Origin of the sequence: Kitasatospora sp. NPDC057965, from assembly GCF_042887135.1 — a bacterium.
Taxonomy (GTDB): domain Bacteria; phylum Actinomycetota; class Actinomycetes; order Streptomycetales; family Streptomycetaceae; genus Kitasatospora.
Genome location: NZ_JBHVPZ010000017.1, coordinates 141,141 through 198,811 on the forward strand (window position 1 = coordinate 141,141; position 57,671 = coordinate 198,811).

At 74.9% G+C, this 57,671-nt stretch carries 45 protein-coding genes (1 of these 45 only partly in view); 25 read left to right on the forward strand and 20 right to left on the reverse strand.

All coding sequences use genetic code 11. The annotated features are described in order from the left end of the window. Positions 1 to 381: 381 nt before the first annotated feature. From tgmC to ACFVVU_RS22925, 5 genes are all read right to left on the reverse strand, one after another. Positions 382 to 1,524: an ATP-grasp peptide maturase system methyltransferase gene (tgmC, locus tag ACFVVU_RS22905; protein ID WP_387791876.1), complete on the reverse strand. Its 1,143-nt coding sequence runs from the start codon at positions 1,522 to 1,524 to the stop codon at positions 382 to 384. A gap of 176 nt (positions 1,525 to 1,700) precedes the next feature. After that, entirely contained in the window at positions 1,701 to 1,844 is a 144-nt protein-coding gene (locus tag ACFVVU_RS22910) for an HNH endonuclease (protein ID WP_380688212.1), read from the reverse strand. A gap of 163 nt (positions 1,845 to 2,007) precedes the next feature. Then, positions 2,008 to 2,193 (reverse strand): DUF397 domain-containing protein, encoded by a 186-nt coding sequence (locus ACFVVU_RS22915; RefSeq protein ID WP_387791878.1) that lies wholly within the window; start codon positions 2,191 to 2,193, stop codon positions 2,008 to 2,010. Between the two features lie 63 nt (positions 2,194 to 2,256). Beyond that, entirely contained in the window at positions 2,257 to 2,442 is a 186-nt protein-coding gene (locus ACFVVU_RS22920) for a DUF397 domain-containing protein (RefSeq protein WP_387791880.1), read from the reverse strand. Between the two features lie 2 nt (positions 2,443 to 2,444). Then, positions 2,445 to 3,320, reverse strand: a complete 876-nt coding sequence (locus ACFVVU_RS22925; RefSeq protein ID WP_387791882.1) for a helix-turn-helix domain-containing protein — start codon at positions 3,318 to 3,320, stop codon at positions 2,445 to 2,447. A 141-nt stretch (positions 3,321 to 3,461) separates the two neighbouring features. Here ACFVVU_RS22925 and ACFVVU_RS22930 point away from each other — a divergent pair, with 141 nt between their 5' ends. Together ACFVVU_RS22930 and ACFVVU_RS22935 are read left to right on the forward strand one after the other, a co-directional pair. Continuing rightward, entirely contained in the window at positions 3,462 to 3,926 is a 465-nt protein-coding gene (locus ACFVVU_RS22930) for an ATP-binding protein (RefSeq protein WP_355367840.1), read from the forward strand. Next, complete coding sequence (locus ACFVVU_RS22935; RefSeq protein WP_387791884.1) at positions 3,916 to 4,104, forward strand: hypothetical protein; 189 nt, start codon at positions 3,916 to 3,918, stop codon at positions 4,102 to 4,104. Before ACFVVU_RS22930 ends, ACFVVU_RS22935 begins: the two co-directional genes overlap by 11 nt. Before the next feature lie 73 nt (positions 4,105 to 4,177). On the opposite strand, the gene ACFVVU_RS22940 is transcribed toward ACFVVU_RS22935, so the two are convergent. The 4 genes from ACFVVU_RS22940 to ACFVVU_RS22955 form a co-directional block, all read right to left on the reverse strand. Beyond that, entirely contained in the window at positions 4,178 to 5,617 is a 1,440-nt protein-coding gene (locus ACFVVU_RS22940; protein ID WP_387791885.1) for a transglycosylase family protein, read from the reverse strand. A 124-nt stretch (positions 5,618 to 5,741) separates the two neighbouring features. Further along, positions 5,742 to 7,703 (reverse strand): hypothetical protein, encoded by a 1,962-nt coding sequence (locus ACFVVU_RS22945; protein ID WP_387791887.1) that lies wholly within the window; start codon positions 7,701 to 7,703, stop codon positions 5,742 to 5,744. Positions 7,704 to 7,905: 202 nt separating this feature from the next. After that, complete coding sequence (locus tag ACFVVU_RS22950; RefSeq protein WP_380687772.1) at positions 7,906 to 8,088, reverse strand: hypothetical protein; 183 nt, start codon at positions 8,086 to 8,088, stop codon at positions 7,906 to 7,908. Between the two features lie 128 nt (positions 8,089 to 8,216). Next, on the reverse strand, positions 8,217 to 8,618 hold the full coding sequence (locus tag ACFVVU_RS22955; protein WP_387791888.1) for a hypothetical protein: 402 nt from the start codon (positions 8,616 to 8,618) through the stop codon (positions 8,217 to 8,219). A gap of 163 nt (positions 8,619 to 8,781) precedes the next feature. On the opposite strand from ACFVVU_RS22955, the gene ACFVVU_RS22960 reads away from it, so the two are divergent. After that, on the forward strand, positions 8,782 to 9,786 hold the full coding sequence (locus ACFVVU_RS22960; RefSeq protein WP_387791890.1) for a LuxR C-terminal-related transcriptional regulator: 1,005 nt from the start codon (positions 8,782 to 8,784) through the stop codon (positions 9,784 to 9,786). Between the two features lie 449 nt (positions 9,787 to 10,235). After that, on the forward strand, positions 10,236 to 11,183 hold the full coding sequence (locus ACFVVU_RS22965; RefSeq protein ID WP_387791891.1) for a hypothetical protein: 948 nt from the start codon (positions 10,236 to 10,238) through the stop codon (positions 11,181 to 11,183). Positions 11,184 to 11,250: 67 nt separating this feature from the next. Here the strand turns inward: ACFVVU_RS22965 and ACFVVU_RS22970 are convergent, their stop codons facing one another. Continuing rightward, positions 11,251 to 12,360 (reverse strand): response regulator transcription factor, encoded by a 1,110-nt coding sequence (locus ACFVVU_RS22970; protein ID WP_387791893.1) that lies wholly within the window; start codon positions 12,358 to 12,360, stop codon positions 11,251 to 11,253. A 122-nt stretch (positions 12,361 to 12,482) separates the two neighbouring features. On the opposite strand from ACFVVU_RS22970, the gene ACFVVU_RS22975 reads away from it, so the two are divergent. Beyond that, positions 12,483 to 13,994, forward strand: coding sequence for an alpha/beta hydrolase (locus ACFVVU_RS22975; RefSeq protein WP_387791895.1), 1,512 nt, complete (start codon positions 12,483 to 12,485; stop codon positions 13,992 to 13,994). Positions 13,995 to 14,015: 21 nt separating this feature from the next. On the opposite strand, the gene ACFVVU_RS22980 is transcribed toward ACFVVU_RS22975, so the two are convergent. Continuing rightward, on the reverse strand, positions 14,016 to 15,251 hold the full coding sequence (locus ACFVVU_RS22980) for an alpha/beta hydrolase family protein (protein ID WP_380684275.1): 1,236 nt from the start codon (positions 15,249 to 15,251) through the stop codon (positions 14,016 to 14,018). Between the two features lie 135 nt (positions 15,252 to 15,386). On the opposite strand from ACFVVU_RS22980, the gene ACFVVU_RS22985 reads away from it, so the two are divergent. The 6 genes from ACFVVU_RS22985 (at position 15,387) to ACFVVU_RS23010 (ending at position 19,921) form a co-directional block, all read left to right on the forward strand. Continuing rightward, positions 15,387 to 16,670: a sensor histidine kinase gene (locus ACFVVU_RS22985; RefSeq protein ID WP_387791897.1), complete on the forward strand. Its 1,284-nt coding sequence runs from the start codon at positions 15,387 to 15,389 to the stop codon at positions 16,668 to 16,670. Then, on the forward strand, positions 16,667 to 17,338 hold the full coding sequence (locus ACFVVU_RS22990; protein WP_387791899.1) for a response regulator: 672 nt from the start codon (positions 16,667 to 16,669) through the stop codon (positions 17,336 to 17,338). Before ACFVVU_RS22985 ends, ACFVVU_RS22990 begins: the two co-directional genes overlap by 4 nt. Before the next feature lie 77 nt (positions 17,339 to 17,415). Then, positions 17,416 to 17,727, forward strand: a complete 312-nt coding sequence (locus ACFVVU_RS22995) for a helix-turn-helix transcriptional regulator (protein WP_355367812.1) — start codon at positions 17,416 to 17,418, stop codon at positions 17,725 to 17,727. 108 nt (positions 17,728 to 17,835) lie between these two features. Further along, on the forward strand, positions 17,836 to 19,044 hold the full coding sequence (locus tag ACFVVU_RS23000) for an MFS transporter (RefSeq protein ID WP_387791901.1): 1,209 nt from the start codon (positions 17,836 to 17,838) through the stop codon (positions 19,042 to 19,044). 79 nt (positions 19,045 to 19,123) lie between these two features. Further along, positions 19,124 to 19,450 (forward strand): cupin domain-containing protein, encoded by a 327-nt coding sequence (locus ACFVVU_RS23005; RefSeq protein ID WP_380684271.1) that lies wholly within the window; start codon positions 19,124 to 19,126, stop codon positions 19,448 to 19,450. Between the two features lie 9 nt (positions 19,451 to 19,459). Further along, on the forward strand, positions 19,460 to 19,921 hold the full coding sequence (locus ACFVVU_RS23010) for an SUKH-4 family immunity protein (RefSeq protein WP_380684270.1): 462 nt from the start codon (positions 19,460 to 19,462) through the stop codon (positions 19,919 to 19,921). Between the two features lie 16 nt (positions 19,922 to 19,937). Here ACFVVU_RS23010 and ACFVVU_RS23015 read toward each other — a convergent pair whose 3' ends face one another. Both ACFVVU_RS23015 and ACFVVU_RS23020 read right to left on the reverse strand, forming a co-directional pair. Continuing rightward, complete coding sequence (locus tag ACFVVU_RS23015) at positions 19,938 to 21,179, reverse strand: hypothetical protein (protein WP_387791903.1); 1,242 nt, start codon at positions 21,177 to 21,179, stop codon at positions 19,938 to 19,940. 348 nt (positions 21,180 to 21,527) lie between these two features. Further along, positions 21,528 to 22,142, reverse strand: coding sequence for a hypothetical protein (locus tag ACFVVU_RS23020; RefSeq protein WP_380684267.1), 615 nt, complete (start codon positions 22,140 to 22,142; stop codon positions 21,528 to 21,530). Between the two features lie 387 nt (positions 22,143 to 22,529). On the opposite strand from ACFVVU_RS23020, the gene ACFVVU_RS23025 reads away from it, so the two are divergent. From ACFVVU_RS23025 to ACFVVU_RS23035, 3 genes are all read left to right on the forward strand, one after another. Continuing rightward, positions 22,530 to 25,274 carry an ATP-binding protein gene (locus ACFVVU_RS23025; RefSeq protein WP_387791905.1) on the forward strand — a complete coding sequence of 915 codons (2,745 nt, stop codon included), beginning with the start codon at positions 22,530 to 22,532 and terminating at the stop codon, positions 25,272 to 25,274. A gap of 133 nt (positions 25,275 to 25,407) precedes the next feature. Further along, positions 25,408 to 26,376: a helix-turn-helix domain-containing protein gene (locus ACFVVU_RS23030; RefSeq protein WP_387791907.1), complete on the forward strand. Its 969-nt coding sequence runs from the start codon at positions 25,408 to 25,410 to the stop codon at positions 26,374 to 26,376. 85 nt (positions 26,377 to 26,461) lie between these two features. Beyond that, entirely contained in the window at positions 26,462 to 27,472 is a 1,011-nt protein-coding gene (locus ACFVVU_RS23035) for an alpha/beta hydrolase (protein WP_380687812.1), read from the forward strand. A gap of 52 nt (positions 27,473 to 27,524) precedes the next feature. On the opposite strand, the gene ACFVVU_RS23040 is transcribed toward ACFVVU_RS23035, so the two are convergent. From ACFVVU_RS23040 to ACFVVU_RS23070, 7 genes are all read right to left on the reverse strand, one after another. Then, positions 27,525 to 28,253, reverse strand: coding sequence for a YoaK family protein (locus ACFVVU_RS23040; RefSeq protein WP_387791909.1), 729 nt, complete (start codon positions 28,251 to 28,253; stop codon positions 27,525 to 27,527). Further along, positions 28,234 to 28,782: a DoxX family protein gene (locus tag ACFVVU_RS23045; protein ID WP_387791911.1), complete on the reverse strand. Its 549-nt coding sequence runs from the start codon at positions 28,780 to 28,782 to the stop codon at positions 28,234 to 28,236. The genes ACFVVU_RS23040 and ACFVVU_RS23045 overlap by 20 nt, the downstream gene beginning before the upstream one ends. Positions 28,783 to 28,897: 115 nt before the next feature. Then, positions 28,898 to 30,766, reverse strand: coding sequence for an amidohydrolase (locus tag ACFVVU_RS23050; RefSeq protein ID WP_387791939.1), 1,869 nt, complete (start codon positions 30,764 to 30,766; stop codon positions 28,898 to 28,900). Between the two features lie 274 nt (positions 30,767 to 31,040). Further along, on the reverse strand, positions 31,041 to 33,053 hold the full coding sequence (locus ACFVVU_RS23055) for an FAD/NAD(P)-binding protein (protein ID WP_387791912.1): 2,013 nt from the start codon (positions 33,051 to 33,053) through the stop codon (positions 31,041 to 31,043). A 133-nt stretch (positions 33,054 to 33,186) separates the two neighbouring features. Then, entirely contained in the window at positions 33,187 to 34,158 is a 972-nt protein-coding gene (locus ACFVVU_RS23060; RefSeq protein ID WP_380690404.1) for a quinone oxidoreductase family protein, read from the reverse strand. Further along, complete coding sequence (locus tag ACFVVU_RS23065) at positions 34,155 to 35,210, reverse strand: DMT family transporter (protein ID WP_380715197.1); 1,056 nt, start codon at positions 35,208 to 35,210, stop codon at positions 34,155 to 34,157. Before ACFVVU_RS23065 ends, ACFVVU_RS23060 begins: the two co-directional genes overlap by 4 nt. Positions 35,211 to 35,217: 7 nt before the next feature. Continuing rightward, a complete protein-coding gene (locus tag ACFVVU_RS23070; RefSeq protein ID WP_380681116.1) occupies positions 35,218 to 36,081 on the reverse strand; it encodes an S-adenosyl-l-methionine hydroxide adenosyltransferase family protein in 864 nt (287 codons plus the stop codon). Between the two features lie 928 nt (positions 36,082 to 37,009). On the opposite strand from ACFVVU_RS23070, the gene ACFVVU_RS23075 reads away from it, so the two are divergent. The 11 genes from ACFVVU_RS23075 to ACFVVU_RS23125 all read left to right on the forward strand — a co-directional run. Then, positions 37,010 to 38,653 carry an alkaline phosphatase D family protein gene (locus ACFVVU_RS23075; RefSeq protein WP_380681119.1) on the forward strand — a complete coding sequence of 548 codons (1,644 nt, stop codon included), beginning with the start codon at positions 37,010 to 37,012 and terminating at the stop codon, positions 38,651 to 38,653. Positions 38,654 to 38,977: 324 nt separating this feature from the next. Continuing rightward, positions 38,978 to 40,237, forward strand: coding sequence for a helix-turn-helix domain-containing protein (locus tag ACFVVU_RS23080; protein WP_387791913.1), 1,260 nt, complete (start codon positions 38,978 to 38,980; stop codon positions 40,235 to 40,237). A gap of 146 nt (positions 40,238 to 40,383) precedes the next feature. Then, positions 40,384 to 40,941, forward strand: coding sequence for a cobalamin B12-binding domain-containing protein (locus ACFVVU_RS23085; protein ID WP_387791914.1), 558 nt, complete (start codon positions 40,384 to 40,386; stop codon positions 40,939 to 40,941). Beyond that, complete coding sequence (locus ACFVVU_RS23090; protein WP_387791916.1) at positions 40,938 to 42,287, forward strand: methylaspartate mutase; 1,350 nt, start codon at positions 40,938 to 40,940, stop codon at positions 42,285 to 42,287. Before ACFVVU_RS23085 ends, ACFVVU_RS23090 begins: the two co-directional genes overlap by 4 nt. Further along, a complete protein-coding gene (locus ACFVVU_RS23095) occupies positions 42,284 to 43,294 on the forward strand; it encodes an asparagine synthetase A (protein ID WP_387791918.1) in 1,011 nt (336 codons plus the stop codon). The genes ACFVVU_RS23090 and ACFVVU_RS23095 overlap by 4 nt, the downstream gene beginning before the upstream one ends. Further along, positions 43,291 to 44,556, forward strand: a complete 1,266-nt coding sequence (locus ACFVVU_RS23100) for a glutamate synthase-related protein (RefSeq protein ID WP_387791920.1) — start codon at positions 43,291 to 43,293, stop codon at positions 44,554 to 44,556. The genes ACFVVU_RS23095 and ACFVVU_RS23100 overlap by 4 nt, the downstream gene beginning before the upstream one ends. 217 nt (positions 44,557 to 44,773) lie before the next feature. Beyond that, positions 44,774 to 49,507: an amino acid adenylation domain-containing protein gene (locus ACFVVU_RS23105; RefSeq protein WP_387791922.1), complete on the forward strand. Its 4,734-nt coding sequence runs from the start codon at positions 44,774 to 44,776 to the stop codon at positions 49,505 to 49,507. Between the two features lie 80 nt (positions 49,508 to 49,587). Then, the gene (locus tag ACFVVU_RS23110; protein WP_387791924.1) at positions 49,588 to 54,069 is read left to right on the forward strand and encodes an amino acid adenylation domain-containing protein; all 4,482 of its coding nucleotides are present in this window, start codon (positions 49,588 to 49,590) and stop codon (positions 54,067 to 54,069) included. Between the two features lie 117 nt (positions 54,070 to 54,186). Then, positions 54,187 to 55,989 carry a non-ribosomal peptide synthetase gene (locus ACFVVU_RS23115; protein WP_387791926.1) on the forward strand — a complete coding sequence of 601 codons (1,803 nt, stop codon included), beginning with the start codon at positions 54,187 to 54,189 and terminating at the stop codon, positions 55,987 to 55,989. 428 nt (positions 55,990 to 56,417) lie between these two features. Continuing rightward, a complete protein-coding gene (locus ACFVVU_RS23120; RefSeq protein WP_387791928.1) occupies positions 56,418 to 57,179 on the forward strand; it encodes a thioesterase II family protein in 762 nt (253 codons plus the stop codon). 121 nt (positions 57,180 to 57,300) lie between these two features. Further along, positions 57,301 to 57,671 carry the start of a cytochrome P450 gene (locus ACFVVU_RS23125; protein ID WP_380681149.1) on the forward strand. The gene runs 814 nt beyond the window's last position, so the window shows 371 of its 1,185 coding nt (coding positions 1-371); its start codon is at positions 57,301 to 57,303; its stop codon lies beyond the right edge, outside the window.

Consider the following 57,671-nt stretch of genomic DNA (forward strand, 5'->3'; position numbering starts at 1 on the left):
GCCACCGCGATTTCTTGTCTTATTAATGCGGTCCACGCGCCCCCCCGCCCGCGCCTTCGGCCGATGGTTGGGGGTCGGCCTGGGGGGGGGGGGGGGGGGGCGCGCGCCCCCCCCCCCCCCCCCACGCCCGTGGTTCGGGGAGGTTCAGGACTTCCCGACGGTCGCCGTGAGGGCAGCGGTCGTGATCACCCAGAGGAGGACGGGGAGGGCCACGGCGAGGGCGGGTGACAGCGGCAACCGCACGAGGCCCGTGCAACCGAAGATGCCCAGGGCGGGCATGGGATCAGGATTCGCCGACGGCCCGCCGCAGGGAAGCGGCGGGCCCCCGGGACGGTGCTGTTTCAGACGTCGCAGTTCGCGGCGGAGTCCGGACGGACGGCGTCAGATGGGCAGGTTCCAGCCCGGCCCGGCCTCGGTGCCGAGCCAGACCCGCTGGCCGGCGGCCGAGACCGTGATCCCGAACCGTTCCTGGTGCGGCTCGTTGGCGGCCTGCCAGCGCTGCACGGCCCGTTCCACCCGGTCCCACAGGCGGACGGGACCGCGTTGGACGACTGTCCACCCACCGTCAGGGTTGGGCGTGGTCCGCGCCTGCGAACCGGTGGCCACGTCCCAGAGGATCTGTTCGGCTCCCGCTCCCATGCGCTCGGCCGAGGGAGCCGCGAGCTGCGCGATCCAACCTCCGGTCCAGTTGTCGAGCTTCGCGGGGTCGATCTGACTCGGACGCTCCTCCCCGGGCAGCAGGGCCAGTGTCGGGCGGGGCGGCCGGTCGTGCGGCCGGGCGATCATGAAGCTGGTGTAGCCGGGGAGGAACCGGCCCGTGGCCTCTCCGGGGCCGGTCACGTCGAGCAGTGCGAGGGCGTTGGCGTAGCTCCACCCGGAGAGGGTGGCCAGGATCTTCCCGCCGGGCTTCACCTGGTGCAGCCAGGGCAGCGGGATGTACCGGACCGAGCACGTGGCGATCAGCCGGTCGTACGGCCCGCCCTGCGGGTCGCCGCGCAGCCCGTCGCCGATGATCAGCCGGGGCGCGAGGCCGGCCGCCTTGAGCGCCGTGGCGGCAGCTCCGCCGACCACCGGGTCGTACTCGATGCTGGTCAGGTTGGCGTCCCCGAGGCGGTGCGCGCCGAGGGCGGTCGAGTACCCGGTTCCGGTGCCGATCTCCAGCACCCGGTGACCGGCCTCCGTGCCGAGCTGCTGCCACATCCGCAGCACCAGGGACGGCAGGGTGGACGACGACGACGGGGAGCCGGTCACGGCGTCCTCGGTCACGTCGTCGGGCCTGACCCGCCCGTCCAGTTGGGTGATCAGCGTCTGGTCGGAGTAGACACCCTCCAGCCACCCGGGCTCGCCTTCGCGGACGGGTCGGTAGCTGGTGGGCAGGGTGCCCGCCACCGGAAGGAAGTAGGACCCCGTGAACAGCTCGCGGGGAACCGCGGCGGCAGCGCTGCGCCACTCGGGTCCGGTGAGGGTGCCGTCCTCGGCGAGGCTTTCCGTCAGGGCGCTGCGCAGCTGAGCCGATGTGCTCACGTGTCGGGGCCTTTCTCCAGTTGGTCGGCAAGAGCATGGGCGATGGCGGCGGTGGTCTGCGCCGGCTGCCACGCCCATTGGCCGTTCGGATGTCGGGTAGGACCCTGGCCTCTCGACCAGAGTCCCCCCTCAGAACCGGACGTGCGACTCTCACCGCATCCGGCTCAAGCAGACCACTAGGGCCGAACATTGGCTCTCCTTGGGCCGTGGGAATGGTCGGCCGCATGATGCTGCCGGTGGCATTCCGCGTGGATCAGCACGAGGTTGGACGGGTCATCAGAGCCGCCTTGGGACCGGTAAGTGAGATGGTGGGCGTTCACTGTCCGGCGCTTCGCTTCGAACCAGGACGCCCATTCACGGACGTGCTCCGGTTCGTCCGTCGGCTAAGCCGTCCAGCTGTCTCTTGTCGGCCGGGGTGGCGTTTGAGTGCCGGGAACGCAGATGGCCCGCCGCGGGGGAGCGGCGGGCCGGAGTGGTGGTGGCTCAGATGTCGTAGCCTGCGGCGAAGTTCACGAACGCCTGCCAGGCGGCGGGCTCGAAGGCCAGTTGGGGGCCGGTCTTGTCCTTGGAGTCACGGACGTGGACGGTGTCGGGCCTCTTGGCGACCTCGACGCACTGGGCGCCCTCGTTGCTGCTGTGGCTGCTCTTGAACCAGGTCGGCTCGGTCATGGGTTCAGGATGCGCCGACGGCCCGCCGCTGGGGAAGCGGCGGGCCGTCGGTGGGGTGGTGTTTCAGACGTCGGCGTTCGCGGCGAAGGACACGAACGCCTTCCAGGCGGCCGGCTCGAAGGCCAGCTGGGGGCCGCTCTTGTCCTTGGAGTCACGGACGTGGACGGTGCCGGGGGTCTCGGCGACCTCGACGCACGCGGCGTCCTCGTTGCTGCTGTAGCTGCTCTTGAACCACGCGAGTTCGGCCATGACTACCGCTCTCCCAGAATCTGCTCGATCAGGGTCAGGGACTCCCTCATGGTGAGTGCCTGTCCCCTGAGGGTGCCGTACCGTGCGGCCATCTTACGGACCTCGGCCGGATCCGTGATGAGCCTGTTGATGTGCTGGACTGCCACGTACGCGATCTGCGCACGCCCGTTCGGTGTAAGGAGGATGAACGAGCCACCCATGCCCGCGTTCTCCGTGCGGTCGAGCGGCATGACCTGCAACTCCAGGCCGCGGATCTCGGCGACCTTGAGCAGATGGCGGAGCTGGGCCTGGTGGACGTCCCAGCCGCCCAACGGCCGGCGCAGGGCGCTTTCGTCGATCACCCAGGTCATGACCGGCAACGGCCAGCGGCTCAAGATCTCCTGGCGGGCCATGCGCGCGGAGACCCACTCGTCGACCTGCTCGACGGAGAGCCAGGGTCGACGCATGTCGTACAGCGCCCGAGCGTGCGCCTCCGTCTGGAGCAGCCCAGGAATCTGCAGGCTGTTGTACTCGTGGATCTCGATGGCCTTCGACTCCTCGGACGTGAAGGCGCGCGAGAACGCCGGGTGTCGCTCACTCACCCGGATCTTCGCCTTCATCACGTCGTCCGCGATGAGCTTCAGCGCCCCGCCCGCGCCCACCGCGTCGTCCACCTTCGTCAGGATCTCGACTCTCGGCGTCCGCTTCCCCCGCTCGACCGCACCCAACATGTCCTCGCTGTAGCCGATGATGTCGGCCAGTTCCCGCTGCGTCAGCCCCGCCCGCTCGCGGAACATCTTCATCAACTTCCCCACCGCGCTGTAGAACTCGGCCACCCCGTCCGAGTTCTCCGCCGTCTCCCCGTCGTCGAAGACCGTGCGCTCGACGCCACTCACCATGGGAATCACCCCTGCTCACACGTGTATGCGACCGAATGATCCGGGCCGCCCCGACCGGCCGACCCTCCGCGTCCGCACAAGCACGCTCCGTGCCCGCCGGACTCGTGGTCAGCGTACGTCCGGGCCGCCACGATTTTCTCCATGACGACCGAAATCCCGCTCGACAACCCCCGCCGCCACACCATCACACTCGACGCCACACCCAAAGGAGCCTGCCTCTGCCGCGCCGTGACGAGACGCCAACTCGCCCTCTGGGGAGTCGATTCCGCGTTCGGTGAGCCGTTCCACTCCGCTCTGATCATCGTTGCGGAGCTGGCGTCGAACGCGATCAGGCACGGTCGCGTTGCGGGGCGCGGATTCGAGCTGCACCTCCGTCTCACCACCCTTGTGCGCCGGGGCGCCACCCTCCGGATCGAGGTCTCGGACTGCCGGGGCGACCGCCTGCCCGTCCTCCCGGTCCTGCCGACCGCCCGCAGCGCCTCGGACGCGCAGTCCGGCCGGGGCCTGGTGCTGATCGATGCCCTCGCCGACCGCTGGGGCACCGTTCCCCGCCACCCCAACGCCAAGACCGTCTGGGCCGAACTCGACCTCACCGATGCCCGCTGAACCCCGCGATAGCGCGCCGCCGCCCGCCGTCGCCGGCGGCGCCGCGCTCTGCACCGTGCTCCCGTTCGTGCTGCTCCTCGCCCTCCTGGCGTGGGCCTACCCCCTCACCACCCGCCACCACGGCGACCATCGCCCCGCCCCCCGTCCCGCCACCTCCACCGCCATACCGCCTCGTTGACCCCGACGGAGGACGACGAACGGGCCGCCCGGCCGTGGTTGGCTGGGCGGCCCGGGCGCTGTGGGACGAGGGGTCAGGACGTGACGGTGGGGAGCTTGGCCGTCAGGGCGGTGGGCACCCGGACCACGTCGGAGAAGCTGAGCTTGCCCGGGCCGAAGTCGGCCTCGGTGAGGGCCTTCTTGCCGCCGCCGGCCACGACCTGCCAGACGGTGGTGCTGTCCGGCGACACGAGCAGGGTGCCGTCGGCCGGAGCGGTCCTGGCGGCCGCGCCGGCCATCCAGGCGCCGGGCACGCCCATCAGGGGGCGCTGGTCGTAGCCGAACGCGGTGTAGTCGGCGGGGGTGAGCGGGACGGCCTGACCGCCGGCCATCACGTAGACGCTGGGGTCGGCGTTGTTGACGTTCTTGACGACGGTGCCGTTCGGGAGGGGCTTGGCGGCGGCGCCGGCCAGCCAGGTCTCGGGCACGCCCAGCAGGGGCTGGGTGCTGTAGCCGTTGGCGGTCCACTCGTCGGCGGAGATGGGCAGCGCACTGCCGTTGATCATCACGTAGCGGCTCGGGTCGCCGAGGGACTGGCCGGCGAGGACGGTGCCGGTGGGCACGGTGGTGGCGACCGCGGAGGCGAGGAAGGCGCCGGGAACGCCCATGTCGGCGCGGGTGTTGTAGCCGTCGGCGGTCCACTCGCCGCCGGAGATGGGCAGGGCGGCGCCGCGGACGACGACGTACCGGGCGGTGCCGCCCGCCTGGTCGTGGATCACCAGGCCGGTGGGCAGGGTGGCGGCGACCGCGGAGGCGAGGAAGCTGCTCGGCACGCCCATGTCGGGGCGCTTGTCGTAGCCGGCGGCCGTCCAGTCGGCGCCGGAGATGGGCAGGGCGGCGCCGGCGACGACGACGTAGCGGGAGTTGCCGCTGCCCTGGTCGTGGACGACGGTGCCCTCCGGCGGGTTGGTGGGCAGGGCGTTGAAGCGGGCGTCGTCGACCAGGACGACCTTGTTCAGGTCGTAGCCGTCCGTGGCGACGTCGGAGCCGGTCACCGGCAGGCCGGCGCCGCTGACCAGGACCTTGACGGTCGGCCCATTGGGCGACTTGACCAGGGTGCCGGCGGGCAGGGTGGCCGGGTCGGGGTAGCCCGTGCCGGCCGGGTAGGGATCGGCGTGGTCGGTGGCCAGGCCGGTACCCGGGCTGCAGTGCGGCCAGGCGCCGGGACCCTGGACGGCGAGGACCTTCTCGGCGATGAGGATCTGCTGCTGCTTGGTGGCCTGGTGGGCGTAGGGGGCGTAGCGGGCGCCGCCGAAGTAGAGCCAGGTGCTCTGGGAGAACTGGAGTCCGCCGTAGTACGGGCCGACGGGGTTGATGGCGCTCCAGTTGCCGGTGCTCTCGCACTGGGCGACCTTGTCCCAGGTGGCGACCGAGGCGGCGGAGGCCTGGCCGGTGCCGAGGGCGACGGGGGCGGCGAGGGCGGCGAGCAGGACGGCGGCGGCGGTGAGCGCGGGCTTCTTGCGGATGGCGGCCATGGTGGCGGGCTCCCCTTCGGGGTGTGCGGCGGGCGGCGTGGCGGCGTGGCGGCGTGGCGAACGGCGGTGCGAGCGGCAGAAACGGCAGGAGCGGCCGGCGGGCGGCGGGGCGGAGCGGGGTGGGTCAGACGGTGACGGTGGGGAGTCCGGCGGTGAGCGCGGTCGGGACCTTCACCACGTCGGCGGGGTTGTAGGAACCGGGGGCGGCGGCCTTCTTGCTGCCGCCGCCCACGACCTGCCAGACGGTGCTGCTGTCGGACGACTGCAGCAGGGTGCCGTCGCTCGGGGCGCTCTTGGTGGCGGCCTGCTGCTCCCAGGTGCCGGGAACGGCACGCAGCGGAGCCTTGTCGTAGCCGTAGCCGGTGAAGTCGGCGGGGGTGAGCGGGACGGCCTTGCCGCCGGCCATCACGTAGACGCTGGAGTCGGTGTTGTCGGCGTTCTTGATCACGGTGCCGTTGGCCAGCGGGCGGGCGGCCTGGGCGGCCTGCCACGCCTCCGGGACGCCCAGGACGGACCGGTTGCCGTAGGTGGTGGCGTACTCGGTGCCGGTCAGGGGCAGCGCCGAGCCGTTGACCATGACGTAGACGCTGGAGTCGGCGCCGGCCTGGCCCTTGATCAGGGTGCCGTCCGGGACGGGCCTGTGGGCGGCGGTGTTGAGCCAGGCGCCGGGCACGCCCAGTAGGGGCCGGGTGTTGTAGCCGTCGGCGGTCCACTCGGTGGCGTTGATCGGGACGGCGGTGCCGTTGATCATGACGTAGCGGCTGTTGTCGGTGCCGGTCTGGTCCATCACGACGGTGCCGGAGGAGGGGCTCTTGGTGGCGGCGGTGTTGAGCCAGGTGCCGGGCACGCCCATGAGCGGCCGGAGGCTGTAGTCGGTGTTCTGCCATTCGGCGGCGGAGATCGGCAGGGCGGCGCCGTCGACCATGACGTAGCGGCTGTTGTCGGTGCCGGACTGGTTCATGACGACGGTGCCGGGCGCCAGCTGGCGGGCCGCGGCGTTCTTCAGCCAGTCGGTCGGCACGCCCATGAGGGTCTGCTTGTCGTAGCCGTCGGCGGTCCACTCGGGGGCGCCGATGGGGACGGCCACGCCGTTGATCATGACGTAGCGGCTGTTGTCGGCGCCGGACTGGTCCATCACCACCAGGCCGGTGGAGGGGGTGCTGGCGACGGCGCCCTGCAGCCAGGAGGTGGGAACGCCCAGGTCGGGGCGCTTGTCGTAGCCGTCGGCGGTCCAGTCGCTGCCGGAGATGGTCAGCGCGGCGTTGCCGATGACGACGTAGCGGGAGTTGCCGCCGCCCTGGTCGTGGACGACGGTGCCCGGCGGCGGGACGGTGGGCAGGGCGTTGAACGCGCCGTCGTCGACCGTGACCACCTTGGAGAGGTCGTAGCCGTCGGCGGCGACGTCGGCGCCGGTCACCGGGACGCCGGCGCCGTTGATGATGACCTTGACCGTGGACCCGTTGGGCGACTTGACGAGGGTCCCGGCGGGCAGTGCGGACGGGGCGGTGGTGACGTCCTCGACGATGTGCTTGTAACGCAGGGCCTTGTAGTCCGAGTTGGGATGGCTGTCGAACTGCGCATCGTTGATCGACTTGTTCGTGACGTGCTTCACCGGGGTCGAGCCGAAGGCGTAGTAGGAGAACCTGGTGTGCGCGGCGTCGTCCCACTTCTCGAAGAGCAGGACGTGGTCCCGGTAGCTGTTGAGGACGTCACCCGCCCGCAGCTCGCTGCGCGGGATCTCGTAGGTCTCGGAATCCTCGATGGCGCGGGTGTCGGCGCTGTAGCCCAGGTGCCAGGCCATGGAGACGTAGCCCGAGCAGTCCTTGCGGTAGTAGCGGCCGCTGGAGTCCGGGAAGCTCGCGTACCAGCTGTAGGACAGCGCGGGGTTCTGGGCCTGGTTGAACCAGTACTGGGCGCGGGAGATGACCTCGGATCGGCTGATCTGGCCACCGACGGTGGAGGTGGTGGCGGCGTGGGCCGTGGTGGTGGTGAAGGCCGTGACGGCGACCGCGCCGGACGCGGCGATGGAGGCGGCGAGGGCGATGCGGGTGAGCTTGGACAGGGTGGAGGGTGCGGAGGAAGGCATGGTCGTGGCACTCCTGACGGGGTGAAGGAGACGGGCTCTCGCGCTGCGGCGGTGGCCGTGGACGGCGCGGAGGGAGAGGAGGGTGCTGCGTGGTGCGTGGGCCGGGCGCCGGACGGCTGCCCTGCAGGAGCAGCGGTCGTGCGCGGCCGGCGGCCGGGCGGGTGTCCGCCGGTGGCCGTGGGACGGCGTCGCGGGCCGGGCGTCAGTCCCAGATGGTGTTCGCCGGCACGACGGCGACGGGCGCGTCCCAGATGGTGTTGGCCGTGACCGCGGTGGCGGGGGAGTCCCAGATGGTGTTGGCGGCGGCCTGGCCGGCCGGCGGCAGGACGGCGGTGAGGGCGAGGGCGGCGACCGCGGCGGCCTTGGTGAGCGGGATGCGGAGCATGATGGCGGAACCTCTCGGCAGTGGTGGCGACGTGAGTGGAGGCACCGGCTTCGCGTCCCGCGGTCGACGCTCGTCCGGTGGCCTCCCGGGCGGTGGGCCCGGCTGCTGATCAATAGCTTCGCCGCAGCTCAGAACGGGTGGAAGGGGTTCTCGCTGGACGAAAACGGCAGTGGACGGATTCGTCCAGCAGGGCCGCTTCCGTCCAGCAGCCGCTCGTAGAACGGGGCGACGAGCGGGGCGTTGACGGAGGACAGCGTCCAGCCGCGCAATGCGGGCAGCACCTCGGCCGTACGGCGGCAGAACGCGGCGACGGTGCACTCGGCGTCCTCCAGGCGTTCGGCGAGCAGGAAGACACCCAGGACGACGCAGTCGCAGCCGTCGTCGCCGTCGGCCGGGTGCACCACGACGTGTTCGATGCGCTCCTGCGGCAGGGCCGCGGCCAGCAGCGCCCGGGCGGCACCGGGCCCGAGCGGGGCGTCCGGCCCCGGGGCGGGGCCGGGTGGCTGGATCCGGGCGTGAATGAGGTACATGGTGGGACTTTGTCGAACCGTCCCCGTTCGGCATAGGCACCCGGGGTGGCCGGATGCGGCCTCTGCCGAAAGTGTCCAGGCAGATTGCCCTGGCCGGTTCGAACGCCTGCATGAGATGATCGCATGCGAATCATCAATCGATGTGACACCGGGGGAACGGGCGTTGCTCACTGCACTGGGGCTTGATGCCGTCTCGGAAGCCGTCTACCGCAGCATGCTCGCGCATCCCTGCGACGGGGTGCGGGCGCTGGCCGAGCGCCTCGGCCAGGACGAGGGGGAGATCCGGCGGTGCCTGGACCTGCTGAGCACGCTGGCGCTGATCCGCCCGTCCTACGAGCGGGCCGGCGAGTTGTGCGCGGTGTCGCCTGAGGTCGGCATGGAACTGCTGATGGCCCGCCAGCAGGCCGAACTGGCCGCCCAGCAGCAGCGGGTCGAGGCGTCCAGGGCCGCGGCGGCGCAGCTGATCGCGGAGTTCGCGGACCTACGGCCGGACAGCGCGAACGCGGGGGTCGAGCAGTTGGTCGGGCTCGACCGGATCCGGGACCGGATCGCCGCGCTGGCGCACGGCCTGACGACCGAGATCATGACCTTCGCGCCCGGTGGCGGGCACAGTCCGGAGAGCATCGACGCCTCGCGTCCGCACGACGAGGCCCTGCTGGGCCGGGGCGTGCGGATGCGCACGGTCTACCAGGACAGTGTGCGCAACAGCCAGCCGACGGTGTCGTACGTGGGGTGGCTGGCGCAGCTGGGCGGGGAGGTGCGCACGGTGCCGGAGCTGCCGACCAGGATGATCATCTTCGACCGGACGACCGCGCTGATCCCGGTGCGGGGTGACGACACCCGGGCGGGTGCGGTGGTGCTGAGCGGGGACGGCACGTTGATGGCGCTGTGCGCGCTGTTCGAGCACGTGTGGACGCAGGCCCAGCCGCTGGGCGCGGCCTCGCCGGCGGCGCCGGAGGAGGGCGGGCTCAGCACCCAGGAGTCGACGGTGGTGCGGCTGCTGGCGCACGGGCTGACGGACGAGGCGATCGCGAAGCGGCTGGGCGTCTCGCCGCGCACCGCGCGGCGGGTGGCGACGGAGCTGATGGAGCGGCTGGGCGCGCGCAGTCGCTTCGAGTTCGGGGTGCGGGCGGTGCAGAACGGCTGGCTTCCCTCACAAGCCCGGTGACGTGGCCGGCCTCCGGTCGGCCGAGGCGCGGGACGGTACCCCTTCGGGAGGACGACGGCGTGCGGCTCCGCCCCACCTCGACCGCCACATCGCCTCGTCGCCCCCGGAGTGGGAAGTCGGAAGGGCCGACTTCCCACTCCGCGTCGTGGAACGCCCGGAGCGCAGGCCCTGAGCGCGCCCGCTCCGGAGGGCGCTCCGGTCAGGCGGTCGTCGGCACGCCCGCGTCGCGCCCGGGATCCCGCCCATGCCGAGGTAGCCGCTGCTGCGGACAGTCAGCTGCTCGTCGTCGGGGTCGCCGAGCACCAGGACGACGTGCACGGTGTCGGCGTGGGGGCGGAGCCTCCTAGAAAACTCGGATACCGGGTGTCGACCGGACACGGACAAACTGGGGGCCGATCGGGCCGGCCCGCTCCTCTTCCCGCACCAGTCGATCAACCATGGAGTGCTTCGTGCGTTTCTCCTCAGTCAGACGTGTCCTGTTGGCGCTCGCGCTGGCACTGGCGGGTCTGGGGCTGCTGCCGACCGCCGCTTCGGCGGACGGCCCGGCGACCGTGCTGCTCAACCAGGCCTCCCAGCGCTGTCCGGACGGCGCGGTCAATGGCCAGGACATGCACCCCTGCGCCCCGTCGGACAACCCCGGCATGTGGGTGATCAACCGGCTCGGGCCCGACCAGTTCATGCTCGCGGAGTCCCGCGGCCACGGCTGCCTGTCCTTCACCGAGGTGAAGCCGACCGTCAAGTCCTGCGCGCCGTGGGACGCCAAGCAGCTGTTCTCGATCACCCGCTACGAACCCTCGCCGGCGCTCTACGGCCTGGTCGGGATGAAGATCAGGAACCCGGACACCGGCTGGTGCCTGGACAACGTCGGCAAGCGCTACGGCGGCTGGACGCTCATCGCGAACGTCTGCGCCCAGGGCGGCTCCGCCCTCCAGCAGTGGGACATCGACCGCACCACCTACGAGACGGTCTGGGGTGCCCCGGGCGGGCACGCCGGCATGACCTGGACCACCCTGGAGCAGCGCGCGGACAACCTGGTGCACGTCGGGTTCGACGACCTGAGCCACAGCAACCCGTACCAGGGCGACCACCCCGCCAACGCGGTGCTGCCGGTGCTGTGCATCCGCCAGGACGGACGCTCGGCCCCCAACGGGATACCCACCAGCGGGTTCCACGCCTGGGCGGGCGGTGAGGTGAAGGCGACCACCGGGCTGGCCGGCTGGCAGCTCCCGAGCCTCGCGGTCGCCGACGCGAAGTGTGCCGGCAGCTTCGGCGGCGGCTGGCGGATGGCGGAGTTCCACGACGGCCACGGCTGGGGCCTGTGGGCCAACGGCACACTGCCCACGGGCACCCGGTTCTGGACCGCCATCAGCGGCCAGCCCGCGAACCCCTGGGACTGAACGACCCGTCTCCGGCGGCCGGTCGGTCCGGGAACCGACCGGCCGCCCCCCCTGCGGGCATCCCCCGCTACGTGCTCGGAGGCAGGCCGAGCGTCGGCAGATGATCGGCCGTCAGGAGGGCGACGAGTTCGCGCCGGTTGCGCACGCCCGTCTTGTCGAGGATGGCCGTGACGTGCTGCTGGACCGTGGGCACCGTCAGGTGGAGCAGCGTGGCGATGTCCTTGGTGCTGCTGCCACGCACCGCGTGCAGGGCGACCTGGCGTTCGCGCGGGGACAGGCCGTGGGCGAGGATCGCCACCGGCAGGCGGTGCAGGGGCGAGGCGGGGGAGATGAGGACGGCGACCTCGCCGCCGCCCCCGCCACCCTCGCCGCCCCCGCCGTCCAGCGGCGACGCGTACAGCGCGAACCACTGGCCGTCCGGGGTGCACACCCGCACCTCCGAGGTGCCGGCGTTGCGTGCGGCCTGGCAGGCGACGGTGAGGAAGCCGGTGGGCGCGGCGCAGGCGTGGGAGATGGGTTCGGCCATTCGCCGGATCAGCTCGCGGGCTCCCGCGTCGGCCGAGCGCAGGCGCCCCTGCGCGTCCAGGATCGCGACGGCCGGCGGGTGGCCGGCCCGCACCGACCCGTCGGTGCGGGCCCTGCGCAGCGTCACCAGGTGGGCGTTGCGCAGGGCGGCGCCGATGGGTGTGGTGATGCGTTCGGCCAGCCGCAGTTCGGCCGGGCCGAAGCGGCCGCGTGCGTGCCCGCGCATGAAGGCGGCGCTGGCCCAGCGGCCGCCGCCGTGGTCGAAGTTGATGCGCAGTTCGTCGCCGTAGCCGCAGGACCGGAGCAGCTCCCGGTAGCGGACGCTGGTCTCGGGGCGGCCGCCGGTGGCGCGGTGGAGGGTCTGCACCCGGTGTCCGGCGGCGCGGATGGCGGTGAAGTTGGTGCTGTCGTCGCTGAACATCTCCAGGTGCACGGCCTCTTCGAACCGGCCGGGGTCGAGCCCGTCGGCGACGGTGGAGGTGGGGAAGCCGGTGACCGGGTCGGTGCCGTGCCAGCAGCCGCCGTCGAAGCCGAGCGGGCCCGCCAGCAGGGCGTGGAGGGCGCGGAACAGCTCGCCCGTCGACAGTCGGCAGGCCGACAACTCCGCGATGGCCCCCAGGACTTCGCGCTCGATTTCACGTCGATTGGCCACGGACGAGATCCTACGGAAGCCCCGGCGGGGAGCGCAGCAGGGCGCCGGCCGGCGGGAGGGCGCGGCCGCTACCCCCGCAGGGGGAGGACAGCGCGCCGCACCCGCCCCTATGGTCCAGACCTATGAGATTACGAGGACCCCTGAGAACCGCCGTCGCCGCACTCGCCCTGGTGCTCGCGGGTGCCGCAGTGGCGCAGGCCGATCCGGCGGAACGTGCCCGGCCACTGGTGTGGACGGACTGCCCCGCAGACCCGTCGGGCGCGCCGGTGGACCCGCGGCTGCGCTGCACCACCGTCCGCGTGCCGCTGGACTACCGGGCCCCGCGCGGGCGGAGCATCGAGATCGCGGTGTCGAAGCTGGCGACCGCCGAGCCGGGGCTGCGGCGCGGCATCCTGGTGCACAACGGTGGCGGCCCGGGCGTCGCCAGCCTGCACCTGCCCAGCTCCCAGGAGGCCGGCTACCCGCGCGAGGTGCTGGACCGGTACGACCTGGTGAGCTTCGACCCGCGCGGGGTCGGCCGCAGCGCGCCGCTGACCTGCGGGCGGACGGCCGCCGAGGTGCCCTACGAGCTGGTCTTCCCGTTCCCGTCCCCCGACGGCTCGATCGCCCCGAACGTGCGCTTCGCCCGGGACCTGGCGCGCGACTGCCTGGCCCGCAACGGCGAATCGATCCGCCACCTGACCACCGCCAACACCGCGCGCGACCTGGACCGGATCCGCGCCGCCCTCGGCGAGCCGAGGATCTCCTACCGCGCGGCCTCGTACGGCACCTACCTGGGCGCCGTCTACGCCGAGCTGTTCCCGGGGCGGACCGACCGCTTCGTCCTGGACAGCAGCGTCGACCCCGCCGCCACCTGGCAGGACCGGCTCGCGACCTGGGACCACGCCGCCGAACTGCGCTTCGAGGACTTCGCCGCCTGGGCGGCCGGGCAGGACGCCGCCCTCGGACTCGGCGCGACCCCGGCCGCCGTCCGCGCCAACTACCTGGCGCTGGCCGCCAGACTGGACCGGACGCCGGTCACCCACCCGGTGGCCGGGCCGGTCAACGGCAACCTGTGGCGGACGCTGTACCGCCTGGACTCCTACCACACCGCGCTGTTCCCGGAGATCGCCGACTGGTGGCGCTTCCTCGCCTCCGACGGCGCCGGCCCGGTCCCGTACTGGTGGCTCGCCAAGGGCACGCCGGGCATCCCGGACGACAACGACGTGGTCGCGCTGACGGCGGTGATGTGCGGCGACACCCCGGCGTCGCGCGACCTCGGCCGGTACCAGCGGGACGTCACCGAGAGCCGTCGGCGCCACCCGATCGTCGGCGGCATGGGCGCCAACGTCTGGCCCTGCGCGTTCTGGCCCGCGCCCGTGGAACCCGCGGTCCGGATCACCGACCGGGGGCCCGCGAACATCCTGCTGCTCCAGACCGAGCGGGACCCGGCGACGCCGCTGGTCGGCGCGCTGGGCATGCGGGCGGCGCTCGGCAGGCGGGCCCGGATGGTCACGGTGGACGGCGGCAACCACGGCGCCTACGACCGGTGGACGCCGTCCTGCGCGGTCACCGCCGCCGACCGGTTCCTCGCCACCGGCGTCCTGCCGGAGCGGGACCTGTCCTGCCGCCCGGACCCCGCCCCGGCCACCTAGAATCCGCTCCGGCCGCCGCTGTCAGCGGACCAGGTGGACCTCCGGGTTCGCGGGGGACGGGACGGTGAACAGCGGCGTCGGCCGGTGGCGGAGGTGGAGGTCGAAGAAGGCCGCCAGATAGGCGCGTTGGGCCGCGACGGCGCGCAGCGGCGGGACCGTTCCGATGAGGTGGTCGACCTCCTCGTCGGTCCAGGACATCGCGGAACGGGCGGCGGAGAACAGCACCTCCAGATCGGCGAAGCTGCCGTGCCCGGAGCCGTCCATCAGGAGCTGGCGGCGCCAGGAGGTGAGGCGCGGCCAGAGCGAGTCCCACATGGCGTCGCGGGTCGGCCGGTCGTCCGCGGCGCCGAACAGGAGCAGCGGGCGGTCCAGGCCGTCGGTGGCGACGGTGCCGAAGACCGGTCCGTCCAGGGAGACCCCGGCGAGCACGCGCGGGTCGTCGTGCAGGGTCTGGACGGCGGTGGCGCCGCCCATCGAGTGCCCGGCCACGCCGACGGCTCCCAGGTCCAGGGCCGCGCCGAGGCCCGGCGGGAGGGGGCGCCGCTCGGCGTCCGGGTTGGTGCCGGCGGCGAGGTCGGTGAGGCGGTCGAGGACGAAGCGGGTGTCGGCGGTGCGGTAGGCGACGATCTCCTCGTCGGTCATGGCGAACACGGCCGGCTTGTTGCGGACCTCCAGCCGGCCGTCCGGGAAGACGACTTCACCGGCGTCGAAGGTGTGGTCGAGGGAGACCACCACATAGCCGCGGGAGGCGAGGTCCTCGGCGGCGAGGGTGCCGAAGGAACGGTCGGAGCGCGAGCCGGGGGAGTAGAGGACCACCGGGTGGCGGGTGGTGCGGTCGGCGGGCGCGTCCTCGCGGGAGTGGGTGACCGGCCAGGTGAGCCGGCCGGGGGCGGCGCCGAGGTAGTCGGACTCCAGGTGGGCCTGCTCGGCCGGGCCGGTCCACGGCGCGAGCCGGTGCGCGGGTGCTCCGCAGGCGGCGGCCGGGTACCAGAGCTGCGCCATCAGCTCGCGCGGACGCGGGGTGGGGGCCCAGCGGTCGGGGCGCCGGGGGTCGACGAGGTGGAGCGTGGTGGTGCCGACGGGCAGCGGGCCGGTGGGCGCGGGCAGGGTGATCGGGATCGGGGCGGTACTGGTCGTACCCGTGCGCGCGGCGACCCCGGTGGCCTGGGCGGCGGGTGCGGCGGTGGTGGCGAGTGCGCCGGTGGCCAGCAGGACGGTGAGCACGGCGACGGCCGGGCGTGAACGGTGGTGCGGCATAGGGCTGTTCCTTCGAAGGGGCGGGCTGGTCTCTGCGGCCCCACGGTGGCGTCCCGGGATCGTCCGGCGCGTCCGGCCGTGGGCATACGACCGTGGTCGGATGTCGGCCCGCCCGCCCGTGGCTAGCCTGGCCGGGTGGAGAACGACGAGCGGGTCGCGCCCGTCCCGTGGACCAAACGGCTGACGCCCGCGCACCGGGTGTGGACCGACCCGCTGGCCGCGCTGGTCGGCACGGCCGTGACCGCCGCCCGGGTGCTCGAAGCCGCCCGGCACTTCGACCCGCACGGGCGCGGCAACCCGCCGCCGGACGGCCCGGCCACCGTGGCCGTCGCCCTGCTCGCCACCGTGGTGCTCGGCATGGCGCTGGCCGCCCGGCGGCGGGACCCGGTCGGGGCCTGCGGGCTCGCCCTGTTCGCCTGGGCGGGGACGGTGGCGGCCTGCCGGCAGCCCGCGATCGCGCTGGTCGTCGGGTTCTGGGCGGTGCTGGTCGGGACGCTGGTGGTGTACACGGCGGCGGCCCGGGAGCGGCGGGCCGCGCGGGTGGTGCTCGGCACGGCGGTCGCCGGCTGGGCGGTCACCCTGGCCGCGCCCGCCGAGGTGGGCGGCAATGTGCTGCTCGCGGTGATCGGGCAGTCGGCCGGCTGGGCGGTGGGGGACGCGGTGCGCCGCCACCGCGCGCACACCGCCGCGCTGGCCGCCCGGGCGGTGGCCCTGGAGCGCGCCGCCGCCTCGGAGGAACGGCTGCGGCTGGCACGGGAGTTGCACGATGTGGTGGCGCACAGCCTGGGTGTGGTGAGCGTCCAGGCGGGCTACGGCCGGTACGCGCTGGAGCGGGCCGGGCAGCAGGACGGGCCGGCCGGGGCGGCGCTCGCGGCGATCCGGACGGTGAGCGCGGAGGCGCTGCGCGAGACCCGGGCGCTGCTGGCCGTGCTGCGCGAGGACGCCGAGCCGGGCGAGCCGCCGTCCGCCCCCGCGCCCGGTCTGGCGGCGGCGGACCTGGAGCGGCTGGCGGAGCGGACCGGTGCGGCGGGCGTCGCGGTGCGGGTGCGGATCCGCGGCCGGGAGCGTGAACTGCCGCCCGGCGTCGGCCTGTCCGGCTACCGGATCGTGCAGGAGGCGCTCGCCAACGTGGTCCGCCACTCCGGTGCGGCGGCGGCCCGGGTGGAGGTGGAGTACCGGGACGGCGAGCTGTGGCTGGAGGTCACCGACGACGGTCCCGCCGAGGGTCGAGCGGAGGGCCGCGCCCGCGCCGCCGCGCCGTCCGGCGGCAGCGGCCTGGCCGGGATGCGCGAACGGGTGGCCCCGTACGGCGGTTGGTGCCTCGCCGGGCCGACGCCGTCCGGCGGGTTTCGCGTCACGGCGGGCCTGCCGCTGGACGCGGGGCTGCCGCTCGCCGCCGCGACGGGGGTCCGCCCGTGACGATCCGCGTCGTGGTCGCCGACGACCAGGCCCTGGTGCGGGCCGGGTTCGCCGGAATCCTGCGCCTCGCCCCCGGCTTCACGGTGGCCGGCGAGGCGGCCGACGGCGCGCAGGCCGTCGAACTCGCCCACCGCGAACGGCCGGACGTCGTCCTGATGGACATCCGGATGCCCGGCCTGGACGGCATCGAGGCCACCCGCCGGATCGTCGCCGGGCCGTCCGGCAGCCGGGTGCTGATCCTCACCACCTTCGAACTGGACGAGTACGTGCGCGATGCGCTGCGCGCCGGCGCCGGCGGCTTCCTGCTCAAGGACGCCGAGCCGGCCGAACTGCTCGCCGCCACCCGGGCGGTGGCCGCCGGTGAGGCCGCGCTCGCGCCCCGGGTCACCCGCCGGCTGATCGCCGGACTGCTCGCCGACGGCCCGGCCGACGTTCCCGAGGACCCGGCGCGGACCCGGGCCCGCCAGGCCGTCGCCGCCCTCACGGCCCGCGAGCGCGAAGTGCTCGCCCTGGTCGGCGACGGCCTCACCAATCCCGAGATCGCCGTCCGGCTGCACATCACCGAGGGCACCACCAAGACCCATATCGGCCGCCTGCTGCACAAGCTCGCCGCCCGCGACCGCGTCCGCCTCGCCATCCTCGCCCACCACGCGGGCCTCTCCCGCTGACCGCCGGCCGGGTTGACAGGTTTCTTCGTATCGAGAATATTGGATGCGTCTTGAGGGGCTCGCGAAAGGAGTGCGCGGTGGATCCGCTGGCCGTTCACAAGGCGCTCGCGAACCCCGCGCGGGCGGAGTTCCTGCACTGGCTGAAGACGCCCGAGCGCTACTTCGACGAGGCGTACTACCGCGAGCGCGGCGTCGGTTTCCACATCGGCGTCTGTGTGACGGACATCCGCGAACGCTCGGGGCTGGCCCAGTCGGTGGTCTCCGGCTACCTGCAGATCCTGCGGGACGCCGGACTGCTGGTCTCGGAGCGGATCGGCAAGTGGACCTTCTACCGCCGCGACGAGGAGACGATCGCCGCCTTCGCGGCGTACGTCCGCGACGAGCTCTGACGCCCGGAGAAGGCCGCGCCGTGCCCTGCTGCGCCCGTGCGCGGCCCTTCCACGGGCCTTTCTGCGCCCAAATTCATCCAACTATCTAGATTTGTAGGTTGGTCTGCCATGGGAAAGACCGGTCCGGTCGTGCTGACCCTCTCGCTGGGGGTGTTCGGGATCATCACCACGGAGATGGGCGTCGTCGGCGTCCTGCCCCGGGTCTCCGAGGAACTCGCCGTGCCGCCCTCCACCGCCGGGTGGCTGGTCGGCGTGTTCGCGCTGGTGGTGGCCGTCGCCGGCCCCTTCGCGACGCTGCTGGCCTCCGGGGTGCGGCGCAAGACCGTCCTGGCGGTCGCCCTCGCGGTGTTCGCCCTGTCCAACGCCGTCTACGCGCTCACCGACCGGTTCGCCGTGATGCTGGTCTTCCGGATCGTGCCGGCGGTCTTCCACCCGGTGTTCTTCGCGGTGGCGCTCACCGCCGCCGCCCGGCTGGTGCCCCCGGAGAAGGCGACCCGGGCCGCCACCACGGTCTTCGCCGGGGTGACCCTCGGCTTCGCCTTCGGCGTGCCGGTCACCTCCGCGCTCGCCGAACACGTCTCCCTGGCGGCGGCCTTCTGGTTCGGCGCGGGCGCCAACCTGCTCGCCCTGATCGGGATCCTGGCGCTCTTCCCGGCGATGCCCGCCGAGCGGCGGCTCTCCTACGGCACCCAGCTGGGGATCCTGCGCCGCCCCCGGCTCTGGCTCGCGCTGGCGGCCGTGGTGTCCGTGTTCGCCGCGATGTTCTCCGTCTACGGCTACTTCGCCGAGTACCTGGAGCGCGTCACGCACTTCGGCGGGTCCACGGTCGGCGCTCTGCTGATGGCCTTCGGGATCGTGATGGTGCTCGGCAACCTCGTCTTCGGGCGGCTGCTGGAACGCCACCCGGTCCGGACGGTGACCGCCTTCCCCGTCCTGTACGTGCTCGTCTACGCGGTGGTCCGGGCGGTCGGCCCGTGGCCCGCGGCGATGGTGCTCGCGGTGCTGCTCTGGGGCGCGGTGCACTCGGGCGGGCTGGTGGTGAGCCAGACCTGGCTGGCCCGGGACGCGAAGGACGCGCCGGAGTTCGGCAACAGCCTGTTCATCTCCTTCTCGAACCTGGGCATCACCCTCGGCACGGCGGTCGGCGGACTCGTCGTCGCCGGGGCGGGAGTGCGCCAACTGCCCTGGGTCGGGGCGGGATTCGCGCTGGCGGCGCTGGCCGCCGTGCTGCTGAGGCGCCGGCTCGGAGCGGAGCCCGGAGCGGCGGCGGAGAGGCTTTGCCAAACGGTCGACCAACCGGAGCCACTGGTCGGGTAGCGTCCGGAGCCGTCCCTTCCGAACACCACCGCGAGCCCCGTCCGCCACCCCGGCGGGCGGGGCCGCCGAGGAGGCCGCCATGAGCCCGCTCGACCTGTACGCGACGGCGTCCGCGCTGCCGACGCCGTGGGACTCCACCGTGCTCGGGCGGGTGGGGACGGCCGCGGTGAAGGTGCTGCGGATGGACGGGCGGCCGCTGCCCGTCGAGGCGCACGAGGACGCCGAGCTGCTGCTGGTGCTCGACGGCCGGCTCGAACTGCTGGTGGACGGGTCCGAGGTGACGGTGGGCCCGGGCGAGCTGTACCGGGTGCCGGCGGGCGCCCGGCACGCCGTCCGGGCGGGCAGCACGGGGACGCTGGTGCTGGTGGAGGCGGCCGGGGCGGGCGATGTCGGTGGCGCGGGGTAGCTTGCCCGCATGGACGACGCCGAACTCGCCTCCCTGCTGGCCGGCCGCGCCGGCTGCCCGTACCCCGGCGCCTGGCAGGACGCCCCGTTCGCGGAACGCGTGGTCGACGGCGTCCGCTACGCCCTGGTCGCGGTCGACCCGGGGCTGAGCGCGCTCGCGGTCCGGCGTGACGACGGTTCGCTCTGGTGCCTGCCGGAGGGCGGCGGGCGCGATCTGGTGAACAGCGGTGTCGCGGCCTTCGTCGCGTTCACCCGTGCCTACGACGCGGCCGCCACCGAGGCCGCCGCGTACGACGGCCCGGGTGACGGCCTGGACGACGATGCCGCCTGGGAGGCGGCGGAGGAGGCGGCCGAGGCGCTCACCGAACGGCTGCTGGAGGGGTTCGGTGAGCGCGACGCCGCGGCCGTCGCCGACGAGAACTCGTTCTGGTGCGTGGCCGCGGAGGAGATCGGCTACGGCATGAGCGTGTGAGCCGGCCGGCGGGGTGTCAGGGGCGCCAGACCACCGTCAGGTGGGACGGGTAGAGGCTGCCCGGGGAGCGGAGCAGGAAGAGGCCGACGACCAGACCGGCGTCGTTGACGAACAGGGTGGTGTTGTCGGAGCTGTTGGGGGCGAGGTTGGTGAGGGTGCCGTCGGCCGCCCAGATCCGGCCCGACTGGTACTGGCGGGCCGGGATGCCGTCCCAGGCGTAGCCGATCGCGGTGCCGGAGCCGTTGATCCCGACGGCGGCCGAGTTGCCGCCGGTCAGGGGCTCCCGGGGCAGCGGGGTGAGGGTGCCGTCCGGGCTCCAGCGGGCGGCGTGCGTGTTGAGCTGGCCCAGGTCCGGCTGGTACTGGCCGACGACGGTGCCGGAGGCGTTGATCGCGGTCGGAGAGGTGTACGGGCCCAGGTCGCGCAGGGCTCCGCCGGGCGCGCGGACCAGGCCGTGGCGGCTGGTGCCGATCCCCTGCGGCCGGTCGGCGACGCCGACCACCGTGCCGGCGTCGTTGATCCCCACCGGCCAGTCGCCGCTGCCGGAGGTCGGGCCGGTCTGGAACCGGACCGGGGTGCCGTCCGGGCTCCACACGATGCCGTGGAACGAGCCGACGGTGGTGTAGGAGCGGCCGATGGCGAGGCCGGCGGCGTTGACGCCGGTGACCTCGCTGGCGGTGTCGCCGGGCAGCGGGGCGAGGGTGACGGTGGTGCCGTCCGGGCGCCAGGCCACCGCGTGGGTGCCGGCGGAGCTGGTGTAGGACGTCCCGACCACGATGCCGCTGCCGCTGATCGCCGCCGCCCTGCTGTACAGGTCGCCGGGCAGCGGAGGCAGGGCGGTGGGCGTGCCGTCGGCGGCCCAGCGGACGGCGGTCGACTGCCAGGACGTGCGGCCGGTGGGCCAGGAGATGCCGATGGCGAGGTTCGCGTCGTTCACCCCGAGGGCCTGCGCGAAGTTCTCGCCGGGCAGCGGCGGGAGGGTGGCGGGGGTGCCGTCGGCGGCCCAGCGGACGGCGCTGGCCTCGACGCCCTGCCCGGAGGCGTAGGCGTAGCCGACGACGACGCCGGAGCCGTTGACCCCGGTGGGATCGCTGTAGGACTTTCCGGGCACGCCGGTCGGCAGCACGGTCATGGCGGGGGTGGTGGTGGAGGTGGCCGGGGCGGCGGGCGCGGCGGGTGCGGCTCCCAGCAGTGCTCCGGTGCTCAGGGCGGCGGCGGCGACGGCGGTCGCCGTCCGTCGGCCGGGTCGGACGGTCATGGCACGGGGTCCCTGTCTGCTCGGCGGCATGTCGGCCCGGTCCGGCGCCGGTCGCGGCGGACGGGCCGCTGGTGCGTGCGGTGGTACGGGGTGCTCCGTGTGCATCCGCCGGCGGTCGGGGCGGCGGTTGTTACGAGCGTGACTCTAGCGTCACCGCCTCGCCTTCGCAGGTGAATTGACCACTCCGGATACGTTCCGCAGGTGCCTGGCAAATGCCACCGCGCAAGGTGAGGGCGACGGGGGATCCTACGGAACCCGGAACCGGTGCCGTGGCGGACGGGAACGGAAACGAGCCGGGGCCGGTCGCGGGGGAGATCGCGACCGGTCCCGGCTGTCGGGGGTGGTGAGTCAGCGGAGCCAGGCGTGGTCGCGGACGATCGGGAGGGCGGCCCAGCGGCGGGCGAGGCCCCAGGTGCGGCCGGCGCCGGTGGCGGCGAGGGCGAAGAGCAGCACGGCGTAGAGCACGTGGTCGTCGAGCAGTGGGTTGGTCGAACCGCTGGCGCTGCCGTCGGCGAGGTGGCGGGCGGGCGGCCACTCGGCGGCCCACATCAGGGCGAGCAGCGCGGTTCCGCCGACGGCGGTGATCCGCAGGGCGACACCGCCGACCAGGGCGAGCCCGATGCCGAGCAGGCCGAGCATGAACATCCAGTCCGCCCAGGGCTGGCCCGCCATGGAGTGGAAGGTCTCCCGGAACGGGCCGGCGGAGACGTGGCTCAGGAAGCCCTTGGTGGGCGAGGTGCCGTCGATCCAGGCGCGGCCGTCGGCGGTGGAGTAGCCGAGTCCGAAGGTCTTGTCGGCGAAGGCCCAGAGGAACACCGCGCCGAGGGCGATCCGGGCGGTGGCCAGGGCGGCGCCGCCCGCGGTGAGCGGGGCCGAGGCGGTGGCGGAGGCGGTGCGGTGGGCGGCGGCGCGACGGAAGGGGTTGCCGGAGGTGCGGGCGGCGGAGAGGTGCTGAACGGCCATGGCGGGCTCCTCGGTGGGGGGTCCCGGGCGGGACCTGGACGGACCGACGGATGTCGGACCGGACCGTGCGGCGGTGCAGTGGATCGGTTCAACTGCGGTGCTTCGGTTCGGTGTTGGGGTCTTCCTCGGTGCCGTGCTGTCCTTCTGGGATACAGCCTGCCGGTCCGGCGGCGGCGGGTCTGCGGGCCGTTGGTCCCGATCGGGGGGAACGACGGTCCCGATGCGTCGGTCCCGTTACCGCGAGTTCATGGCCGGCTTCACCGACCGGGTGCAGACCGTGGCCGGCAGCGAGGACGCCCCCGCGCCCACGGCGGGCCGGAGGGACCCGGACAGGCGATAGCCTGGAGTGCCCCGCGAGGGGGCCGACCGACCTCAGAGGAAAGACGCGTGGCGCACGACAGGCAGGATCCGGCCCTGGTCGGGCGGCAGCGGGAGACCGGGCTGCTCACCGCCGCCCTGGACCGGGCCGGGGCCGGCACGGGCGGCGCCACCGTGCTGCTGCGCGGCGACGCGGGTGTCGGCAAGAGCACCCTGCTGGCCTGGACCGAGCGCGCCGCGCGCGACCGCGGCTTCACCGTGCTGCGCGCCGTCGGCGCCGAGGCCGAGACCGACCTCGCGTTCGGCGCGCTGCACCAGGCCCTCTGGTCGCTGCTCCAGCGCTCCGACGCGCTCTCCGCCCACCAGCGGGACGCCCTGGAGAGCGCGTTCGGCGCCCGCTCCGGCGCCCCGAGCGGGTTCGCCGTCAGCGCCGCCGCCCTCACCCTGCTCGACGAGGCGGTGCGCACCGCCCCGGTCCTGCTGCTCCTGGACGACCTGCACTGGATCGACTCCTCCAGCGCCACCGTCCTCGGCTTCCTGCACCGGCGCTGTGCCGAGCTGCCGCTGGTGATCGCCGGCGCCACCCGCCCGGACGGGGCGGCCACCCGGACCTGGTCGGCCGAGCCCGTCGAGGTCCGGGCGCTGCCCCGGGCGGACGCCGCCGCGCTGCTCGGCACCTGCTTCCCGGAGCTGGCCGGCGGCACCCGCGACCGGGTGCTCGCCGAGGCGGCCGGCAATCCGCTGGCCCTGGTCGAGCTGCCCCGCCAGCTGGCCGCCGCCCAGCAGCGCGGGGTCGCCCCGCTGCCCGAGCGGCTGCCGCTCGGGCGCCGGCTGGAGCGGCTGTTCGCCGAACGGCTGGACGCGATGACCCCGGAGGTCGGCCGCCTGCTGCTGCTCGCCGCCCTGGCCACCGGCCCGGACCTCAGCAGCGGCGTGTGGCTGCGCGCCGTCCCGGACGGCGAGGTGCGGCACATCCTGGAGCGGATCGAGGCGGACGGCCTGGCCCGGCTCGACGCCGCCGGGCAGCTGGTGTTCCGCCATCCGCTGGCCCGCACCGCCGTGGTCTCGGCGGCCTCCGACGCCGCGCGCCGCGAGGCCCACCGGACGCTGGCCGCCACCCTCGCGCCGGACGACCCCGGGCGGCTGGTGCACGAGGCCGCCGCCGCGGTGCTGCCGGACGAGGACCTCGCGGGCCGCCTGGCCGAGGCCGGCCGCGACCTCGCCCGGCGCGGCGGCGACGCCGAGGGCGCGCTGCTGCTCGAACGCGCCGCCGTGCTCAGCCCCGGCTCCGGCGACCGCGTCCGCCGGCTCAGCTGGGCCGCCGTGATGGCCGCCCGCGGCGGGCAGCTGCGGCACACCGCCGCGCTGGTGGAGGAGCTGAAGGCCGGCGCCGTCCCGCCGGACATCGCGCCGGTGTTCGCCTACGCGGTGGTCTACGCCGACCAGAGCCACCACGTCGACTTCGCGTCCTCGGCCGCCCTGCTGCCGGCCGCCCTCGACACCATGACGGCGCCGGGCGCCGACACCTTCGGCGGGCTGGTCGAGCAGGCCTTCTTCAAACTGCTGCTGGCCGCCAGCTACACCGACGACCCCTGGGCCTGGCAGGCGCTGCAGCGTCACCGGGACGCCGTCTCCGAAGTGGGCCGGCTCTGCCTGCGCGCCTGGACGGAACCGGGCCCGGGCGTCGCCGACGCCCTGCTGGCGGTGGCCGGCGACCTCACCGCGGAGCAGGAGGCCGGCGCCGCCTGGCTGCTGCTCTGGACCACCTCGGCCCTCGACTGCCCCGAGGTCGACCTGTGGCAGCGCTTCACCCGGCTGCACGGCTACGCCGGCCAGGGCTCGGTGGCGAAGGCCAAGAGCCACCAGGACTTCCTGCTCGGCGACTGGGACCGGGCCGACGACTGCCTGCGCGAGGCGGAGATCGCCGAGGAACTCGGCTACCGCACCAACGCCCTGCTGTTCCGCCAGTACCACGCCGCCTTCCTGGCCGGGCGCGGCGACGAGGCCGGGCTGGACACCGTCGAGCGGGCCGTGCGGCCGACCGCCGTCCGGGCCCGGATGCGCTTCGTGCTCGACCGCCTGACCCATCTGCGCGGGCTGGCCGCGCTCGCCCACCAGCGCCACGAGGAGGCGTACGGGCACTTCTGCGCGCTCCTCCCGCCGGGGCGGCCGGCGGGCTCCCCGCCCCGGCACCACGCGCTGGTGTTCGACCTGGTGGCCGCCGCCGTGCACGCCGGCCGGCGCGAGGAGGCGCTCGCCCACCTCGCGGCCGTCCGGCGGGCCCGCTCCGCGGAGATCTCCGGCCGGCACGCCTTCCTGGTCGCGGCCGCCACCGCGGTGGCCGCCGAGGACGAGGACGCCGACGACGCCTACCGCGCCGCCTACGAGGTGCCGGGCGCCGAGCGGTGGGCCTTCGACCTCGCCCGGCTGCGGCTCGCCCACGGCTCCTGGCTGCGCCGCCGCCACCGGCCGGGGGCGCGGGAGGTGCTGCGCACGGCCCACCACGTGTTCCGCCGGCTGGAGGCCGCGCCCTGGGCGGCGCAGTGCGAGGAGGAGCTGCGGGCGGCGGGCGACGCGCTGGTCCCGCCGCAGCGCGGACCGTCCGAGGCCCCGTCGGTGCCGGCCCTGCTGACCGGCCAGGAGCTGCGGATCGCCCGGCTGGCCGCGACCGGCCTGACCAACAAGGAGATCGGCCAGCGGCTGCGGCTGTCGCCGCGCACGGTCGCGGCGCACCTCTACAAGATCTTCCCCAAGCTCGGGATCACCTCCCGCGCCGCGCTCGCCCACGCCCTCGGCCACCCGGCCGCCCGCTGACCCGACCGCCGTCCGTCCCACCTGCCCGTCCCGTCTTCAGGACGACAGTCAGATGACCTAACGCGTCGCCTGCCCTTCCGGTCAGGCTGATCGTGCAGGGATTCCGACGGAAGGCGATCAGATGGGCGTGCGGGTGACGACCACCTCGGTCCCGGACGGCGAGAAGGCGGCGTACCTGGGCGGGGCCCTGTCGCGGACCCTGGTACCGCTCGAACTGCGCCCGCTCACCGGGCGGCCGTTCGACGGGCTGCTGGTCTCGCACCGGCTCGGCCACGTGCGGGTCTCCACCCTGGAGGCGGACGCCGCCCGCTTCTCCCGCACGGCGGCCCTGATCGCCCGGGCGCCGCGCAGCGAACCGCAGGTCGGCGTCGGCGTGCAGGTCTCCGGCCGGGCCGTGCTGGTGCAGGACGGCCGCCGGGCCGAGGTGGCGGCCGGCGGGCTCGTGCTGTACGACACGGCCCGCCCGTACGCCTTCGACTACCCGGAGCGCTTCCGCACCCACCTGTTCCACCTGCCGCGCCGGCTGCTGGGCGTGCCGGAGCAGGACCTGCGGCGGGCGTCGGCGACGGCCGTCGGCCCGGCGGACGGGTGCGGACCGGTGCTGCTGCCGTTCCTGGACGGCCTGGCCGCCTCCGCGCACTGCTACCCCGCGCCGGTCGGCGACCGGCTGGCCGGCAGCCTCGCCGACCTGCTGAGCGCGCTGGTCGCCCAACTCACCCTGAGCCGGGCGGCGGACGGGCAGGACACCCCCAACGCGCAGCTGGTCCGCCGGGTGCGCCGGTACATCGACCGGCACCTGGGCGACCCCGAGCTCGGGCCCGAGCCGATCGCCCAGGCGCACCACATCTCCGTCCGCTACCTGCACCGGCTGTTCGAGGGCGAAGGGGTGACGGTGGGCAAGCTCGTCCAGCAGCGCCGACTGGAGGAGTGCGCCCGCGAGCTGGCCCGGCGCGGCCGCACCGCGCCGACGGTCTCGGCGGTCGCCCAGCGCTGGGGGTTCGTCAATCCGGCGCACTTCAGCCGGGCCTTCCGCGCCGCCTACGGGGTGCCGCCGCGGGACTGGCGCGGTGGGCGCGGGGCGGCAGCGGACCTGTCCGGCTGACGGACCCGCCCGGCCGACGGGCCGGCGCGCCCACCGGACCGCGGCCCCGCAGCCGCACGACCGACCGAAAGCCAGGAGCGAAGAGTTGCCCGACCCCATCCCCTTCCCCGACCACGGACCGGTGCTCGACCGGGCGCTCCAGGAGTTCCTGGCCGCCCGGGCGGCCGACCGGCCCGCGGCGGAACCGCCGGACCTCTTCACGCCGCCGCCCGCCGACGCGCCCGCGGCGGGTCCCGCCGACGGGACCGATCCGGAGGATCCGGACGACCCGGGCGCCACCACCACGGAGTGGCTCGCGCTGCCCTGCGGTCCCACCGGGCGGGTGTCCGTCCAGGTGGCCAGGCCGGCCGGCGCCACCGAGCCGTGCCCCGTGGTCCTGTTCCTGCCCGGCCTCGGCTGGTCGCCCGGCGACGCCACCGGCCACCGCCGACTGGTCCGGGAGCTCGCCCTGGGCACCGACGCCGCCGTGGTCTACGTCGACTACGCGCGGGCGCCCGGCGCGCGCTACCCGGTGGCGATCGAGCAGTGCTACGGCGTCCTGCGGTGGATCCGGGAGCACGGCCACGAGATCGGGCTGGCGGGGGAGCGGGTCGCGGCCGTCGGCGACTCGGCGGGCGCCAACCTGGTGGCCGCCCTGACCCTGCTGGCCGGCGAGCGCGGGGACGTCCGGCTGGTCCAGCAGGTACTGGTCTGCCCGGTCACCGACGCCGACTTCGACACCCCGTCCTACCACCGCTTCGCCGAGGGCTACTTCCTGCACCGCGACCACATGCGCCGCTACTGGGACGCCTACCTGCCCGACGAGCGGCGGCGCCGGGAGGCGACCGCCGCGCCGCTGCGCGCCACCCTGGAGCAGCTCGCCGGGCTGCCCCCGGCCCTGGTGGTCACCGCCGAGGCCGACGTCCTGCGCGACGAGGGCGAGGCCTACGCGGCCCGGCTCCGGGCGGCCGGCGTCCCGGTGGTGGCGACCCGCTACCAGGGGACGGTGCACGGCTTCCTGCTGCTGGCCGGGAGCTGCCCGACCGGCACCGCGCGGGCCGCGATGATCCAGATCGTCGACACCGTGCACGTAGCCCTGCACCGCCGCCCCTGGTGAGGAGCGGCGGTGCGGGGCCGGCCCCTGGAGAGGGCCTCATCGGGCGCGCCGCTCAGGAGATCGGCGGGGCCCAGTGGGTGTCCGCGGCCGAGAGCCGGCGGGCGACGACGGCGGTGGCCAGCACCAGCAGGGCGGCCAGGGCCAGCGCGACGGTCAGCCGCCCGTGCAGGACCAGCACCGCGCCCACCAGGCCGCCGACCAGCATCGCCAGCGCCGACAGGATCCGGCGGCCCGGGCGGGGCCCGGCACCGCCGGCCGCCGGGGAGTCGGCGGCCAGGCCGGTCAGGGTGAGGGTGAGCACGGTGGTGGTGAGGTCGGGCACACCGAGCCGGCGGGCCGCCGCGTTCTGCAGACCCATGGCCAGGCCCAGCAGCACGATCAGCGGGTACTGGGCGTCGTCGCCGCCGACGACCGCGGCGGTGACGGCCGCCGCGGCCATGAGGACGGTCTGGACGCCGCCGGCCAGGGCCAGCAGCCGGCCGCGGTGGGCCGCCGACCGTCCGGCCAGCCGCCCGCCGGCGAGCGCACCCGCCAGGAAGGCCGCCAGCGAGACGAGCGAGGCGGTGGCGGACAGGCCCGGGGCGCCCGCGAGGGCGAACCCCAGGAAGACCACGTTGCCGGTCATGTTCGCCACGAACACGTGTCCCAGGGCGAGGTAGCTCACCGCGTCGACCACGCCGGTGGCGACCGTCAGCAGCAGCATCAGCGGCGGCAGCGGCCCGTGCCGGTCGGAACGCGGCGGGGCGAGCGTCCGCAGGGCGTCAGTCAGCAGCGCGCGCACCGGCCGCCGCTCCCGCCGTCGCTCCCGCCGACGGGTCCGCCGACGGGTCCGTGCGGTGCAGGACGGCCCGCGTGAGCAGGCCGCTGACCGGGCCGAACACGGCGGCGGGGATCACCAGCCAGAGCGGCCAGGAGGTCAGGCCGACGGCGTGGTCGACCGAGAGGCGCCCGGCGCCGGTGAGCGCCAGCGAGCCGGTGACCGCCACCAGTACCAGCGGGTACTCGTAGCCGTCGTTCTGCACCCAGAGCCCGTGCGGCACCTTGACGGTGATCGCCACCGTCATCACGCCCATGGCGACCATGGCCGCCAGCGGGGTGAGCGCGCCCAGGGCCAGGAACAGGCCCGAGCCGATCTGCCCGGCCCCGGCGGCGAGCGCGGTGAGCGTCCCGCCCCGGAAGCCGTCGTGCTCGAACTCCGCGGTCCCGCCGGAGAGGCCGTTGCCGCCGAGGTGGTGGCTCACCTTCTGCACGCCGTGTCCGGCGATGAGCAGGCCCACCACCACCCGGATGATGAGTAGTCCGGTATCCATCGTGTCCCGTTCCTGTCCCTGGTCCTGTTTCTGTTCCCGGCCCCGTTGTCCCGGTTCTCCCGGCTGTCCCGGTCGTCCCGGTCGTCCCGGCCGACCGTGTTCGCCCGCCGAGGGCTCAGAGCACGAAGCACGGGTCGAACGGCAGCTCCCGCTCGACGGTGTGGCCGCGGGCGACGCGCCAGGTGCGCTGCAGCTCGGACTCGGCGACGACCTCGCCGAGCAGCTCCGCCTGACGGGCGCCGGTGGACTGGTAGCCGCCGAAGCGGGCGACCGGGCTCCACCCGGGGCTGATCGGCGGGAGTTCCTCGTCGAGGCCCTCGTACTCGGCTGCGGCGTGCACGATCCGGCCGCCGACCACGGTCAGCAGGGACTCGATGTCCGGGATCTCGTGCTCGGGCACGGTGAAGAAGTCGTCGGACAGCACCGCGAGGTCGCCGTAGCAGCCGGGCCGCAGCACGCCCTTGACGTCCTGCTCGCCGGTGAGGGCCGCGCCCGCGGTGGTGTACATCGCGAGCGCCGTCGCCCGGTCCACCCGGTTCTGCGCCGGGCGCATCGCCAGGCCGCCGACCGTGCGGCCGGAGACCAGCCAGTGCAGGGCGACCCACGGGTTGTAGGAGGAGACCCGGGTGGCGTCGGTGCCGGCGGCGACGTTCAGGCCGCGGTCCAGCATCGCGCGGATCGGCGGGGCCTCGGCGGCGGCGCCGGCGCCGTAGCGGCGGGTGAACGTCTCGCCCTGGAAGGAGAGGCGGTTCTGCACGGAGAGCGCGCCGCCGAGCCGGGCGATCCGGTCCAGGCTCTCCCGGGACACGGTCTCCGCGTGGTCGAACAGCCAGCGGTTGCCCTGCGGGAAGAGGCCCTCGGCGGCGAGCTTCTCGAAGACGGTGAGGTCGCGCCGGATGGTCTCGTCGTAGGTGGCGTGCAGCCGGAAGCCCCAGCCGTTCTCCATGAGCAGCCGGACGGCCTTCTCGAACTCGGCCTCGTAGGAGCCGAGTTCGGGGCGGGGCTCGGCGAAGTTCTCGAAGTCGGCGGCGGCCCAGGTGAGGTTCTCGCCGGCGCCGTTGAGGCGCAGCCACTCGTCGCCGTCCTCCGGGCGGACCGTGTCGATCCAGCGCTTGAGGTCGTCCAGCTCCTGCCCGCCGGTCTGCGGGAACAGGTGGTAGGCGATGCGCAGCGAGAGCAGGCCCTCCCGGGCGAGCTCGGTCACCGTCGCGTAGTTCTCCGGGAAGTTCTGGAAGCCGCCGGCGGCGTCGATCGCGGAGGTCAGGCCGAAGCGGTTCAGCTCGCGCAGGAAGTGCCGGGTGGAGGCCTTGCGGTCCTCCGGCGGCAGGGCGGGGGCCTTGGCCAGGGTGGAGTAGAGGACCAGGGCGCTGGGGGCGGCCAGCAGCATGCCGTTGGGCTCGCCGTTGCGGCCCCGGACGATCTGGCCGCCCTTGGGGTCGGGGGTGGTCGCGTCGTAGCCGACGGCCTTCAGCGCGGCGCGGTTGAGGATCGCCGACTGGTAGAGGTGCAGCACGAACACCGGGGTGTCCGGCGCGGCCTCGTTCAGCTCGGCGGGGGTCGGCAGCCGGCGCTCGGCGAACTGCTCGGCCGACCAGCCGCCGACCACGCGCACCCACTGGCCCTCGGGCGTGCGGGCGGCCTGCTCGCGCAGCATCGCCAGCGCCTGGCGCAGCGAGCGCACGCCGTCCCAGCGCAGCTCCAGCACGTAGCTGAGGCCGCCCCGGATGACGTGCAGGTGCGCGTCGTTGAGGCCGGGCACGACGCGCCGGCCGAGCGCGTCCACCACGGTGGTGGACGGTCCGACGAACGGGGCGACGTCGGCGTCGTCCCCGACTGCGGTGATCACACCGTTCCGGATGGCGAGGGCGCCGGCCTGCGGGCGGCGGGCGTCCCCGGTGTGGATCCTGGCGTTGCGGACGACGACGTCGGCGGCGTTCCCGGCGACGTCCTCCTCCGAGCGGGGGACGATCCCGCCGACCGGCATGACAGACACCTTGAAAGCCTCCTGTGCTGGGGAACGACCGCCGCCCGGCGCGGGCGGCGGAGAGGGGTGCGGCGGCCGAACGGGCCCGGGGGCCGGGCCCGTTCCTCCCACCGACGCTGAGACGTTAGTTCGGTGGCCCGGTGCCGAATTGGCCCACAGCGCACGGCCGCCGTCCCGCCAGCGCACCCCCCGTTCCCGGTGTCCGGTGGGCACGGGAGAAGCCCCGGCCCCTCCGTCCGGCGGGACGGAGGGGCCGGGGCGACGATGGCCGGCGTCAGCCGGGGTGCACGGGCGTGCGCGGGGCGGGGCGGCGCGGGGCGGGGACCACGGCGACGGCCGGGCGCAGCGGGCGCAGCGCGAGGACGGCGCGCGCGATGGCGTCGGAGTCGCCCAGCGTCACCGAGTTGACGCCGGGCCGGATGCCGGCTGCGGTGACCCAGTGCACCGCCTCGGTGGGGACACCGTAGGCGAAGCGGCGCGGGTGCGCCCGCCCCTTCGCGTCGAGCAGGTGGTACGGCCGCTCGCTGACCGCCAGCCCGCCCGTCTCGTACCCGGGTCCGGCCGCGTCGGGGATCCGGTAGACGCCGGCCTGGCCGTCGTCCAGCAGGCCGCGCAGCAGGCGGTCGCCGGTGCGCCGCAGGTCGGGTTCGGGCAGCCGGGCCTCGACGAGGACGGCGGCGCGCAGCGGTGGTGCGTCGATCGCGGGCGAGTGGGCGGTGAAGGCGGGCGGGGTGCCGCGCGGGTCGAGGGCGATCCGGACGTCCGGGCCGAGCAGGTCGACCACCCCGGCCTCGATCAGGGCGCGCAGCTCGTCGATCCGGGAGGCCGGCGGGCCGATCGAGAGGAAGGCGTTCAGCGGGGTGTACCAGGACTCCAGGTCGTCGCGGTAGGAGGAGCCCTCGATGCCACCGTGGTCGACGGCCAGCCGGATCTCGTTGCGCAGGTCGCGCAGCACGTCCAGGGCGGCCTTGAGCGGGCCGCTGAGGTTGCCGGCCCGGGCCTCGCGCACGTCGCGCTCCAGGCGCTCGACGATCCAGGCGCGGTGCTCGGCGCGGGAGGCGAAGCGCAGGCCCGCGTACGGGTGGGCGAGCGTGTGCCAGTCCCAGCGCTGCGCGGTGGGGATCCCGTGGCGGTCGAGCAGCGCGGCGGTGCGGGCGGGTCCGGCGGCGGCCAGGTACTCCTCGGCGAGCCGCTCGCCGTCCTCCGGGCGGCCGGCGGCGGCGAGCAGGGTGGCGTAGTAGACGGCCTCGACCTCGCGGGCGACCAGCGGCCACAGGTCGCGGGCGAAGCGCACCGGCTTGCCGGCGGCGGCGCGTTCGCGCAGCCGGGCCGCGTGGGCCTCGGTGAGCAGCCGGGGGTGGTGGCGGCCGTGCGGGCCCTTCTCGTTCTCGCCGCGCGCGTGGTACGGGACGCCGCGCCGCGAGCCGGCCAGGATCAGCGGTTCCTGCCCGGAGGGGTGGTAGACGAGCCGGCCGTCGCGCTCGGCGAACCGGCCGCCGCGGCCGCGGGTGAGCAGGGCGAGGTGGTCGAAGAAGTTGAGGCCCAGGCCGCGGAACAGGACCGGGCGGCCGGGCACCAGGGCGGCGAGGTCGAGGTCGGCCGGGTTGGCCGGCGGCAGGTGGACGAGGCCGTGGGCGGCGGCGGCCCGGGTCAGGGCGCGTTCCGCGCCGGTGGGGCCGGTCGCCAGGTGGCCGAGGGCCAGCACCACCGCGTCCAGGTCGGCGATCCGGCGGCCGTTGGCGAGGCTCAGCACCTGGGCGGCGCCGGGCACCGGGTCGGCGTCGGTCAGCCGGACGGCGCGGGTGCGGTGCTCGACGATCCGGCAGTGCGCCGGGGCGCCGGCGCGTATGCGGCGGTGGACGTCGCGCAGGTAGCGGCCGTAGAAGGCGCGGGTCGGGTAGGCGTCGGGGGTGAGCGCGCGAGCCTCGGCCCGCACCTGCTCGTCGTACTCGCCCGGAGCGCCCTGCGGGACGGCGGACTTGGCCCAGGCGTAGAGGCTGGGGCCCTCCTCGACCGGGCCGTCGATCGCGACGCTCGGGTCGGTGTAGGCGGTGACCTGCGAGGCCACGGTGTTCATCAGCAGCAGCCGGGACTGGTTGGTGCGCCAGACCCGGCCGGCGCCGGGCGGGTAGGGGTCGACGAGGTGGACGGTGAGGGCGGCGGCCGACGGGCGGGAGCGCTCGTTGGCCAGCAGGCGTTCGAGGACGGACAGGCCGCGCGGGCCGGCGCCGACCACGGCGATCCGGCGGTGGCGGGCGGCGGTCGGGCCGGGGGAGTGGGGAGCCATGGGTGAGTGTCCTCCCGTGCTTGGGGCCGTTCGGACTGGTTGTCGGGGCAGGTGACGCCCCGCCGGACGCGGGCGGCGTCCGGCGGGGCGTCGGTCTCGGTGTCTGCTGGTGCTTACGGGTGCCTGCGGGTGCCTACGGGTGGCGCAGCAGGATCTTGCCGAGGCTCTCCCGGCGCTCCAGCCGGGCGTGCGCGGCGGGGGCGTCGGCGAAGTCGAAGGTGCGGTCGATCCGGGCCCGCAGGGTGCCGTCGAGGAGTCCGGCGAAGAGGTCGCCGGTGCGGGCGGTGAAGTCCTCGCGGGTGAGCACGTGGTGGGTGAGGCTGGGCCAGGTGAGCTTCAGCGAGCCCTTCTGCACCAGCGTGAACGGGTCGATCGGGTCGGGCGTGCCGCTGGCCCGGCCGTAGACGACGAGGGTGCCGCGCGGGCGCAGCGAGTCGAGGCCGTCGAGGAAGGTGTCCTTGCCGACCGAGTCGTAGACCGCGTCGGCGCCCGCGCCGTCGGTGATCCGGTGGACGGCCTCGCGGAAGTTCTCCCGGTCGTAGCGCACGACGTGGTCGGCGCCGAGCTCGGTGACCAGCGCGGCCTTCTCGTCGGTGGAGACGGTGCCGATGACGTGCGCCCCGGCGCGCTTGGCGAACTGGACCAGGAACTGCCCGACCCCGCCGGCGGCGGCGTGCACCACGACCACCTGGCCCTTGGCGATCGGGTGCGAGTCGTGCGCGAGGTAGTGCGCGGTGAGCCCCTGGAGCATCGCGGCGGCGGCCGTCCCGGAGTCGAGGCCGTCCGGCACAGTGGTTGCCAGCCGCACCGGGACGGTGACGAACTCGGCGTAGGCGCCGGGGAGTTCGCCGTAGGCGACGCGGTCGCCGACGGACAGCTCGGTGACGCCGGGGCCGACGGCGTCGACCGTGCCGACGGCGTCCATGCCCGGGACGAACGGCAGGGCGACGGGGAAGACGCCCTGGCGGTGGTAGACGTCGACGTAGTTGACGCCGATGACCTCGGTGCGGATGCGGATCTCACCGGCGGCGGGCTCGGTCACCGGGACGTCGTCGACCCGGAGCTGCTCGGGGCCGCCGGGGGCGTGGACGCGGATCGCCTTCATGGGGTGGTACCTCGGCTGTTCTGGTAGGCGGGTCGGGTGGGAACGGGCGACGGCGGGTCGCCGTCGCCCGGGTCGTGGGCCGGCCGGGACGCCGGTGCGGGGGTGGCGGCCGGTGCGGGCGTGGTCGCCGGTCCGGAGGCGGTCGCGGGCGTGGTCGCCGGTGCGGGGGCGCGGGTCGGTGCGGGCCGGTTGGCGAGCAGTCCGCCGCCGATCATCAGCACCCCGCCCACCAGCTGCAGCGGCGTCGGCGCGAGCCCGAGCGCCAGCAGGGCGACGAGCACCGTGAACGCCGGCTCCAGTTGCAGCACGCTCGCCGTCTCCCAGGGGCGCAGCCGCTCCAGCGCCAGGTGCAGGGTGACGTAGGCGAGGCAGAAGTTGGTGACGGCGAGCAGGAGCTGGAGCCCGAGCGTGCCCGCCGTCGGGTGCCAGCGCAGCGGTCCGGGGGTGAGCAGCAGGACCGGCAGCAGCACCACCGCCGCCGGGACCAGCCGCCACAGTGCCAGTTGCAGCGCCGGCACCTTGGCCATCAGCGTCTTGGCGGGCAGGAAGGCGAGACCGGCCAGCACCGCGCCCGCCAGCACCAGCAGGTCGCCGGTGCCGACGGAGGTGAAGCCCGCGCCGGGGTCGCGCAGCACCACCAGCACCCCGCCGGCCAGGGTGACCGCGAGCCCGGCCGACTGCCACCCGCGCAGCCGGTCGCCGAGCAGCAGCACGGAGGCCAGGACGGCCGTCGGGCCCTGGAGCTGGATGAGGAATCCGCCGTTGACCGGGCTGGTCCGGCTCAGTCCGCTGATCACCAGGGCCAGCGAGAGGCCGGTGCCGACCACCGAGACGAAGCCCAGCCGGATCCAGTCCCGCCCGGTCAGGCCGCGCGGGACCAGCGGTCGGCGCCGTACCGCCAGCTGGGTGGCCAGCAGCACGGCGCCGATCGACAGGTTGAGCCCGGTGGTGAGCAGCGGGTCGATCTCGCGGGTGACCCGGTTGGCCAGCACGGCGCCGGCGCCGAAGAAGGCGGCGGTCAGCAGCGCGAATGCGTACCCCTGCGCGCGCACGGTGGGATCAGCGCACCTTCACGCGGACCGCGTGCCCGCGCTCCACCCCGTACCGGGCGGCGAAGTCGCCCTGGTTGAGGGCGAGTCCGAGCTGGTCGCGGCTGGCGATGTAGGCGAGCGGCTCGCCCTCGCCGGTCTCGCCGAAGGTGCGGCGCAGCGGGGTGGTGAGCCGGGTGCCGCCGATCTCGATCTCCAGCTCGGTGTCGAAGTCGATGCCGCGGGTGTCCAGGAATTCCCGGGTGATGCTCGTCCAGACGTTCCCGTAGTTCTTGTCGAGAATCGCCACCTCGCCGATTATCCAGTCGCCCTCGACGACCGGTTCGGCGATCTCCAGAAGGGTGATCCCGGCGGCGTCGATTTCCTCGCCGATCTCGCTGAACGGTACTCCGTTGGCGATGTGCGCGGCGGCCGAAATGACGATGTCGCGCCCGTAGAACGTCGGGTCTATGACGGGTCGGCGAACCTTCTCGGCGGTGATCCGGCGGACCTCGGCGACGCCCGCCTCCTTGACGATCCGGGTGAGCAGTCCGTTGTCGGGGGCGAAGTAGGTGTGCCCCTGGGGCGTGCGCACCCCGATCGCGTTGTCCTGGACGCCGGTGTGCGGGAAGGTGACGCAGGCGAAGACCGCCTCGGGCGGGAAGTAGCGGAACGAGTCGCGGATGTACAGGCCGGCCTCGTAGATGTCGAACGGCGTGACGTCGTGCGTGACGTCGACGATGTTGGCGTGCGGGGCGATGCTGAGCACCATGCCCTTGCAGATGCCGACGGCGTCGTCGACGAGCCCGAAGTCGGTGAGCAGCCCGACGATCGGCCGCGGCGTGAGCAGGCCGGGGCCGACGGGGGTGGCGGGGGAGCTGGCGGAAGCGGACATGCTGAACCCTTTCAGGATTACCGAAACGGGGTGGCTTGCATGGCTGTCCAGGATTTCCGACGGTGAATCACCCGGGTAAAGGGCGGTTCAAGCGGCGCGAGATTGAAGCGAGGCTAGCACCCGGTCGGCGGCGAAGAAAGCGTGGGCTGTTTCGGCTGTATGAAGTCGTTCTGAAGAAACGGAACGATACCGGCCGTTTGCCGGAATATCGGTGGCCCGGAAATGTGTCCGCCCGGGGATTTCACCGGGCGGAAGCGTGCCGGAGCGGTCGGGGCCGGTTCGGCGGAACCGCCGAACCCCGTTGGTGAGTCAGGTCCATGACGGTCCGTCGGCCCGTGGTGCCCGATTTGCGGCCGGGTGCCGCGGCGTGATTGGCTGCGGCTCGTTCGCGGTCGTGATCACGTTCGGGGTTCCCGCCGAACTCGCCTTCCGCTCAAGGTGGTTGCCCTGACACGCCGGTCGGGGAGCGCTACGGTGGGCGGGCGTGCTCGCGGTGTTCCGGGGCGCTTTCGAGCGCTGGTCACCGGAGCCCGATCGAAGACCTGCTGGTCGGCGTCCGCACAGGCCGGGAGGCCGTGTTCGCGGACGGCCACCCGCTCGCGGTGGAGGGACGGGCGGCGCCCGCCCATCCGCGAGCGGGCGGGGCCGGCAGGCCGAGTGGGGCGGGCGGGTCCGCGCCGGCCGCCCCATTCGGTTACGGGCGCCGTGCCGGCCCGTCGGTGCGGCGGCGCCCACGGTCCGACGGCCCGTCGGTGGTGAGGGGGCATTATCGTCCGATTGCCCGATTCGGCTGCTGTCATCACCTGATGATCACTTCTGCGCAGGGGCCGCGACGCTCGCCGTACCGCGGGGTCCACTCCAATACCCTCCGTACACAGCCGGTGTCACCCGCCGGTCATGCCCAGCGTACGGAAGGCAGTCCAGACCCATGGCTCGCACAGACGACCAGGCCTCGCACGACCAGCAGTTCCGGGAGGCCGCGACCCGGCTGGGGATCGGCCGCCGCCGCTTCCTGACCGTCACCTCGGCCGCCGCCGCGCTGGCGTTCACCACCAACCTGCCGAGCGCCCACGCCGCCGACGCCGAGATCGCGCCCCGCGCGCTGACCGAGAACCCGTTCACCCTCGGCGTCGCCTCCGGTGACCCGCTCAGCGACGCCGTCGTGCTCTGGACCCGTCTGGCCCCTCGCCCGCTGGAGCCCGGCAACGGCCTGCCGCCCACCGGTGTGGTCAAGGTCGACTGGGAGATCGCCCGCGACGAGGCCTTCCGCAAGGTCGCCCGGCGCGGCACCGCCAAGGCCTACGCCGAGTTCAACTACGCCGTGCACGTCGACGTCGACGGCCTCGACGCGGACCGCGTCCACTGGTACCGCTTCAAGGTCGGCAGCTGGGTCAGCCCGGTCGGCCGCACCCGCACCTCACCGGCGCGCGGCCGGAAGATCGACGAGGTCCGCTTCGGCCTGGTCTCCTGCCAGGCCTACGAGGACGGCTACTTCACCGCCTACAAGCACCTGGCGAACGAGGACCTGGACGCCGTCTTCCACGTCGGCGACTACATCTACGAGTACGGCATCGACGCCGTCGGCGGCGACCGCAAGTACACCGACCGCACCCTGCCGGCGCTGTTCAACCACGAGACCACCAACCTGGAGGACTACCGCCTGCGGTACGCCCTCTACAAGCTCGACCCCGACCTGCAGGCCGCGCACGCCGCGCACGCCTGGTACGTCACCTGGGACGACCACGAGGTCGAGAACAACTACGCCGCGGGCATCCCCGAGAAGAACCAGTCGGTGGAGGCCTTCGTCGCCCGCCGCGCCGCCGCCACCCGCGCGTACTGGGAGAACATGCCGCTGCGCATGCCCAAGCCCGACGCCACCGACCTCAAGCTGTACCGCCGCCACCACTACGGCAAGCTGGCGCAGTTCGACATCCTCGACACCCGCCAGTACCGCTCCGACCAGGCCAACGGCGACGGCTGGCAGTTCCCCACCCCGGAGTCGGAGGACCCGACCCGCACCCTGATGGGCGCCACCCAGGAGCGCTGGCTGCTGGACGGCTTCCGCAAGTCCAAGGCGGTGTGGAACGTCGTCCCGCAGCAGGTGGTCTTCTCCCGCCGGAAGAACACCACCGCGGCGACCTCCAAGCTGTCCATGGACGCCTGGGACGGCTACCCGGCCGCCCGTGAGCGGCTGCTGGCCGGCGTCGAGGACATCGGCGTCGAGAACCTCGTCATCCTCACCGGTGACGTGCACGTTGCCTACGCGATGGACGTCAAGCGCAACTTCGACGACCCGAACTCGCGGACCGTCGGCGTCGAGATCGTCGGCACCTCGATCGCCAGCGACGGCGACGGCGAGGAGCACCCGGGCAACTGGGGCACCCTGACGGCGGCCAACCCGCACATGAAGTTCTACGACGGGCGGCGCGGCTACACCACGATCACGCTCGACGAGGAGCACGCGCGGGCCGACTACCGGGTGATCTCGCACATCACCCGCCCGGGCGGCACCGTCAGCACCGCCGCCTCCTTCGTCACCGAGGCCTACAACCCGGGCATGCAGCGCGTCTGACGCTCCGCCCCGATCACCGGCCCGGTCGTACCGTTCCCCGATGCGGTACGCCCGGGCCGGCTCCATGCCCGCCCCATGCCCCGCCCCGTGCCGGCCCCGGATGCGTCGCGCCCCTCGTCGGGAGGGTTCGTGGACGATGCGGAGGTGTCGTGAACCTGCGGTGATCGGCCGTTGATCGGCCGTAGAGCAGGGCCGTGGACCATCTGCGGCAGGGGAACCCCGGGTCGACGGTCACCACCGTTCGGCGCCGCCCTCGGCGCGCCGCACGGCGGACCGAGCCCCTGGTCCCCGGTAGTTGGCCAACCCACGGAAGGCGGACGGAGCATGGACGGCGTTCACACCCTGCACTCGACGGCGGGCTTCGGAGAGCTGCTCAGGATCCGGCGCGAGCGCATCGGCCTGACCCAGCAGGTGCTCGCCGATCACGCGACCCTGAGCGTCCGGGCGATCCGCGACATGGAGAGCGGACGGGTGCAGCGCCCCCGGCAGGAGACGGTCCGGCTGCTGGCCGACGCGCTGCGGCTGGAGGGCCGCAGCCGCACGGTGTTCGAGGCGGCCGCGCGCCGCCAGACGCTCGCCGAGGAGCCGCGCGACGAACCGGCCGCCCCGCCGGTGGCCCGTGCCGCGATCGTCGGCCGGGAGCCGGAGGTCGACGCGCTGACCGACGCCCTCGCCGTGCACGGCGACCGGCTGGTCACGGTGACCGGCCTCGGCGGGGTCGGCAAGACCAGACTGGTGCTGGAGGCGGCCTGCCGGCTGCACCGCACGGCACGCTGGTCGGTGCGCTGGACGGACTGGGCCAGCCGGCCCGGCATGGGCCCCGAACGCCGCGCCGAGCTGGCCCGGGCGATCGGCACCCGCCCCACCCTGCTGGTCCTGGACGGCGCCGACACCGGCGTGGAGCCCGCGCTGCTGGACGAGCTGTTCCAGCGCTGCCCCGGCCTGCGGGTGCTGATCACCGCCCGGGTCGCGCAGCCGCTGCCCGGCGGCCAGGTGATCCCGCTCGCCCCGCTGCCCACCCCGGCGCCGGAACTCGACCACGATCCGCTGGCGCTCGCCGAGGTGGGCGCCGTCCGGCTGCTGCTGTCCCACCTGCGCCGGCTGCGCCCCGGCTACCGGCTGGAGCCCGAGGAGGCACCGGCGGTGGCCGCGCTCTGCCGCCAGCTCGACGGCCTGCCGGGCGCGCTGGAGCTGGCCGCCGGCTGGTCGACGGTGCTCTCCCCGCGCCAGCTGGTGGCCAGGCTGGCCGAGGGGCCGTTCCAGCTGGCGCCTCCCCCGGCCGGGTTCGGCGGGCGCGGCGGGGTCGGCGAGGCCCTGGACGCGGCGCTCGACCGGCTGACGATGGGCCAGCGCGACCTGCTGGCGCGGCTGGCCGCCGAACCGGGGGACTGGTCCGGGGAGGACGCCGTCGAGCTGAGCGGGCGGCCTCCGCAGGAGTCGCTGGCCGCCGTGCACGAGCTGCTGGCGAGTGGGCTGATCCGCAGCGTCCCCGCCCGCGACGGCGTGCGGTTCACCGTGCTGAACCTGTGCCGCCGCCTGTTCGGCGCCGCCGGGGCGTACCCGGTGCTCGCGACGGCGAGCTGACACCCGTCGTCCGGCGCACCCGTCCTTCCGCGCGGCGCCGGGGTGCCGCCGATACTGCCCGCTTCCTGCCGGGTGAGCTGCCGGTCCGCCGGCCGGATCCTCCCTAGCGTTCTGTCCATCACTCACCGACACAGAGGGTTTGCGCCGTGGACCAGTTGGAGCAGCAGCGCGCAGCGGCCGAACCGGCCGGGCTGGAGGTCGTCGTGTCGACCATGGCCTCGGACTCGCACACCTGGAACCTGGTCTTCCTGCAACTGCTGCTGGAGGAGCTCGGCCACCGGGTCACCAACCTGGGGGCGTGCGTACCGGACGAACTGCTGGTCGCCGAGTGCCGCCGGGTCGCGCCGGACCTCATCGTGCTCAGCAGCGTCAACGGGCACGGCCACCACGACGGCCTGCGGGTGATCCGCGCGCTGCGGGCCTGTCCCGAACTGGGCCGCACGCCCACGGTGATCGGCGGCAAGCTGTCCATCGCCGGCCCCGGTGACCCGGAGCGGCAGCGGTCGCTGCTCGCCGCCGGGTTCGACGGGGTCTTCGAGGAGGGGCGGTCGGTCGCCGACTTCCGCGCCTTCGTGGGCTCGCTGCCCGCCGCCGCCCAGCCCGCCGCTGCCCTGCCCGCCGCTGCCCTGCCCGCCGCTGCCCTGCCCATCCCCGCACTGCCGCTGTCCCTGCCCGTGGCGAGCGTCTCCGGGGTGCCGCGGTGAGCGCCCTCGCCGCCGCCGCGCCCGGCGGCTCCCGCCCCGCCAGAGCCGGCTTCGGCGCCTTCGTCGCCCGGGCCGGGGCCGCCGGCGCCCTGGTGGTCCAGCCCCGGATGGGCATGGCCGACCCGCTGCGGATGCGCGACGGCCTGCTCGCCACCCGGGGCGCGGACGCCGTCACCGTCGGCACCATCACCCTGGACAGCTACACCCGCACCGGCGACCTCGCCGCCGCCCGCCGCGCGCTGGCCGACGGGGTCGGGCTGAACGGCTACCCGATCGCCGGCCACCCGGTGGACGTCACCCGGGCGGTGCTGCGCGGGGTCGCCGGCGAGGGCTTCCCGGTGCAGGTCCGGCACGGCTCGGCGCTGCCCGAGCACATCGTCCGCGCGCTGCTCGCGGTCGGCCTGGACGCCACCGAGGGCGGCCCGGTCTCCTACTGCCTGCCCTACAGCCGCACCCCGCTGCGCGAGGCGGTGGAGAGCTGGCGGCGCAGCTGCGAACTGCTCGCCTCGATCCGCGAGTTCGGCGCCGAACCGCACCTGGAGACGTTCGGCGGCTGCCTGATGGGCCAGCTCTGCCCGCCGAGCCTGCTGATCGCGACGAGCCTGCTGGAGGCGCTGTTCTTCCGGCAGCACGGGCTGCGCAGCGTCTCGCTCAGCTACGCCCAGCAGCCCGACCCGCGCCAGGACGAGGAGGCGCTCACCGTGCTCGGCCGCCTCGCCGACGAGCTGCTGCCCGACGTCGACCACCACCTCGTGCTCTACGCCTACATGGGCGTCTTCCCGCGCACGCCCGGCGGAGCCCGGCTGCTGCTGGAGGACGCCGCCCGGCTGGCGGTGCGCACCGGGGCGGCCCGGCTGATCGTGAAGACGACCGCCGAGGCGCACCGGATCCCGACCGTCGCCGAGAACGTCCGGGCGCTGGAGACGGCCGCCGTGGCCGCCAACGCCGAGCCGTCGCGCCCGCCGCTCGCCGTGCCCGACACCGGCATCGAGGCGGAGGCGCGGGCGCTGATCGGCGCCGTGCTGGAGCTGGACGCCGACATCGGCCGGGCCCTGGTCCGCGCCTTCGCGGCCGGCTACCTGGACGTGCCCTACTGCCTGCACCCCGACAACGCCGGCCGGGCCCGCAGCTCGCTCGGCCCGGACGGGCGGCTGCACTGGTCGGACGTCGGCGCGATGCCGATCGCCGGCCTCTCCGGCGGCCCGCGTCCGCCGATCCTCGGCTCCTCCGACCTGCTCGGCGCGCTCTCCCACGTCCAGTGGCGCTACGACAGCCGCGCCACCGAAGCCCCGGAACCCGCCCGAACACCCGCCGCACCACGAGAGTTGGGACTCATCACGCCATGACCACCGACGGGCCCACCCCCGCGACCGCCGCCGCGACGCTCCCGGACCCCGGCCGCCACCTGACCTCTCCGACCACCCGCGCCGCGCTCCGGCTCCAGCACCACCTGCTCTCGGCCGCCCGCGAGTACCTGCGCGGCCGGGGCTTCACCGAACTGCTCCCGCCGATCATCGGCCCGGTCACCGACCCCGGTTCGCGCGGCTCCAAGCAGGTCGACATCGACTTCTACGGCCACCGCTACAAGCTGATGACCAGCGCGATCCTCTACAAGCAGGCCTCGCTGCTGGCCTTCGACAAGATCTTCTGCATCGCGCCGAACGTCCGGCTGGAGCCGCTGGAGACCGCCGGGACCAGCCGCCACCTGGCCGAGTTCCACCAGCTGGACGTCGAGATGGCCGGGGCGAGCCGGGACGACGCCGTCCGGCTGGTGGAGGAGCTGGTGGTGCACATGGTCGGCAGCGCGGTGCGCGAGCTGCCCAAGGAGTTCGCCGAACTCGGCCGCGACACCGACGCGTTCGCCGAGCTGCTGAAGGGCTCCTTCGGCCGGATGCGGCACGCCGAGGCGGTCACCGAGCTGCGGGGCCTGGGCCACCCGCAGAGCCCGGACGCCGAACTCGACTGGGCCGGCGAGGCGCTGCTCTCGGCGCAGCGCGACCGGCCGTTCTTCGTCACCGACTACCCCAAGGGCTCGCGCGGCTTCTACGACCGCGAGAACCCCGAGGACCCGGGCCTGCTGCGGAACTTCGACCTCATCGCGGCCGAGGGCTACGGCGAGCTGTGCAGCGGCAGCCAGCGCACCAACGACTACGCCGAGATCGTCACCCGGATGCGCGAGACGGGGGAGAACCCGCAGAAGTACCGCTGGTACCTGGACCTGGTCCGCGAGGGCGTGCCCGGCAGCGCCGGCTTCGGCATCGGCGTCGAGCGGCTGACCCGCTACGTCGCCGGGCTGGACGCGGTCTGGCAGGCCAGTGCCTTCCCCAAGGTGGCCGGGGTGGTGTCGCCGTGAGCGACCTGAGCGCACCCGGCTTCCCCGAGGAGGAGGTCCGGCAGCGGGCCCGGGCCGGGACGGCGGCGGCCTTCCCGCCGCCCGGCAGCTACGGACAGGTGCTGTTCGGCGCCGAGCGCCCGGCCGGCGGCGCCGGGTCGGCGGACGCGCCGGACGCCCTGGACTCGCTGCGGATCGTGCCGCCGGTGTTCGTGCCGCAGCGGCTGGCCAAGCTGATCGACCTGGGCCGCGAACCCGACTACCGGGACGTCGAACTCACCACTGCCATCGGCGGGTTCACCTCCGCCCTACCGGTCTACGTGTCCGCGACCGGTTCCACCCGGGCGGCCGGAGGGGACCTCGGTCTGGCGCTCAGCCGGCAGGCGGGCGCGCTCGGCCTGCCGATGGTGATCGGCGAGAACGTCGTCCCGGTGAACGGCTACGGCCGGCTCGGCGAGGACGCCGACCGGGCGCTGCTCGGCCGACTGCGCGCCTACGCGGAGCAACTCCCCGACGGCCTGGGCGGGGTGGCCGTCCAGCAGTCCACCGAGGACGCCGACGCCGAGGTGTGGAACCTCCTCTACAGCGACCCGGCGGCCCTGCCGCTGCTCGAATCGGGCCGCCTCGCCTTCGAGTTGAAGGTCGGGCAGGGCGCCAAACCGGGACTCGGCGGGATGACCGTGCTGGACGCCGAGGCCGCCGCCCGGCTCGGCGACCGCTACGGCCTGGACCCGGTCTTCGGCGAGGACGGCCGGGTGCTGCGGGCCAGTACGCCGGGCACCTTCACCGCCGAGATCCTGCGCCAGCAGGTGCGGCTGATGCGCAACAACTTCCCCCGGGCCCGGGTCTGGGTGAAGCTGCACCCCGGCCGGGACGTCGCCGAGGCCGCCCGGGTGGCCGCCGAGGCGGGTGCGGACGCCGTCACCGTGGACGGCGCGGAGGGCGGTACCGGCTGGGCGCCGGGTGCCTTCCCGGCGCAGGTCGGGCTGCCGCTGGCGGAGTGCCTGCGCCGGCTGGCGCTCGCCGGGCCGCCGCCCTGTCTGCTGGTCTCGGGGCGGATGTGGGAGGGCGGCCGGGCGGTCAAGAGCCTGGCGCTGGGCGCCCGGGCGGTGGGCCTGGGCCGGGCGGCCCTGCTGGCCGCCGCCGAGGATCCGCAGGCGGGGCTGATCCGCTTCACCGACTGCCTGGCGCTCGAACTGCGGCTGCTGATCAGCGCGCTCGGGAAGTACTCGCCGGCCGCGGTGGACCGCGCCGACGTGTGGTCCGCGGAATTCCCCGGGTAGTTCCGGGCCGCCCGACAATCGAAGAGAGCGCATTCCCGCAGAGCCCGCCGAGGCGCCCCCGTGCGCCCCAGCGGGCCGCGCGCTTTTCTCCAACTCCTGTGCAGCAAGCGGCAGTTGAAACTGCCGATGGTCTTCCGGAAGTTCTGCCGATCGGCGCCGGAAAGCCGCCCTATCGTCGAGATCACTGCCCGCAGCGTCGTCAATTCATCGGGGTTGGATGATGGAATCTAGCGGTTTCCCCTTCATATCCGTCGCGCGCCGGTTCCCGGACCGGCCGGCCGTACGGCTCGGCGACCGGACCGTCCGCTACCGCGAGCTGGACGCACTGAGCGGCGCCCTCGCCGCCCGGATCGCCCCGGGGCGGACGGTGGCCGTCACCGGCCGCGACCGGCTGGACCACCTGGTCGGCCTGCTCGCCGCCCTGCGCGCCGGGGCCACCTGCCTGCCGCTGGACCGGGAGGCCCCGGAGGAGCGCAACCGCTGGATCCGCGAGGACGCCGGCGCCACCCTCGCCCTGGTCGACGGCGAACTCACCGAGTTCGCACCCTCCGGCGACGCACCCTCCGGCGAGGCCGCGGCCGTGCCCGCCCCCGGCTACCTCATCTACACCTCCGGCACCACCGGCCGCCCCAAGGGCGTGCACGTGCCGCTCGCCGCGCTGACCGGGCACCTGGCGGCGGCCGTCGACCGCTTCGGCCTCACCGCCGACGACACCGTGCTGCACCTCGCCCGCCCCACCGTCGACGTCGCCGTGGAACAGACGCTCACCGCCCTGTCCGCCGGCGCCTGCCTGCTCGTGCCCGAGCAGCAGCTGCTCGGCCCGGACGCCCTGCTGGACCTGCTGGACGCCGAGCGCGTCACCGTGGCCAACCTCGCCGCCGGCTACTTCCAGGAGGTGGTGACGGCGCTGCGCGCCCGGGGCCGCGCCCCGCGGACCCTGCGTCTGATGATCTCCGGCAGCGACCGGCTCTACCCGGACACCGCCGCCGGCTGGTGGGCCGCCACCGGCGTGCCGCTGCTCAACGCCTACGGGCCCACCGAGACCGTGATCACCGCCACCACCCACCGCCTGGCGGGACCCGCGGAGGGGGAGTCGGGCGCGGAGGGGGCGTCGGACGTCGTCCCGATCGGCACCCCGCTCGGCGAGCGCCGCGCCTACGTGCTGGACGACCGGCTCCGCCCGGTCACCGCCCCCGGCGAGGCCGGCGAGCTGTACCTCGGCGGGCCGCTGCTCGCCTCCGGCTACCACGGCCGCCCGGGCCTGACGGCGGGCCGGTTCGTCGCCGACCCGTTCGCGCCCGAGCCGGGCGCCCGGATGTACCGCACCGGCGACGTCGTGCGCCGTGAGGGCCCGGACGCCCCGCTGGAGTTCGTCGGCCGCGCCGACCACCAGCTGAAGATCCGCGGCTTCCGGGTCGAGCCCGGCGAGATCGAGCAGCTGCTCGCCGCCCACCCCGGCGTCGCCGCCGCCGTGGTCGTCGCCCACGAGGGCCGGCTCGCCGGCTACGTCACCGGCGACGCCCCCGACCCCGCCGCGCTCCGCGCCCACCTGGCCGAGCGGCTGCCCGAGCACATGGTCCCCGCCACCGTCACGGTGCTGGACGCCTTCCCGCTGACCGCCGGGGGCAAGATCGACCGCGCCGCCCTGCCCGAACCGCGCTCCACGGCCGCCGCCGCCCCGGCCGGCCGCCCGCTGCGCACCCCCGCCGAGCAGCTGATCGCCGCCGTCTGGGCGGACGTGCTGGGCGTGCCCGAGGTCGGCGCCGACGACAACTTCTTCCACCTGGGCGGTGATTCGCTCACCGCCGTGCGTGTGGTCGGCCGGGTCTTCGACGTCTTCGGCATGATCTCCCCGTACACCATCTTCGACGCCCCGACGCTGGCCGAGTTCGCCGCCGCCGTCACCGCCTCCGCCGGTGGCGAGCGCCCGCCGCTGACCCGGGCCGGGGCCGTCTCGGCGCCGCTGTCCCCGTACCAGCGCGGCCTCTGGTTCCTCGACCAGTGGAACCCGCAGGCGCCGACCTACATCGTGCCCTGGGTGTTCCGCTTCGCCGGCCCGGTCGACCCGGAGCTGCTGCGGCGGGCGCTGGAAGGCGTGGTGGCGCGGCACGAGGCGCTGCGCACCACCTTCGAACTGGCCGACGACGGCCCGCGCCAGCTGGTCCACCCCGCGGTGGAGGTGCCGTTCACGGTGACCGACACGGAGGCCGGGCGCCTCGACGCCCTGGTCGCCGAGGCCGCCCTGGTCCCCTTCGACCTGGAGCACGGACCGCTGCTGCGCGCCCACCTCTACCGCACCGGCGCCACCGCCACCCTGCTGCTGCTCTGCCACCACATCGTCTGGGACGAGGGCTCGCTGCCCGTCCTGGAGGGCGAACTCGCCGCCCTGTACCAGGCACTGGCCGCGGGCCGCCCGGCCGAGCTGCCCGAGCCCGCCGTCCAGTACGCCGACTACAGCGCCTGGCTCTACCGGGACCCGGAGCACGCCGAACGCCAACTCGCCCACTGGCGCGAGCAGCTGGCCGACGCCCCGACCGAGCCTGCGCTGCCCACCGACCACCCCCGGCCCGAAGTGCAGGGATTCCGCGGCGACTTCCACCGCTTCGCGATGCCGCGCCCGGTCGCCGAGGCGGTCCGGGCGCTGGCCCGCAGCGAGGACGCCACCCCGTTCATGGTGCTGCTGGCCGGCCTCGCGCTCACCCTGCACCGGCGCACCGGGCAGCGCGACCTGGTGCTCGGCTCCCCGGTGAGCGTCCGCGGCCGGGCCGAACTCGACGCCCTGGTCGGCTACTTCGTCAACCTGCTGCCGCTGCGGGTGCGGATCGACGAGTCCATGGACTTCCGCGAGCTGGTCCGGCACGTCCGCGAGGTGGCGATCGGCGGCTACCGCCACCAGGAGGCTCCGTTCGACGACATCGCGGCGAGCGTCCTGGAAGGCCGCGAGGACGACCGCGCCGAGAACCGCAACCCGCTCTGCCAGGTGCTGCTGGAGCTGCACCCGCTGGACACCCGCCCACTGACCGTCGGCGGCTTCGAGGTGACCCGCGAGCTGTACTCCAACCCGGTCTCCCGCTTCGACCTGTCGATCTCCGTCGACGACCGGGGCACCGACTTCACCGGCCGCTTCGAGTACGACTCCGACCTGTTCGATCCCGCCACCATGGCCGAGCTGTGCGAGGCCTGGCTGGGCACCCTGGCCACCGCCGTCGAGGCGCCCGTGCACGCCCTGTTCGAGGCCAGGGCCGCCGCCGCCCCGGACGCGCTCGCCCTCGTCTCCGGCGAACAACGGCTCGGCTACGGCGAGCTGAACACCCGGGCCAACCGGCTCGCCCACCACCTGGCCGAGTCCGGGACCGGCCGCGGCGACACCGTCGCCGTGCTGGTCGAGCGCGGACCGGACCTGGTGGTCGCGCTGCTCGCCGCGCTCAAGACCGGCGCCGCCTACACCCTGCTCGACCCGGACTTCCCGGCCGAGCGGCTGGCCGGCGCGGTCGCCGACTGCGGGGCCTCGCTGCTGGTCACCCACCGCCACGCGAGCCCGCCGTTCCCCATCGCCCACCACCTCGACCTGGACGCCGAGGCCGCCGCCGTCGCGGCCCGTCCCGGCCACGACCCGGGCGTCTCCGTCACCGGCGACGACCTCGCCTGCGTGATGTTCACCTCCGGCTCCACCGGCCGCCCCAAGGGCGCCGCCGTGCCGCACCGCGCGCTCACCACCACCTACCTCGGCCAGGACTACGCCCGCTTCGGCCCCGAGGAGGTCTGGCTGCAGTGCTCCCCGGTCTCCTGGGACGCCTTCGCCCTCGAGCTGTACGGCGCGCTCGCCTTCGGCGGCGTCTGCGTGCTGCAGCCCGGCCAGCGGCCCGACCCGCAGGCCATCGCCGAGCTGACCCGGCGCCACGGCGTCACCCAGCTCCAGCTCTCCGCCAGCCTGTTCAACTTCCTGCTGGAGGAGTTCCCGGAGACCTACGACGACCTCAAGGTGGCCTTCACGGCCGGCGAGCGGGCCTCCGTCACCCACGTCGGCAAGGCGCTCGGCCAGTACCCGGACCTGGTGGTCGCCAACGGCTACGGCCCGGTGGAGAGCCTGGGCCTCACCACCTGCCACCGGGCCACCCCGGAGGACGCCGCCGGCGCCGCCATCCCGATCGGCCGCCCGCTGCACGGCAAGGCCGTGCACGTCCTGGACGAGCGGCTGGAGCCCGTCCCCGACGGCACCACCGGCGAGCTCTACGCGGCCGGCGGCGGCCTCGCCCACGGCTACGTCGGCCGGCCCGGGCTGACCGCCCAGCGCTTCGTCGCCTCCCCGTTCGGCGTCCCCGGCGAGCGGCTCTACCGCACCGGCGACCTCGGCCACCGGCGCCCGGACGGGCTGCTGGAGATCACCGGCCGGATCGACGACCAGGTCAAGGTCCGCGGCTTCCGGGTCGAGCCCGGCGAGATCGAGGACGCGCTGACCCGCCACCCCGCCGTCCGGGAGGCCGCCGTCACCGTGTACGAGCCCGCCCCCGGCGACCACCGGCTCGCCGCCTACGTCACGCTCGACCCGGGTGCCGGCGGGGCCGGCCCGGAGGCGCTGCTGGACCACCTGGCCGGGCTGCTGCCCGAGCACATGGTGCCCGCCACCCTCGACGTGCTGGACGCACTTCCGCTCAACCCCAACGGCAAGGTCGACCGCAGGGCCCTGCCGGCCCCCGCCGAGCGCCGGGCCGCCGCTCCGGCCGACCCGCTCACCCCGCGCCAACGGCTGGTCGCCGACGCCGTCCGGGCCGTCCTGGACCTGCCGGAGGACCTCGGGCCGGACGCCAACTTCTTCCGCATCGGCGGCAATTCGCTGGCGGCGGTGCGGGTCGCGATGAAGCTCTCGCAGCAGACCGGGACCCGGGTGCCTCCGCAGGTGGTGTTCCGCGGCCGCACCGTGGGCGCCATCGCCGAACGGCTGGCCTCGTGATGACGGCCCGCCCCGACACCCGCGCCCTGACCGTCCCCGACATCCGCCCCGACACCCGTCCGCCCGGAAGGAGCGAGGCCATGAACCCGCCCACCGCCCCAGGGGCCGCGCCGGCCCGCACCGAACCGGCCCGCAGCGCGCCCGTCTCGGGCCTCCAGCGCGGCCTCTGGTTCCTCGACCGCCTGAACCCGCGGGCCGTCACCTACACCACCCCCTGGACGTACGACGTCACCGGCCCGCTCGACCTCGCCCTGCTCGCCCGGGCCCTGGACGCCGTCACCGCCCGCCAGGAGGTGCTGCGCACCACCTTCGCCCTGCACCCCGACGGGCCGCGCCAGACCGTCCACGACACCCTCGCCGTGCCGCTCGCCGTCTCCGATCTGCGTTCCCTCCCGGAGGCCGAACGGGCCGCCCGTGCCGAGCGGTTGATCGCCGAACGGGCCGCCGAACCGTTCGACCTCGCGACCGGCCCGCTGCTGCGCGCCGAGGCGGTCCGGCTGGCCGACGAGCGCACCACCCTGCTGTTCGTCGTCCACCACATCATCTGGGACGGCTGGTCCGCCGAGCTCTTCGAGCGCGAACTCGCCGAGTCCTGCCGGGCCTTGGCCGAGCGGCGGACCCCGGAGCTGCCGGCCCTCACCACCCGGTACGCCGACTGGGCCGAGGAGGAGCGGCACACCTCCTACGAGGAGCACCTCGCCTACTGGAAGGACCGCCTCGACGGCGCCCCCGCCCTGCTCGACCTGCCCGGTGACCGCCCCCGGCCCGCCCAGCGCGGCGAGCGCGGCGCCACCGAGCACTTCGGCCTCGCCCCCGGCACCGCAGCCCGCGTCCGGGCGCTGGCCGAACAGGAGGGCGCCACCCCGTTCACCGTCCAGCTCGCCGCCTTCGCGCTGCTGCTGAACCGCTGGACCGGCGCCGACGACCTGCTCGTCGGCACCCCGGTCACCACCCGCAACCGCCCCGAACTCGCCGACCTGCTCGGCTACTTCGTCAACCTGCTGCCACTGCGCATCCGGCTCGCGCCGGGCGCGACCTTCCGTACGCTGGTCGCCGACCTCCAGGACGGCGCGTTCGACGCCTTCGGCTACCTCGACGTGCCGTTCGACCAGCTGGTCGACCACCTCGGCATCGCCCGCGCCCCGCAGCACCCGCCGCTGGTCCAGGTGGTGTTCGGCGCCCACGGCGCGGACGACGCCCCGCTCGCCCTCGGCGCCGCCACCGCCCGGCGCACCGTCCGCTCCAACGGCACCAGCAAGTTCGACCTCACCTGGTCCGTCTTCGAACCCACCGAGGAGGGCGGCGGCGAGCTGCGCGGCGAGGCCGAGTACAGCACCGACCTCTTCGACGCGGCCACCGTCCGCCGCCTCGCCGCCGACTACGCGGCCCTGCTGGACGCCGCCCTCGCCGACCCCGACGCCACCGTGCTGCGGCTCACCGCCGCCCCCGCGGCCGGGCAGCGGCCCCGCCCCGCCCGGCCGGAGCCCGGCCACTGCCTGCACCACCTCTTCGAGCGGGCCGTCGACGAGCACGGCGCGCGGCCGGCCGTCGACGACGGCACCGAGAGCCTGGACTACGCCGAACTCGACCGCCGCGCCAACCGGTTGGCCCACGCCCTGCGCGCCCGCGGGGTACGCCCCGGCGACCGGGTCGGCCTGCTGCTGGAACGCACCGTCGCCGTCCCCGTGGCGATCCTCGCCGTCCTCAAGACCGGCGCCGCCTACGTGCCCGTCGACCTCGCCGCCCCCGCCGACCGGGCCGCCCTGGTCTTCGGCGACACCGCCGTCACCGCCGTCCTCACCGACCGCCCCGACCGCGCCCCCGACGGCCCCTGGCAGACCCTCGACCTCACCGCGCGGGCCGCCGAGATCGCCGCCCACCCCGACACCCGCCCGCCCGCCGCCGGCCGACCCGGCGACCTCGCCTACCTGATCTTCACCTCCGGCTCCACCGGCCGCCCCAAGGGCGTCGGCGTCGCCCACGAGCACGTCAGCCGGCTGCTCGACTCCGGCCGCGACCACTTCGGCTTCGGCCCCGACACCACCTGGACGCTCTTCCACAGCTACGCCTTCGACTGGACGGTCTGGGAGCTGTGGGGCGCGCTGCTGCACGGCGCCAGGCTGGTCGTCGTGCCCTACCTGACCAGCCGCTCGCCCGAGGAGTTCGCCGAGCTCCTCGACCGGCGGCGGGTCACCCACCTGTGCCTCACCCCGTCCGCGCTGCGCCAGCTCGAACCGGCCCTGCGCCGCCACCCCCGCGAACTGCCCGCACTGCGCTGGATCATGCTCGGCGGCGAGGCCCTGGACCCCGGCGTCGTCCAGCGCTGGCACGACCTCGACCCGCTGCCGCCCGCCCGGCTCTGCAACCTCTACGGCATCACCGAGACCACCGTCCACGTCACGATCCACGACGTCGCCGAGGGCGGCTCGGGCTTCGAGCGCAGCCTCATCGGCGAGCCCATGCCGCACCTCACCGCCGCCGTCCTGGACGACTGGCTGCGCCCCTGCCCGCCCGGCGTCCCCGGCGAGCTGTACATCGGCGGCGGCAGCCTCGCGCACGGCTACTGGGGCCGCCCCGGCCTCACCGCCGGCCGTTTCGTCGCCGATCCCACCGGCCCGCCCGGCGCCCGCCTCTACCGCACCGGCGACGTCGCCAAGCGGCTGCCGGACGGCGGCCTGGAGTACGTCGGCCGCGCCGACTTCCAGGTCAAGCTGCGCGGCTTCCGGATCGAGCTCGGCGAGATCGAGAACGCCCTCGCCGCCCACCCCGACGTCGACGCCTGCGTGGTGACCGTCCACGACGACCGGCTCGCCGCCTACGTCACCGGCCGCGCCCCCGAGGACCTGCGCGGCTTCCTCGGCCGCTCGCTGCCCGAGTACATGGTCCCGGCGAGCGTCACCGTGCTGGACGCGCTGCCGCTCACCGTCAACGGCAAGGTCGACCGGGCGGCGCTGCCCGCCCCCGGCCGCGCCGCGCCCGAGCGGTCCGGCCGGCACGTCGAACCGCGCACCCCCGAGGAGGAGCTGTTCGCCGCGGTCTGGACGGAGGTGCTCGGGGTGCCCGGGATCGGCGTCCACGACGACTTCTTCCACCTCGGCGGCGACTCCATCCGCGCCGTCCAGCTGGCCGGCGCCCTGCACGACCGCGGCTGGCAGCTCTCGCTGCGCGACGTCTTCAACGCGCCGACCGTCGCCGCCCTGCTGCCGCTCGCCCGGCCCGTCGAGGCCGACCCCGACGCCGACCGGCCGTTCGCCCTGATCGACGAGGACGACCGCGCCGAGCTTCCGCCCGGCATCGTCGACGCCTACCCGATGGTCTCCATGCAGCTGTCGATGGTCTTCCACATGGAGGTCGCCGGCGGCACCGACAGCTACCACAACGTCAACTCCTACCGCTTCGGCGGCGCACTCGACGAGACCGCGCTGCGCCGCTCCGTCAACGAGGCGATGGCCCGGCACGCCGTGCTGCGCACCGGACTCGACCTCTCCGGCTACGGCGAACCGCTCCAGCTGGTGCACGGCACCCTGCCCGCCCCGGTGGAGTTCGCCGACCTGCGCGGGCGCACCGGGCAGGAGCAGGACGCCGAGATCCGGGCCGTCTTCGCGCACCACCGCGACCGGCCGTTCGACCTCACCGCGCCCCCGCTGTTCCGGATCACCGTGCAGCGCCTCGCCGCCGACGCCTTCCAGCTCACCGTCTCCGAGCACCACGCGATCCTCGACGGCTGGAGCTTCACCTCCCTGCTCGCCGAGATCCTCGAACGCCACGCCGCGCTCGCCGCCGACCCGGTCTCCGCGCCCACCCCGCCGCCGCGCACCGCCTTCCGCGACTTCGTGGCCGTCGAACGGGCCGCGGCGGTCGACCGGGACTCGCTCGCCTACTGGCACCAGCGGCTCGACGGCGCCACCGGCCAGCTCTGGCCGGGCAGCGAGGACGTGCACGAGCTGCCGCGCACCGTCGAGCGGGTGCTGCCGGACGCGCCCGGGCAGCTGCGGGCCGTCGCCGACGCGCTGGCCGTCCCGGTCAAGTCCGTCGCGCTCGCCGCCCATCTGCACGCCCTCGCCCACATCACCGGACGGCGCCGGGTCACCACCGGGCTGGCGATGAACGGCCGTCTCGAACGGCTCGGCGGCACCGAGGTGTACGGGCTCTTCCTCAACACCGTCCCGCTGGTCGCCGAACCGGGCGAGGACCTGGCCGAGCTGGTGCGCCACGTGCACCGCGAAGAGCTGGACATGATGCCGCACCGCCGGGTGCCGTTCGCCCGGCTGGCCCGGATGATGGCCGACACCGCGCTCGACAGCCAGTTCGGCTACCTGCGCTTCCACGCCCTCGGCCGGCTCGGCTCGGCCCGGATCGAGGACGGCCGGATCGGCACCGAACCGACCTACCGGCACGAGCCCAACAGCTTCACCTTCGGCGCCTCGCTGATCCAGGACCCGGTCACCCAACGGGTGCTGCTCGCCGTGGACCACCAGCGGGCGCTGGTCGACGACGCCACGGCGGAGGAGTTCATGGACGCCTACGCGGCGGCCCTGGCCGCCCTGGCCGCCGGGATCTGACGGGGCGGCGCCGGGCCCGATCGCGGGCAGCCTTCCGGGCCCGGCCGCGCCTCCCACCCCCGACTTCGAGCACCGCCGTTCCCCTTCGTTCCGTCCTTCACCGAGGAGTACCCCGCCATGACCACGTTCGCGGAGCCGGCCACCGTCGCCCCGTCCACCGTCTCCACCGCTCCCGCCGACCTGCTGAGCCGGCTGCGCGCCGCCGTCGCCGCCCACCCCGGGCGTCCCGCCGTGCACGCCGCCGACGGCAGCCTCGACTTCGCCGGCCTGGACCGCCGCACCGCCGCCCTGGCCGCCGCCCTGCGCGCCGCCGGCGTCCGGCGCGGCGACCGGGTCGGCGTTCACCTCGCCCGCACCCTCGACCTGCCGGTCGCGCTGCTCGCCGTCTGGCGGGCCGGTGCCGCGTACGTCCCGCTGGACCCGGCCTACCCGGCCGAGCGGATCGCCTTCATGGCCGCCGACGCCCGGCTCACCGCCGTGGTCAGCGCCGACCCGGCGCCGCCGGTCCCGGCCGGGGCGGCGGTGCTGCGCCCGGACGCCGAGGCACCCGCCGTCGCGCTGGACGCCCCGCAGCCGCTGGACCCCGCCTACGTCATCTACACCTCCGGCTCCACCGGCCGCCCCAAGGGCGTCGAGGTGCCGCACGGCGCCGTCGCCGACCTCGCCGACGGCCTGGAGGGGATCGGCGCCTACCGGCCCGGGCCGTCCGTCGTCGCCTGGAACGCCAGCGTCTCCTTCGACGCCTCCGTCCAGCAGTGGATCCGGATCTGCCGGGGCGACACCCTGGTCGTCGTCGACGACGCCCGGCGCGCCGACCCCGCCCGGCTGGCCGCGCTGCTCGCCGAGCACGCCGTCACCGACCTCGATCTGACCCCGTCCCACTGGCAGCTGCTGCGCGAGCCGCTGCTCGGCGGCCACGTGGCCGTTCCGCGCCTGTTCATGGGCGGCGAGCCCGTCCCCGAGCGCACCTGGCGCGAGCTGGCCGACGGCGGCATCGAGGCGTTCAACCTGTACGGGCCCACCGAGTGCACCGTCGACGCGATCGCCGCCCGGATCGCCGGCCCCGGCCCGCACCTGGGCGAGCCGCTGCCCGGCGTCCGGGTGCACCTGCTGGACGAGCGGCTGCTGCCGGTCACCGAGCCCGGCGCGGTCGGTGAGCTGTACCTCGGCGGGCCCGGCCTGGCGCACGGCTACGCCGGGCGGCCGGGGCTGACCGCCGGACGCTTCGTCGCGGACCCGTCCGGCGCGGGCGCCCGGATGTACCGCACCGGCGACCAGGCCCGCCGCTCCGCCGAGGGGCTGCTGGAGTACGTCGGCCGGGTGGACCGGCAGGTCAAGCTGCGTGGCTTCCGGATCGAGCTCGGCGAGGTCGAGCACGCGGTGGCGGCGCTGGACGGCGTCACCGCCGCCGCCGTCACCGTGCACGAGCCCGCGCCCGGGGACACCCGCCTCGCCGCCTACGTCACCGGCCCGTCGGCCGACCCCGCCGCCCTGCTCACCGCCCTGCGCGCGACCCTGCCGGCGCACCTGGTGCCGGGCACCCTGACCGTGCTGAACGCGCTGCCGCTCACCCCGAACGGCAAGGTCGACCACCGCGCCCTGCCCGCGCCCGCCGCCGAGCCGGTGGTGGAGAGCACCGGCGGGGGAGTGGCGGAGCAGGTCGCCGAGGTGTGGCGCACGGTGCTCGGCGTCCCCGAGGTGCTGCCGACCGACGACTTCCTCACCCTCGGCGGCCACTCGCTCGCCGCGCTGCGCGTCGTCCACCTGCTGCGCCGCAAGCTCAACGTCGAACTCCAGCTGCGCCACCTGCTGGACGCCGCCGACCTGGCCGCCTTCACCGCCGCCGTCCAGCAGGCCACCACCGCCGCCCCGACCCCCGCCCGCCCCACCCTCACCGCCCGCCGCCCGGCCGTCCGATGAGCACCGGCCCGGCCTCCCGCCCGACGACGCCCCGCCCGACGACGCCCCGCCCGGCCGTCGCCCCGCCCGACCACCGGCCGCTCGCGGGGGCCGCCCCGGTGCCGGCCCATACCGGCTCCACTCCGGCCGCCCCGGCGGCGCGTCCCTCCGCCGCGGTACGGCCACCGATCACCGCCAGGCCGCGCTCGGCCGTCGGCGCGGACCCGGGCCCGCCCGACGGTGGGCCGCTGACGGCAGCGGCCTCGGTGCGGGGCCCGGTCGGCTCTGTGCCGGCCGCGGCGCCGGCCCCGGTCGCCTCCGTCGCGGTCCCGGCCGGGGGCGGCGGGGTTCCGGATCCGCCCGTCGCGGCCAGACCGCCGATCACGCCCCGGCCGCGGCCGGCCGCCGGTGCCGTACCGTACCGGCCGGCCCCGGCACGTGGCCGGGCCGTGCCCGCCACGCGGCCCCGTACCGAGGGGGACTGGTTCCTCCTCCCCGCACCCCAACCCACCACCCCTGTAAGGCTGTTCTGCTTTCCGCACGCCGGCGGGGACGCCACCGCCTTCACCCCGCTGGCCCGGGCCCTCGCACCCGCCGCCGAGGTCTGGGCGCTGCGCCCGCCGGCGCGCGGTGGCCGGAGCCGCGATCCGATGCCCGCCGACTTCGCCGCCCTGGTCGAGGCCGTCGCCGGGGCCCTCGACCCGCACCTCGGGCCCGGTCGCCGGGCGGCCTTCTACGGGCAGAGCTTCGGCGCCCTGCTCGCCTACGAGGTGGCCCGGGCGCTGCCCGCCGACCGCCGTCCCGAGCTGGTGGTGGTGGCCGGGGCGCCCAGCCCGGCCGAGTGGACCGAACGCGAGTCCAAGGACCTCGACGCCGCCGAACTCCTGCGCCTGACCGGCCTGGAGGAGCTGGTCCGGGCCGATCCGGAGCTGGTCGAGCTCGCCCTCGGCGGCATCCGCACCGACCTCGCGGTCAGCGCCACCTACCGGTACCGGCCGCACGCACCGATCGGCTCCGCGCTGTACGCGCTGGCCGGCGCGGACGATCCGATGCTCGCCACCACCGGCCTCACCGGCTGGGCCGCCCACACCGGGGGCGCCTTCGGCCACCGGGTCATGCCCGGCGGGCACCTGCTCGCCACCGTCGACCGCCCCGGCCCGGTCGATCTCCTGGCCTCCCTCCTGGCCGCCGGGCCGAGGCCGTCGTGGTGACCACCGCCTGCGCGGGTCCCCTCCCGATCTCCCGCCCGATCCCCCTCCCCAGTTCCCGCCCCACGTCCCTCCCGAACGGCCGCCGCCCGGCCGACCCCACCACCACCGAGGAGCAGCCGTCATGGTGACCACCACTTCCGTCGACCTCACCGACCCCGCGCTCTGGGCCCGCCCCGACACCCCGGAGCTGGTCGCCGAGCTGCGCGCCACGGCGCCCGTGCACCGCACCGACACCGTCGACGACGGGCCGATCTGGTCGGTGATGACCTACCGGGAGTCGGCCGAGGTGCTGCGCAACGCGGCCGTGTTCAGTTCGGAGTCCGGCTCGCTGCTCGGCGCGGGCGTCGGCAACGTCCCGGTCGGCTCGGGCCGGATGATGGCCCTGACCGACCCGCCCCGGCACCGTGAACTGCGGGCCCCCGCGAACCCGTTCTTCTCCAAGGGCGGGGTGCGCGGCGCCTCCCGCTCGATCGCCGACCGGGCCGCCGAGCT

Bases quoted from the DNA above. Each gene is read 5' to 3' on its own strand.
- ACFVVU_RS22915 (WP_387791878.1), bottom strand. From the start codon at position 2,193: ATGACCGAGCCGACCTGGTTCAAGAGCAGCCACAGCAGCAACGAGGGC.
- ACFVVU_RS22920 (WP_387791880.1), bottom strand. From the start codon at position 2,442: ATGGCCGAACTCGCGTGGTTCAAGAGCAGCTACAGCAGCAACGAGGAC.
- ACFVVU_RS22925 (WP_387791882.1), bottom strand. From the start codon at position 3,320: ATGGTGAGTGGCGTCGAGCGCACGGTCTTCGACGACGGGGAGACGGCG.
- ACFVVU_RS22930 (WP_355367840.1), top strand. From the start codon at position 3,462: ATGACGACCGAAATCCCGCTCGACAACCCCCGCCGCCACACCATCACA.
- ACFVVU_RS22935 (WP_387791884.1), top strand. From the start codon at position 3,916: ATGCCCGCTGAACCCCGCGATAGCGCGCCGCCGCCCGCCGTCGCCGGC.
- ACFVVU_RS22940 (WP_387791885.1), bottom strand. From the start codon at position 5,617: ATGGCCGCCATCCGCAAGAAGCCCGCGCTCACCGCCGCCGCCGTCCTG.
- ACFVVU_RS22945 (WP_387791887.1), bottom strand. From the start codon at position 7,703: ATGCCTTCCTCCGCACCCTCCACCCTGTCCAAGCTCACCCGCATCGCC.
- ACFVVU_RS22950 (WP_380687772.1), bottom strand. From the start codon at position 8,088: ATGCTCCGCATCCCGCTCACCAAGGCCGCCGCGGTCGCCGCCCTCGCC.
- ACFVVU_RS22955 (WP_387791888.1), bottom strand. From the start codon at position 8,618: ATGTACCTCATTCACGCCCGGATCCAGCCACCCGGCCCCGCCCCGGGG.
- ACFVVU_RS22975 (WP_387791895.1), top strand. From the start codon at position 12,483: ATGAGATTACGAGGACCCCTGAGAACCGCCGTCGCCGCACTCGCCCTG.
- ACFVVU_RS22980 (WP_380684275.1), bottom strand. From the start codon at position 15,251: ATGCCGCACCACCGTTCACGCCCGGCCGTCGCCGTGCTCACCGTCCTG.
- ACFVVU_RS23000 (WP_387791901.1), top strand. From the start codon at position 17,836: ATGGGAAAGACCGGTCCGGTCGTGCTGACCCTCTCGCTGGGGGTGTTC.
- ACFVVU_RS23005 (WP_380684271.1), top strand. From the start codon at position 19,124: ATGAGCCCGCTCGACCTGTACGCGACGGCGTCCGCGCTGCCGACGCCG.
- ACFVVU_RS23010 (WP_380684270.1), top strand. From the start codon at position 19,460: ATGGACGACGCCGAACTCGCCTCCCTGCTGGCCGGCCGCGCCGGCTGC.
- ACFVVU_RS23015 (WP_387791903.1), bottom strand. From the start codon at position 21,179: ATGACCGTCCGACCCGGCCGACGGACGGCGACCGCCGTCGCCGCCGCC.
- ACFVVU_RS23020 (WP_380684267.1), bottom strand. From the start codon at position 22,142: ATGGCCGTTCAGCACCTCTCCGCCGCCCGCACCTCCGGCAACCCCTTC.
- ACFVVU_RS23045 (WP_387791911.1), bottom strand. From the start codon at position 28,782: ATGGATACCGGACTACTCATCATCCGGGTGGTGGTGGGCCTGCTCATC.
- ACFVVU_RS23050 (WP_387791939.1), bottom strand. From the start codon at position 30,766: ATGCCGGTCGGCGGGATCGTCCCCCGCTCGGAGGAGGACGTCGCCGGG.
- ACFVVU_RS23055 (WP_387791912.1), bottom strand. From the start codon at position 33,053: ATGGCTCCCCACTCCCCCGGCCCGACCGCCGCCCGCCACCGCCGGATC.
- ACFVVU_RS23060 (WP_380690404.1), bottom strand. From the start codon at position 34,158: ATGAAGGCGATCCGCGTCCACGCCCCCGGCGGCCCCGAGCAGCTCCGG.
- ACFVVU_RS23070 (WP_380681116.1), bottom strand. From the start codon at position 36,081: ATGTCCGCTTCCGCCAGCTCCCCCGCCACCCCCGTCGGCCCCGGCCTG.
- ACFVVU_RS23075 (WP_380681119.1), top strand. From the start codon at position 37,010: ATGGCTCGCACAGACGACCAGGCCTCGCACGACCAGCAGTTCCGGGAG.
- ACFVVU_RS23080 (WP_387791913.1), top strand. From the start codon at position 38,978: ATGGACGGCGTTCACACCCTGCACTCGACGGCGGGCTTCGGAGAGCTG.
- ACFVVU_RS23095 (WP_387791918.1), top strand. From the start codon at position 42,284: ATGACCACCGACGGGCCCACCCCCGCGACCGCCGCCGCGACGCTCCCG.
- ACFVVU_RS23105 (WP_387791922.1), top strand. From the start codon at position 44,774: ATGATGGAATCTAGCGGTTTCCCCTTCATATCCGTCGCGCGCCGGTTC.
- ACFVVU_RS23110 (WP_387791924.1), top strand. From the start codon at position 49,588: ATGAACCCGCCCACCGCCCCAGGGGCCGCGCCGGCCCGCACCGAACCG.
- ACFVVU_RS23115 (WP_387791926.1), top strand. From the start codon at position 54,187: ATGACCACGTTCGCGGAGCCGGCCACCGTCGCCCCGTCCACCGTCTCC.